This window comes from Marmoricola endophyticus, assembly GCF_014644415.1.
Taxonomy (GTDB): domain Bacteria; phylum Actinomycetota; class Actinomycetes; order Propionibacteriales; family Nocardioidaceae; genus Marmoricola; species Marmoricola endophyticus.
The window spans coordinates 2,040,764-2,096,944 of sequence record NZ_BMKQ01000001.1 but is presented as its reverse complement, the minus strand read 5'-3'; the positions used below and the strand labels follow the sequence as shown (position 1 = coordinate 2,096,944).

The following is a 56,181-nucleotide window of genomic DNA, read 5'->3' as shown; positions in this document are numbered from 1 at the left end:
GCGCGCCTCGATCTCGCGTTCCTCGGCGGTCGCCTCGCCGCCTGCGGCGACCACCGCGCGGGCCTGTGGCACGAGGAAGGCCATGGCCGTGGTCACGATCTGCAGCGTCGACCACAGCGCCAGGGAGAATCCCGAGGCCGAGCGGGTCTGCACGGCGCTGAACACCGACAGGGCCACGAAGATCACGCCGACGGCGAGCCAGGCGTACGAGCCCTCCGCCTTCGTACGCCGTTCTCTGTCCACGACGTGATCTTGGCAGGACCGACCGACAGCGCGATGCGCGAGTCGACCCGGCAGAACCAGCAACTCGACCCGGTAGGACGCACTACTCAACGGGGCAGGGGCGACCCGACTACCCCAGCGCGCGGTCCAGGTTGAGGGCGGCGGAGATGAGCGAGAGGTGGGTGAAGGCCTGGGGGAAGTTGCCCAGCTGCTCGCCGGAGAGTCCGATCTGCTCGGCGTACAGGCCGAGGTGGTTGGCGTAGGTGAACATCTTCTCCAGCGCCAGGCGGGCGTCCTCCACGCGGCCGGCGCGGGTGAGGGCCTCGACGTACCAGAACGAGCACAGCGAGAACGTGCCCTCCTCGCCGCCGACACCGTCGGTGGACTCCTCGGTGTCGTAGCGGAAGACCAGGCTGTCGGTGACCAGGCGCTTCTCGACGGCGTCGAGGGTGGACAGGAAGCGGGGGTCGTTGGGCGCCACGAACTTCACCATCGGCATCAGCAGCACGCCGGCGTCCAGCGTCGCGGAGCCCTCGTGCTGCATGAACGCGCCGACCTCCGCGTCCCAGGAGTGGGTCATGATCCGCTCGTAGACCTTGTCGCGGACCTCCGCCCAGCGAGCCAGGTCCCCGGGCAGCCCACGCTGCCGGGCGACCCGGATCATCCGCTCGAGCGCCACCCACTCCATCAGCCGCGAGGTGGTGTGCGCCTTCGGCTCGTCGCGCACCTCCCACATCCCGGCGTCGTCGCGGTCCCAGTTGCCCACCAGCCAGTCGACGATCCGCAGCAGATCGGTCCAGGCGTCGTGGGAGAGACCCGGGCCGTACTTGTTGAACAGGTAGACCGAGTCGATCAGCTCGCCGTAGATGTCCAGCTGCAGCTGCTCGACCGCGGCGTTCCCGACGCGTACGGGCCGTGAGTCGCGGTAGCCCGAGAGGTGCTCCAGCTCGTGCTCCTCGGTGGGCACGTTCCCGTCGAGGTCGTAGAGCACCCGCAGCGGCCCGAGCTCGTCGTTCGACGGCGTCTCGCCCAGGCGCCGCGACAGCCACGCGACGAACGCGGCCGCCTCCTCGGTGAACCCGAGCCGGAGCAGGGCGTACAGGCTGAACGCCGCGTCGCGGATCCACACGTAGCGGTAGTCCCAGTTGCGCCCGCCGCCGATGTGCTCGGGCAGGCTGGTCGTGGGCGAGGCGATGATCCCGCCGGTCGGCTCGTGGCACATCAGCTTCAGCGTCAGCGCGGACCGGTCGACGCGCTCGCGCCAGCGTCCGGTGTACGTCGAGTGGCTCAGCCAGTCGCGCCAGAACGCCGCCGTACGGTCGAAGAGGCGCTCCACGTCACGCTCGTCGAAGCCCTGCATCGGCTCGTCCGGCTCGAGGACCTCGAGCACGAACAGCGCCGACCCGCCCTGCTCGAGCGCCACCTCGGCGGTCACGTCGCGACCGTCGGTGACCAGGTCGACGGTGGCGGTCAGGCCGATCGCGACGTCCCCGTCGACGATGCGCACTCCGCCGTCGACGCTGTCAGGGGCGGAGTCCGCGCGCCCGTAGTCGGGTCGCGCGGCCATCCGCATCGCCAGCTCGGCCGACCCGCGAACGGCGACCACCCGGCGCACGAGGCGCTGGCGGTGACCCTCGTCGTGGGCGCGCATCACCGGCATGAAGTCGTGCAGCTCGGTCACGCCGTGGTCGGTGAGGAAGCGGGTGACGAGGATGTTGGTGTCGGGGAAGTAGTACTGCTGGGTCCGGATCACCTCACCCTTCGGGTGGATCCGCCAGTCGCCGCCCTTCTCGTCGTCCAGCACGGAGGCGAAGATGCTGGGGGAGTCGAAGCGCGGTGCGCAGAACCAGTCGATGGTCCCGTCCGAGCCCACCAGTGCGCAGGTGCGCAGGTCGCCGATCAGCCCGTGCTCGGCGATCGGCAGCTGCTCGCGGTCAGCCATCGCGGCCGAGTCGCCATCCGCCCTCGGGCAGGTCGAGCGCGGCCTGCGGACCCCACGAGCCCTGGGCGTACGACTGCACCTCGGGCCGGTCCTCCATCACCGGCTGCACGACCTCCCAGAGCCGGTCCACCTCGTCGGAGCGGGTGAACAGCGTCCGCTCGCCGCGCAGCACGTCGAGCAGCAGTCGCTCGTACGCCTCCAGCGGCTCGGCGTCGGGCGCGTCGTCGGCGAGGTCGAGCCGCAGCGTCCCCTCGATCAGGTCCATGTCGGGACCCGGCCGCTTGGCACGCACGTCGACGGTGACCCGGGGGTCGTCGGTGAGCTCCAGCGCCAGCTCGTTGCACCCGCTGTCGCCGTTGCCGAAGATGGTCGACTCGGGGGTGCGGAACCGTAGCGTGATCAGCCGCCGCCCGTCGGCCAGGGCCTTGCCGGTGCGCAGGTGGAAGGGCACGTCGCGCCAGCGGTCGTTGTCGACGTACGTGGTCAGCGCGACGAAGGTCTCCACGTCGGAGTCCTCGGCGACGTCGTCGGAGTCGCGGTAGCCGTCGTACTGCCCGAAGACGGTGCGCTCCTTGTCCAGCGGCCGCAGTGCCTGGAACACCGCGGACTTCGCGTCGCGGACGGCGGCCTCCTCGAACGTCCCGGGGTCCTCCAGGGCGACGAAGCCGAGCAGCTGGCACAGGTGGGTGGAGATCATGTCGCGCAGGCAGCCGGTCGACTCGTAGAAGGACTCGCGCCCCTCGACGGTCAGCGTCTCGGGTACGTCGATCTGCACCGACTCGATGGAGCTGCGGTCCCAGGCCGGCTCGAAGAGCCCGTTGGCGAAGCGCAGGGCGAGGATGTTCTGCACCGCCTCCTTGCCCAGGAAGTGGTCGATGCGGAAGACCTGCTCCTCGTCCACCACGTCCTTGAGGGCGGCGTCGAGCGAGCGGGAGGACTCCAGGTCGGTGCCGAACGGCTTCTCGATCACCAGGCGGGCCCGGTCGGCGAGCCCGGTCTCGCCGAGCATCCCGATCATCGGCTGCATGGCCGAGGGCGGCACCGAGAGGTAGACCAGGCGGCGCACGTCGTCCACCCCGTCGACGTCGCTGTCGCGGACCAGCCGCTCCTCGGCCGCCGCGACCGCGTCGGCCAGGTCCGAGCCGTCGTCGGCGTCGGAGGTGCAGAACGAGATCCGCGCGACCAGCTGGTCGGCGACCGCGGAGTCGAGGTCCTCGACGGTCTCGTCCAGACCCTTGCGGACCCGGTCGCGGAACTCGTCGTCGGTGCCGGGGGAGTGCCGGCCGGAGCCGATGACGGCGTACTCCTGCGGGAGCCGGCCGGCCTCGGCGAGGTGGTAGAGGCCGGGGAACAGCTTCCGGGCGGCGAGGTCGCCGGTGGCACCGAAGAGGACGAGGACGTGGGGAGCGAGGGACTCGGTCGTGTCAGGCACGTCAACCGTTGTACCCGACCTGCCCTCGGTCGAACGTGTGGCGTGCGGCCTAAAGGGCATGCCCCTCAACTCGTGGCCTGCTGTCCGCCGCCCATCACGCACGCTGGCGGCGTTGCGGAAGCTCGACGGGCCGCCGGCCCGCCTTCGCTCCCGCGCCAAGCCACCACCCCACGAGAGCGCTCGCTTCGCTCGCGCTCCCGCGGGACCCCGGAGCTGCCAGCGCACGCGCTGGACGACGTTCAGCGAACGGCCAGAATCGAGGGACACGCCCTAGGCCGTCAGCCCGACCGCGAGCACCGCGACGTCGTCCTCGTTGCCCTCGCCCACGAGATCGGCGAACAGGCCGTCCAGCAGTGCGTCCGGGGCCTTGCCGTGGTGCTCGGCCGCCGCGTCGCGCAACCGCCGGAGCCCAGCGGTCACGCACTCGCCGCGACGCTCCACCAGACCGTCGGTGAACAGCAGGAGCACCGAGCCCTCGGGGACGAGGGCCGTGCGGTCGCGCCGCTCGGACGTGGCGTCGACGCCGAGGACGAGATCGGCCCCCATCGGGTCCTCGAGCAGACCGGCGGACCCGTCGGGACGCACCACCAGGGGCGGGAAGTGGCCGGCGTTGGTCCAGCTCAACCGACGCTGACCGGTGCCGTCGGGCTGCTCGGCGCGGACGTAGAGCAGGCTGGCGAACCGGTCGATGCCGAACGAGTCCAGGGCCTGGTCGAGCTGGGCGACGTTGGACGCCGGGGAGCCGTCGTGGCCGAAGGAGAACGCGCGCAGCATGCTGCGCACCTCGCCCATCACGGCCGCGGCGGCGATGTCGTGCCCGGAGACGTCGCCGATCATCACGTCGGTCGAGCCGCTGTGGGTGACCACCGCGTCGTACCAGTCCCCGCCGACGCGGTCGCGCGCGGCGGCCGGCCGGTAGCGCGCCGTCAGCTCCAGCGCGGACACCTGCGGGAGGCGCGGCAGCATGGCCGCCTGGAGGGTGGTCGAGACGAGCTCGCGCTCCTCGAGCAGCTCCGCACGCTGGACCGCCTGGGAGACGTACGACGCCAGCGTCGCGATGGTGACCCGGTGCTCGGCCGAGAGGTCCTGCTGCCCCTCCCACACCAGGGCCAGCACCCCGAAGGTGCGGCCCAGGCCGAGCGGCATGAAGACGCGGGTCTCGCCGACCTGCCGGCTGAGGTCGAGGTCGTACGGGCGGGCGTTCTGCTCCGCGCGGGTGGCGAAGACCAGCGACCGCCCGGTCAGGACCACCTCGCCGGCGGGGTTGCCCATCGTCACCGGGAGGTCGGCGTTGATCGCCGCCGAGACCCACCCGCCCGACGGGTCGCAGACGTGGTGCAGCCGGTCGGTGTCCGAGGCGTCCCGCGCCGTGCGGAGCAGCCAGATCGCGCCGTGCAGGCACTCGAGCTGGTCGACCGCCACGCGTTCCACGGCGAAGGCGATGTCGTCGAGGGTGCGGGTCGAGGACAGCCCCTCGCTCAGGGCGAGCAGCACCCGGCTCCGGCGGCCCAGCTCCTGGGCGCGCTGGGCCTGGCGCTCGGCGTCCGCGCGACCGCGCAGGTGCGCCATCTCGCCGGAGCACCCCTCGGCGAGGTCCGCGATCGTGCCGAGGTCCTCGCCGGTCCAGTAGCGCGGCTCGTGGTCGATCACGCCGAGCGCGCCGATCGTCCTCCCGGACGGGTCACGCAGGGGCCAGGCGGCCACGGCGGCGATCTCCAGCGCGACCAGCGAGGGGTCCGGCGGGGTCTCGCCGTCCCCGCTCACGACCGGCCCGTCGCTCGCCCGGACCAGCGCCATCACGGCCTCGTGCTCCGGGTCGAGACCGGTGGACTCGGTGGTGCAGACGACGGCCAGCGGTACCTCGAGGTAGCGCTCGAGCATCCGCTCGTAGCGCAGGACGAGGTCCTCGGAAGCCGGCAGCGCGTGCAGCACCGGACCTCCTGTCCGCGTCGACGTCGGGGCTGGTCTCGAGCCTAGGCCCGAAGCCGACGCCGCGACCTCACTTTGCGCGAACTCGAGGAGCCCCGCAGAGGGTCCGTGCGCCCCCTCGGACCGGGCTCATCGCGCGCCGCGGACGTACTGCGGGGGCCACGGCGCCTCCTCGAGCGGTACGCGGAGCTCCCGCGCCGCCCGCTGCGGCCACCCCGGCTCGCGGAGCGCGGCACGGGCGAGCAGCACCGCGTCGGCCTGACCGGTGGCCAGCACCTGCTCGGCCTGGGCGGGCTCGGTGATCAGACCGACGGCACCGGTGGGCAGCCCGGCCTCGCGCACCCCGGCGGCCAGGGGCACCTGGTAGCCGGGACCGACCGGGATGTCGGCCGCGACGTTGCCTCCCGAGGAGACGTCGACGAGGTCGACGCCGTCCTCGCGCAGCCGGCGCGCCAGGTCGACGGACTGGTCGAGGTCCCAGCCGCCGTCGGTCCACTCGGTGCCCGAGATCCGGACCAGGAGCGGCATGCCGTCGGGGATCGCCGTCCGGACCGCGCGGGTCACCTCGCGCAACAGCTTCACGCGCCCGTCGAAGGACCCGCCGTACGCGTCCTCGCGGCGGTTGGACAGCGGGGAGAGGAACTGGTGCAGCAGGTAGCCGTGCGCCGCGTGGATCTCCACGGTGTCGAAGCCGGTCCGGGCGGCCCGGTCCGCCGCGGTCGCGAAGTCGGAGATCACCCGGTCGATGCCGTCCTGGTCCACAGCGACCGGGTCCTCGAAGCCCTCGAACGGCACCCGGCTGGGGGCGAGCGTCTGCCAGCCGCCGTCGTCGACGGGCACGGTGCCGCTGTGCTCCGCCCACGGCCGGTACGTCGACGCCTTGCGCCCGGCGTGGGCGAGCTGGGTGCCGATCGCCGAGCCCTGGCCGTGCACGAAGTCGACCACCCGGCTCCAGGCCTCCGCCTGGGCGTCGTTCCACAGCCCCGCGTCCTGCGGCGAGATCCGGCCCTCGGGGCTGACGGCGGCCGCCTCGGTCAGCAGCAGCCCGAAGCCGCCGGTCGCCCGGGCACCGAGGTGCACCAGGTGCCAGTCGTCGGGCACCCCGTCGGTCGCGGAGTACTGGCACATGGGCGCGAGCCAGACGCGGTTGCGGACGGTCAGCGAGCGGAGGGTCAGTGGGGCGAAGAGCAACGACACGGCCCGCGCAACCGGCTCGGGGAGATCGGTGTTCCCGGAGTGGACTGTGGCGTGCGGCTACGGCCGCTCCGCGGGGGATACCGCCTCGAACCGCATGAACCCACCCCGCGCCGGGTATCTCACGAGGCGTGACGCGATTCGGCTACACCCTGATGACCGAGCAGAGCGGCCCGAAGGCGCTCGTCGACTACGCCGTCGGCGCCGAGCGCGCCGGCTTCGACTTCGAGGTCTCGAGCGACCACTACTCGCCGTGGCTGGCCTCGCAGGGGCACGCGCCGTACGCCTGGAGCGTGCTCGGGGCGGTGGCCCACGCGACGCAGCGCGTCGAGCTGATGACGTACGTGACCTGCCCGATCATCCGCTACCACCCGGCCGTCGTCGCGCAGAAGGCCGCGACGCTGCAGCTGCTCGCCGACGGGCGGTTCACGCTGGGCCTGGGCGCGGGGGAGAACCTCAACGAGCACGTCGTCGGCGAGGGCTGGCCGCCCGTGGACCAGCGGCAGGACATGCTCGTCGAGGCGATCGAGATCATCCGGGCCCTGCACTCAGGGGAGCTGACGACCTACGACGGGGAGTACTTCCGGGTCGACTCGGGACGGGTGTGGGACGTGCCCGAGCAGGCCGTGGACCTCGCGGTCGCGGTCAGCGGGGAGAAGTCGGTGGAGCGTTTCGGCCCGCTCTCGGACCACCTCGTCGCCGTCGAGCCGAAGGCCGACCTCGTCACGGCGTGGAACGCGACCGACGGCGCTCCCCGCATCGGCGAGGGCGGTGCCCGGGCGATCGGGCAGATCCCGATCAGCTGGGACCCCGACTCCGAGGACGCCGCCGTCGAGCGTGCCCACGACCAGTTCCGGTGGTTCGCCGGCGGGTGGGCGGTCAACGCCGACCTTCCGACGTCGGCCGGCTTCGCCGGGGCCACCCAGTTCGTCCGCCCCGAGGACGTCGCGCAGGCGATGCCGTGCGGCCCTGACCTGGACGCGGTCGTGGAGGCGGTCAGGCCGTTCTGGGAGGCCGGGTTCACCGACGTCGCACTGGTCCAGATCGGCGACGAGCAGCAGCAGCGGTTCCTCGACGAGGCCGCCGGGCCGCTGCTGGAGAAGCTGCGCAGCGCAGCGGGCTGAGAGGAGAGGGACATGGCGAAGGCAGACGACGACCACGGCTCGTCGGTCAAGGACGACGAGCTCTACGAGAAGATCCGCGACGAGGGCGGCAGCAAGGAGAAGGCGGCCCGGATCGCCAACGCCGCAGCGAACCAGGGCCGGTCGCAGGTCGGCCGCAAGGGCGGGAAGTCCGGCGACTACGAGGACTGGACCGTCGAGGAGCTGCACGACCGGGCCGCCGAGCTCGACGTCGAGGGCAGGTCGAGCATGACCAAGGACGAGCTGATCGAGGCGCTGCGCGACCGCTAGTCCGGTGTCGTGAGCCGATCTCCCTGTCGTGGGGGGCGCTCACGCGCTGCGCGGCGCGTACATCAGCACGGCCATGCCGCCCAAGCAGATGATCGCGCCGAGGACGTCGACGCGGTCGGGGCGGTAGCCGTCGAACGCCATGCCCCACACGATCGACCCGGCGACGAACACGCCGCCGTAGGCCGCCAGGGTGCCGCCGAAGGGCGCGTCCGGCTGCAGAGTGGCCACGAAACCGCTCGGTGTGGGCCCAAGGCGGCGGGGGCGTTAAGAGGTCGTAAACATCCGGGCACGCCTCGCGCTCGGCGTACTACACCAGTGCTCGTGCCCGACCTGATCTACGTCTTGACGACCCTCGTGGCGTTCGCCCTGCTCGCCCTGCTGGTCGGTGCCCTCGGGCGCCGCCTGGACGATGCCGACGCGGGGGTGGCTCCCACCGGACCCGCCAAGAGCCACGACACCGAGCCGGCGGGCCGGTGAGCGCCGTGCTCGCCGCAGTCCTGCAGGTGCTCCTGCTGGTCCTGCTGCTCGCGCTGGTCGTCCCGCTGCTGGGCCGCTACCTGGCGCACCTGTTCACCGCCCCGACGCACCTGCGGTTCGAGCGGGCGACCTACCGGCTGCTGCGGGTGGACCCGGACGCCGACCAGCACTGGCGCTCGTACGCCTTCTCGGTGCTGGGCTTCTCCCTGGTCAGCGTGCTGTTCCTCTTCGTCTTCGGGCGGGTCCAGCAGTGGTTGCCGCTCGACATCGGGATGTCGGCGCTGCCCGCGGACGGTGCGTGGAACACCGCGGTCTCCTTCGCCACCAACACCAACTGGCAGTGGTACTCCGGCGAGGCGGCGATCGGTCACCTGATGCAGATGGCCGGGCTCGCGGTGCAGAACTTCGTCAGCGCCGGCGTCGGTCTGGCCGTCGCCGCAGCGTTCGCCCGGGGGCTGGCGCGCACCAGCGCGGGCGGGCGGGTCGGCAACTTCTGGTCAGATCTGGTCCGTGTCGTGCTCCGCCTGCTGCTGCCGGCGTCGTTCGTCGCCGCCCTGGTCCTGGTCGCGCTCGGGGTGGTGCAGAACCTCTCGGGACCTCGCGGCGTGACGACGCTGGACGGCGGCACCCAGCAGGTCACCGGCGGGCCGGTGGCCAGTCAGGAGGCGATCAAGGAGATCGGGACCAACGGCGGCGGCTTCTACAACGCCAACTCCTCCCACCCGTTCGAGAACCCCACCGCGCTGAGCAACCTGCTCGAGATCTTCCTGCTGCTGGTGATCCCCTTCGCGATGGCCTGGGCGTTCGGCGTGATCGTGCGCGACCGCCGTCAGGGCGGCGCGGTCATGGCGGTGATGGGCTCGCTGTGGCTGGTCTCGGTCGGCCTCCTGACCTGGGCCGAGCTCGCCGGGCACGGCACGGCGCCGTCTCTCGCGGGCGCTGCCATGGAGGGCAAGGAGACCCGATTCGGCGAGGCAGCGAGCGCCCTGTTCGCCGCCTCGACGACGGCGACGTCGACGGGCTCGGTGAACGCCATGCACGACTCGCTGACCGCCCCGGGCGGCGGGGTGGCGATCGTCAACATGCTGCTCGGCGAGGTCGCCCCCGGCGGGGTCGGAGCCGGGCTGTACGGGATGTTGATGCTCGCGGTCGTCACCGTGTTCCTCGCCGGACTGATGGTAGGCCGCACCCCGGAGTACCTCGGGCACAAGATCGGCCAGCGCGAGATCGTGGTCGTCGCGCTCTACATCCTGACCATGCCGGTCCTCGTCCTGGCCGGGGTCGCGATCGGTCTGACCGCGCCCGCCGGGCTCGCCGGCCTGCAGGAGAGCGGCTCGCACGGCCTGTCCGAGGCGCTGTACGCCGTCGCCTCGGCCAGCAACAACAACGGGAGTGCGTTCGCCGGTCTGGCGACGGGCACGCCGTTCTGGAACACGCTCCTCGGGCTGTGCATGCTGCTGGGCCGGTTCGTCCCCATCGTGCTCGTCCTCGCCCTGGCGGGTCGGTTCGCCGCGCAGCACCGGGTCCCCGTCGGTGCCGGGACCCTGCCCACCCACCGCCCCCTCTTCGTCATCCTCCTCTCGGGCGTCACCGTCATCGTGGTCGGACTGACCTTCGTGCCGGTGCTCGCCCTCGGACCCATCGCGGAGTCGCTGTCGTGAACGAGAACCAGAAGCTGGACACCCGGACGACCGCCGAGCCGGGGTCGGACGAGCACGACGGGGCCGGACCGGCGCACGCGCAGGCCGAGTACGCCGAGGTGCCGTCCGCGCTGCTGACGGCGTCGATGCTCCGCGAGGCCCTGCCTGGGGCCCTGCGCAAGCTCGACCCGCGAGCCCTGGCGGCGACGCCGGTGATGCTGATCGTGGAGATCGGCGCCGTGGCCACCGCGGTGCTCTCGATCATCGACCCCAGCACCCTGGGATGGGCGGTGACCGTCTGGCTGTGGCTCACCGTGCTGTTCGGCACGCTCGCCGAGTCCGTCGCCGAGGGCCGGGGCAAGGCGCAGGCGGCCAGCCTGCGCGCGCTGCAGACCGAGACCACCGCCCGGCGGCTGACCGGTCGTGACCGCAGGCGGCTGGCGGACCAGCCGACGGAGGAGGTGGCCAGCACCTCGCTTCGGGCCGGTGACCTCGTGCTCGTGGCTGCGGGTGAGCGAGTTCCCGGTGACGGCGACGTCGTGGAAGGCGTCGCGTCGGTCGACGAGTCGGCGGTCACCGGCGAGTCCGCACCGGTGATCCGGGAGTCGGGCGGCGACCGCAGTGCGGTCACCGGAGGCACGACCGTGCTCAGCGACCGGATCGTCGTGCGCATCACCTCCGACCCCGGCCAGTCCTTCGTCGATCGCATGATCGGGCTGGTCGAGGGCTCGCAGCGCCAGCGCACCCCCAACGAGCTGGCCCTGAACGTCCTGCTGGGCACGCTCACCGCGGTCTTCGTCGCGGTGTGCATCTCGCTGTACTTCGTCGCCGACTACTCCGACGCCCACCAGAGCCTGCTGGTGCTGACCGCGCTGCTGGTGTGCCTCATCCCCACGACCATCGGCGCCCTGCTCTCGGCGATCGGTATCGCCGGCATGGACCGACTCGTACGGCGCAACGTGCTGGCCATGTCGGGCCGTGCCGTCGAGGCGGCGGGGGACGTCGACGTGCTGCTGCTGGACAAGACCGGCACCATCACCTACGGCAACCGTCAGGCCAGCGAGCTCCACACGATCAGTGGTGTCGAGCGCCACGAGCTCCTGGAGGCCGCGCTGCTGGCGTCCCTGGCCGACGAGACGCCCGAGGGGCGCAGCATCGTCACCCTGATCGAGGAGGAGACCGGCCAGCACGTGTCCGTACCGGACGGGGCGACGCTCGTGGAGTTCTCCGCCTCGACCCGCATGAGCGGGATCGACGTGTCCGGCCGGCGAGTCCGCAAGGGCGCCGCCGGTGCGGCGTGCGGTTGGGTGGAGGAGACCGGGGGAGCGCAGTCGGACGAGATCCACGCCGCCGTCGAGCAGGTGGCCTCCAGCGGCGGCACCCCGCTGGTCGTGGCCGAGCAGGTCGACGGGAGCCCTGCCCGGCTGCTCGGCGTGGTGCACCTCAAGGACGTGGTCAAGGACGGCATGCGCGAGCGCTTCGACCAGATGCGCGCGATGGGTCTGCGGACGGTGATGATCACCGGCGACAACGCCGTGACCGCGAAGGCGATCGCCGAGGAGGCAGGCGTCGACGACTTCCTCGCCGAGGCCACCCCGGAGGACAAGCTCGCGCTGATCCGCAAGGAGCAGCACGGTGGACGGATGGTCGCGATGTGCGGCGACGGGACGAACGACGCCCCGGCGCTGGCGCAGGCCGACGTCGGTGTCGCGATGAACACCGGGACGACCGCTGCGAAGGAGGCGGGCAACATGGTCGACCTGGACTCCGATCCCACCAAGCTCATCGACGTCGTCGAGATCGGCAAGCAGCTGCTGATCACCCGCGGTGCCCTGACGACGTTCTCGGTGGCCAACGACGTCGCGAAGTACTTCGCGATCCTGCCGGCGATGTTCGTGGTGGCCTTCCCGGGGCTCGACGTCCTCAACGTGATGCGGCTCTCCAGCCCCCAGTCCGCGATCGTCTCGGCGGTGGTGTTCAACGCGCTGGTCATCGTCGCGCTGATCCCGCTCGCGCTGCGCGGGGTGCGCTACCGCCCCGCGGCCGCAGAGGTGCTGCTGCGGCGCAACCTCCTGGTGTACGGCGTCGGCGGGCTGATCACCCCGTTCGTCGGGATCAAGGTCCTCGACCTCCTCGTCTCGCTGGTCCCCGGCCTGTGAGCTCCTGTTGCATCCTTGGTCCCAGGAGGGGCCGGAACCATGACTGAACTGTTCGCACTGCTCCGCCACAGCCTCGCGGGACTGCGGGTCCTGCTCGCTGCCACGGTGGTCTGCGGGATCGCCTACCCCCTGGCAGTCACGGGCATCGCGCAGGGCGTCCTGCCGTGGCGCGCCGAGGGGTCGCTGGTCACGGCCGCCGGCGCTCACACCACCGATCCCGGCGCGGCGGTCGGCTCCGTCCTCTTGGGTCAGCGGAGCAGTGACGCCGGGTTCTTCGTCCCTCGACCCTCGGCCGCCGGGGACGACGGCTACGACCCCCTGAGCACCTCTGGCTCCAACCTCGGCCCGGAGAGCTCGGAGCTGGTGGCCGACATCCGCGCGCGTCGCGCCGAGGTCGCCGAGCGGGAGGGCGTGCGTCCCGACCAGGTGCCGGCCGACGCGGTGACCGCCTCCGCGTCGGGTCTGGACCCCGACATCTCGCCGGCGTACGCCGCGCTGCAGGTGCCGAGGGTCGCGCGGGCCGCGGGCCTGCCCACCGCACAGGTCGCCGCGCTGGTCACCGAGCACACCGACGGGCGCAGCCTGGGTGTGCTGGGATCCGGTCACGTGAACGTGCTGTTGCTGAACCTGGCCGTGCGTGAGGCGGCAGGAGGATGAGATGAGCCAGTCCTCGATGGCCTCGCCGACCGGCCGGCCGGCGCGACGGGGGCGGCTGACCGTCTACCTCGGGGCGGCGCCCGGGGTCGGCAAGACCTACGCCATGCTCGGCGAGGCGCAACGACGGGTCGCCCGTGGGACCGACCTGGTCGTCGGCTACGTCGAGACCCACGGGCGGCCTCGCACCGTCGAGATGCTCGAGGGGATGGAGGTCCTGCCGCGCGCCGAGATCTCCTACCGCGGTACGACGTTCACCGAGCTCGACACCGAGGCGGTGCTGGCCCGCGCGCCCGCCGTCGTCCTGGTCGACGAGCTGGCCCACACGAACATCCCGGGATCGGGCACCGAGAAGCGTGCAGAGGACATCGGCCGGATCCGAGCCGCCGGGATCGACGTCATCACCACCGTGAACATCCAGCACCTCGAGTCGCTCAACGACGAGGTCGAGCGGATCACCGGGGTCCGGCAGCGCGAGACCGTGCCGGACGAGGTCGTGCGCACGGCCGACCAGATCCAGCTCGTGGACATGGCGCCGGACGCGTTGCGTCGCCGGATGGCGCACGGCAACGTCTACAAGCCGGAGAATGTCGACGCCTCGCTGGCCTCGTACTTCCGGGTCGGCAACCTCACCGCACTGCGAGAGCTCGCCCTGCTGTGGCTGGCCGACCGGGTGGACGACGCGCTCGGCGACTACCGCCGCGCCCACCGGATCGAGCACCCCTGGCCGACCAAGGAGCGGATCGTGGTGGCGGTCACGGGCGGCCCGGAGAGCGAGACCCTGCTGCGTCGCGGCGCTCGTCTGGCGCAGCGTGCCGCCGGGTCGGAGCTCCTGGCCGTCCATGTGATCGCCACCGACGGCCTGCGTGCCGCCGACGAGCGCACCATCGCGAGGGTGCAGCAGCTCACCGCCGCGGTGGGCGGCACCTTCCACTCCGTGGTCGGCGAGGACGTCCCGGCCGCGGTGGTGGACTTCGCGGAGGGCGCGAACGCCACGATGATCGTGGTCGGCGTCTCACGTCACGGGCGGTTGCGACGGCTCTTCACCGGCACGACCGGGGACCGGACCGCCGAGGTCGCCGGCGCCATCGACGTCCACCTCGTCACCCACGACCTCCAGGGCTCCAGCGGGATGCGGGCCAAGGGGCTGCTGGCCCCGCCGCTGTCTCGGGAACGCCAGGTGCTGGGCCTGGTGGGGGCGGTGGCCCTCCCCGCCGGGCTGGCGGCGATGCTGCACGTCTTCTCCGACACCGACCAGCTCCCGGTCGCGAGCTTCGGGCTGATGGCCGCGACCGTGCTCGTCGCCCTGGTCGGCGGGCTGCTCCCGGCCCTCCTCGCGGCGCTGGTCGCCTTCGTGTTCTTGAACTGGTGGTTCACCGAGCCTCGGGGCACCCTCAGCATCGCTCAGCCCTCCGACGCCATCGCACTGATCGTGTTCGTGGCGGTCGCCATCGCCGTGGCCACCGTCGTCGACGGAGCCGCCCGGCGCACCACGGATGCACGTCGGGCACGAGCGGAGGCCGCCACCATCGGGTCGCTGTCCCGATCGGTGCTCACCGGTCAGGACACGGCGGAGGCCGTCGTGGAGCGGGTACGAGAGGTGTTCGGCCAGGACTCGGTCGCCCTGCTCGAGCACGGCGACGCCGGCTGGTCGGTCCTCGCGGCATCCGGTGCACGGTGCGTCGACGACCCAGCTCGGGCCGACACCACCGTCGTCGTGGACGACATCCATCGACTCGCCCTGTGCGGCGACGCGCTCAGGGCCAGTGACAGACGCGTCCTGGAGGGGTTCGCCGTGCAGACCTCGCTGGTGCTGGAGTACCGGCGCCTGCGTGAGCGAGACTTCCGCGCCCAGGCACTGGAGAAGGCGGAGGCGACGTCGACGGCTCTGCTGCGCGCCGTGGGACACGACCTGCGCACGCCGCTGGCGATCATGCGCACGGCGCTCGACGGCCTGATGCTGCCCGACCTCGGTGCCGAGGACCGCGACACGATGCTGGCCACGGTGGCCGAGGCGATGCGGCGCTCGGAGTCGGTGACCGACAATCTGCTCGACCTCTCCCGGGTGCAGAGCGGCCTGGTGCGCGCCAGGCTCGAGCCGCACAGCCTCGAGGAGGTTCTTCCCCTGGTCGTGGCCGGAACCGACGCGGTGGAGCTCGAGCTGGACGAGACGACGCCCCTGGTCTCCACCGACCCCGGGCTCCTCGAGCGGATCGTCGACAACCTCGTGGCCAACGCCGTGAGGGCCTCCGGCGGGCGCGCGGTCCGCATCCTGGTGCACACCCTCGCCGAGCACGTCGAGATCCAGGTCGTCGACCAGGGACCCGGCGTCGGTGAGGAGCAGCGGCAACGGATGTTCGAGCCGTTCCAGCGCCTCGGGGACCAGGGCCCCACCGGTCTCGGCCTCGGGCTGGCAGTGGCTCGTGGGCTGACCGAGGCCGTGGGGGGCACCCTGACACCCGAGGACACCCCGGGCGGCGGGCTCACCATGGTGCTCACCCTCCCGCGCGCACAGCCCGTCGAGGTCGAGGGTCTGCGCAGCCCGGTGGAACCGGCGCGAGAGGACGTCACGTGAGCACCGCCCACGAGCCGCGGGTGCTCGCGGTGGACGACGAGATCCCGTTCCTCCGCGCACTGAGCATCAACCTGCGCGCCGCCGGGTGGCGGGTGACCACCGCGCAGACCGGGAGGGCGGCGCTGTCGGCAGTGGTCACCCAGCGTCCGGACGCCGTGCTGCTCGACCTGGGCCTGCCCGACATCGACGGGGTGGAGGTGCTGACCCGGCTGCGCCGGACGAGCGCGGTGCCGGTGATCGTGGTCTCGGCCAGGCACCACCCGGTGGGCAAGGCCGAGGCGCTCGACCTGGGGGCCGACGACTACGTGACCAAGCCGTTCGCGATGACCGAGCTCCTCGCCCGACTGCGGACCTGTCTGCGCCGGTCCGGGCAGTCGGGGCAGGGCCCCGGCGGGGTTCTCGTGCTCGGAGAGCTCGAGGTCGACTTCGAGCGCAAGAACGTGCGGCGGGGCGGCGAGCCCGTGGCCCTGACGCCTACCGAGTGGCAGATCCTCGAGCTGCTCGCTCGGCGCCCGGGAGCGCTGGTCAGCCGGGAAGAGATCCTGCGCGAGGTGTGGGGTCCGGGCTACGAGCGCGAGACCCAGTACCTCCGGGTCCACATCGCCCACCTGCGCCGCAAGATCGAGGACGACCCGTCGCACCCCGCGTACCTGGTGACCTCCAGTGGCCGCGGCTACCTGCTCGACTCGGCTGTCGAGCCGTCCGAGGAGACCCCGTCGGGCGCTGCGCCGGAGCAGTCGTGAACCGTCGACCCGTCCCCTGCGCTGGCCGGCCGTCGCGGCAGGCGCGCCGCTGGCCGCCAGCCGAGCCCGGGGTCAAATAGCACCTTTGTCTAGCAACATAGTTAGGTTAAGGTGTCCGTCATGCCCCTTGCCACGTCTGCCGGCGAGCCCGGTGCGACCGACGTCCACCAGCACCTGTGGCCCGAGGACCTCCTCGACCGGCTGCGCGCGAGAGCGGCGCCGCCGTACCTGCGCGGCTGGACGCTGCACACCGCCGGCGAGCCCGAGTACGAGGTCGACCCGGCCGCGCACGACGCCTCCGGGCGCGTGGCCACCGATCTCGCCGACGGCACCGGTACCGCCTGCGTCAGCCTCTCGTCGCCGCTCGGGGTCGAGGCGCTGCCCAGGCCCGAGGCGTCCCGCCTGATCGACGCCTGGCACCGCGGCGTCCGCGGCCTCCCCGACCACTTCCGCGCCTGGGCGTCGGTCCCGGAGCTCGACCCCGACCCGGCGGAGCTCGGTCGACTGCTGGCCGAGCCGCGCTTCGTCGGGCTCCAGCTTCCCGCGACCACGCTCTCGACGCCCGGCGCGTGGGAGCGGGTCGCGCCGCTGCTGAGTGTCGCCGAGTCCGCCGACCGGCCGGTGCTGATCCACCCGGGGCCGGTGCGCCGCGCCGCCGGGGACGCACCGGTCCCCGAGTGGTGGGCACCGGTGGTCGGGTACGGCCAGCAGCTGCACGCCGCCTGGTGGGCCTGGCGGGCGTACGTCGGCCGCGCGAGCCACCCGCAGCTGCGGCTGGTGTTCGCGGCGGCGGCCGGGCTCGCGCCGCTGCACGAGGAGCGACACCTGGTCCGCGGTGGGTCGCCCGAGCCCGTCGACCCCGGGATCTTCGTCGACTCCAGCGGGCACGGGCCCCGGTCCCTGGACGCGGTCGTGCGGGTGCTCGGCATCGACGCCCTCGTCCTCGGCTCGGACCGTCCGTACGCCGTACCGACGCCGCTCGGCACCGTCCTCGGCGAGGCGGGGGAGCGGGCGGTCCGCGCCGACAACCCCCGGCGCCTGCTCGGGACGCCGGACCCGACCTCGTCGGTCTCACCGGAAGGAGCCCCACGATGGGCGTACGCCAGCTGACCCCCACGCGCACCCGCGTCACCGACGTCCTGGAGGACCTCGGCCTGCCGCAGGACCGCGACCTCGCTCCCGACGAGCTCGCCCGGCTGGCCCGGACCGTCGCCGCTCGCCCGCAGGACTGGGACCACCTGGTCGGCTTCGACGACGACGAGCGGGTCTTCGCCTCGCTGCACCGTGACGCGCACGTCGACGTCTGGCTGCTGTGCTGGACCCCGCAGAACGACACCGGCTGGCACGACCACGACGTCTCCTGCGGCGCGGTCAGCGTGGTCAGCGGCGAGCTGGTCGAGAACAACCTGACCCTCGCCCAGGGTGCACGCGAGACCCGGGTCGCGGCGGGGACGACGTTCTCGTTCGAGACCGACCACATCCACCGGCTCAACGGTGCGGTGCCCGGCTCGGTCTCGGTCCACGCGTACAGCCCGCCGCTGTGGCGGATGGGTCAGTACCGCGTGGACCGGCGCGGCCTGCTCAAGCGGGTCTCGCTGTCGTACGCCGACGAGCTGCGCCCGATCGACTGACCCGCCGGTCGCCGGCGTCGGGCCAGGGTGGTCTCGACGTCCTCGCTCGCAGGGCTCGCGTCGGGCTCGACCACCCGTGGGCTCGCGTCGGGCTCGACCACCCAGGGCTCGCGTCGGGCTCGACCACCCAGGGCTCGCGTCGGGCTCGACCACCAGGTCGCCGGCGCGCGCGTCGCGACCCGGTGACGTGCGCGCCGACGCGTCGCCGGCGGACCTAGGCTCGCCCGCATGACCATCCTGCTTCCCGACGAGACGCGGGCGGACGGCCCGGTGACGATCTTCGGTCCCGACTTCCCGTTCGCGTACGACGACTGGGTGACCAGCCCCCACGGGCTCGGCGAGCTGCCGCCCGAGGCGCACGGCGCGGAGGTCGCCGTGGTGGGGGCGGGGCTGTCGGGGATGGTCGCGGCCTGGGAGCTGATGAATCTCGGCGCACGTCCGGTGATCTACGAGGCGACCCGGATCGGCGGCCGGCTGCGGACCCACGAGTTCGAGGCCGCGCGCGGGGTGACCGCCGAGCTGGGCGGGATGCGGTTCCCGGTGTCGGGCTCCACGTTCTTCCACTACGCCGACCGGCTCGGCCTGCACAGCCGCCCCTTCCCCAACCCGCTCACCCCGGCGGCCGGGAGCACGGTGATCGACATCGGCGGCGAGACGTACTACGGCGAGAGCCTCGAGGACCTGCCCGAGCTGTTCTCGACGATGTCCGGCGCCTGGGACGAGGCGCTGCGCGCGGTCGGCTTCGAGGAGCTCCAGGAGGCCATCCGGCGGCGCGACGTCGCGGCGCTCAAGCAGCGGTGGGACACGCTGGTCGCCGAGTGGGACGAGCGGACCTTCTACGACTTCGTGGCCAGCTCGCAGGCGTTCTCGTCGCTGCCGTTCGAGTACCGCGAGCTGTTCGGTGTCGTCGGCTTCGGCACCGGCGGCTGGGACTCCGACTTCCCGAACTCGATGCTGGAGATCCTCCGCGTCGTCCTCACCAACTGCGACACCGACCAGCGGCTGATCGACGGCGGGTCCGAGCAGCTGCCGCGCGGGCTGTGGACGCTGCCGGTGCGCGAGGACAGCCCGTGGCCCGCGGGGACGACCCTCGCCTCGCTGCACGCCAACGCCACGCTCCCCGCGGCCGCGGCGATCTCGCGGGCCGAGGAGGGCCGCTTCGACGTGCGGGACCGCTGGGGCGTGACGCGCCGCCACGACGCGGTGCTCGCCACCTGCCAGAGCTGGCTGCTGACCACCGAGGTCGAGGTCGACGAGGAGCTGTTCTCGCAGTCGCTGTGGATGGCGCTGGACCGGACCCGCTACATGCAGTCGACGAAGACGTTCGTGATGGTCGACCAGCCGTTCTGGAAGGACGTCGACCCCGAGACCGGACGGCACGTGATGAGCATGACGCTGACGGACCGGCTCACGCGCGGGACGTACCTCTTCGACAACGGGCCGGACCGCCCGGCGGTGATCTGCCTGTCGTACTCCTGGATGTCCGACAGCCTGAAGATGCTGCCGCACCCGGTCGAGCGGCGCGTCGAGCTGGCGCTCGCGGCGCTCGCCAAGATCTACCCCGGCGTCGACATCCGCAGCCGCATCGTCGGCGACCCGGTCACGGTCTCCTGGGAGGACGACCCGCACTTCCTCGGTGCGTTCAAGGGCGCGCTGCCGGGGCACTACCGCTACAACCACCGGATGTACACGCACTTCGTGCAGCGCGACCTGCCCGCGTCCGAGCGCGGCATCTTCCTCGCCGGCGACGACGTGTCGTTCACGCCGGCCTGGGCCGAGGGCGCGGTGCAGACCGCGCTCAACGCGGTCTGGGGCGTGATGACCCACCTCGGCGGGCGCTGCCACCCGGAGAACCCAGGGCCGGGTGACCGGTTCGACGACCTGGCGCCGGTGGCACTGCCGTGAAGGTCGCTCTCTGGCAGTGCCGCTCGGACCCGCTCCAGGTGGAGGGCAACCTCGCGCGGCTGGAGGCGGCGTGCGCGCAGGCGCGGGAGTCCGGAGCCGACGTGCTGCTCACCCCTGAGCTGTTCACCACCGGCTACGAGATCTCACCCGCCGACACCGAGCGGCTCGCCGAGCAGTACGACGGCCCGACCGCCCGCGCGGTCGCCGAGATCAGCCGGCGCACGGGCGTCGCGGTGGCGTACGGCTACCCCGAGCGCGAGGGCTCGTGCGTCTTCAACGCGATGCAGGTGCTCGACGGCGACACGGTCGTCGTACGCCACCGCAAGATGCACCTGTTCGCCTCGATCGACCGTGACCGGTTCACCCCCGGGCCGACGCCGCCGCAGGTCGGGGACCTGCGCGGGACCCCGGTGTCCGGGCTGATCTGCTTCGACGTCGAGTTCCCCGAGTCGGTCCGCGCCGCGGCGCTCGCCGGGGCGGCGCTGGTCCTCGTCCCGACCGCCAACCCGGTCGGCTACGAGCCCGTCTCGACGCTGCTGGTCCCGGCCCGCGCGTACGAGAACGGCGTGCGCGTCGCCTACGCGAACTTCGTCGGCGGCGAGGGCCGGACGACGTACGCCGGGCTCAGCGTCCTCGCCGGCCCCGACGGCGAGGCCCTCACCGCCGGGCCCGAGGAGGAGACGCTGCTCGTGGCCGCGCCGACCGAGCCGGTGCGCCGCACTCCGCACTACCTGCGGGACCGTCGTACCGACCTGTGGTGAGCACTACTCCGACGGGAGGTCCGGCGGCGTGCCCCGGGGTGTCTTCTTCCACTCGTAGCAGCCGGTGGCGATGCTGAGAGCGCCGTTGGCTCCCAGCCCGAAGGTGTAGGTCCCTCCGTCGGGCGCGCGACCGTCGATGGAGAGGATCTCGGCGTTGTCGATCGTCGTGCCGACCTTGTCGAAGCCGTACCTCCTGCCGACCTCGGCGACGATCGTCGTCGCCTGTCGCCACTCGTCGCGCGGATAGGCCCGGTCGGGTCCCCAGATCGGGAGGTAGGCCACCTCTCCGGTCTCGGAGTCGGAGATGCCCGAGCAGCCGGAGCGATCGATCGTGGGCTCCTTGCTGGGGTCGAGACCCCAGCTGCGCCTCTCGAGCTTCGCGTCGAGTGCCTCGACCATGTCCTGGCGCATCCGCTGTATGTCGCCCACGGCCTGCTCCATCGTCTTCGTGCTGTGCTCGTCGGGCTCGTCGGGCCCGTCGGTGCCCGACGTCGGGCTGCACGCTGCGAGGCCGAGGGCAGCGAGAGTGGCCAGCGCCGCGACCGCGCGGCGTGCGGGAACGAGCGAGTGCCCCGGGCGGCGCGGGGCCGCGCCGCGCGTCATCTGGCGGCTCAGCCGTTCTCGGCAGCGATCGCGGACTCGAGCACCGAGAGCCCGTCGTCGAGGAGCTCGTCGCCGATGACCAGCGGCGGGAGCAGCCGGATCACGTTGCCGTACGTCCCGCAGACGAGCACCAGCACGCCCTCGGCGTGGCAGCGGGCGGCCACAGCCTTCGCGACGTCCGGGGCGGGCTCGGTGGTGCCGGGGCGGACGAACTCCAGCGCCAGCATCGCGCCACGGCCGCGGACCTCGCCGACGACGGAGTCCGGGCCGACGAGGGCGGAGAGTCGGGGCAGCACCCGGGCCTCGATCTCGCGGGCCCGGCCCACGAGGTCCTGCTTCTCGATGGTGTCCAGCGCGCCGAGGGCCGCGGCGCAGGCGACGGGGTTGCCGGCGTACGTCCCGCCCAGGCCGCCGGCGGGGACCGCGTCCATGATCTCCGCACGCCCGGTCACCGCGGCCAGCGGCAGCCCGCCGCCGAGCGCCTTGGCGGTGGTGACCAGGTCGGGGACGACGCCCTCGTGCTCGCAGGCGAACATCGCGCCGGTGCGGGCCAGCCCGGTCTGGATCTCGTCGGCGACGAAGACCATGCCGTGCTCGCGAGCGAAGTCGGCGACGCCGGCCAGGTAGCGGGGCGGCGGCACGATGAAGCCGCCCTCGCCCTGGATCGGCTCGGCCACGATCGCCGCGACGTGGTGGGCACCGATCTGCGAGACGACCAGGTCCTTCAGCGCCGCCAGCGCCTCCTCGCCGGACGCCTCGGGCCCGCCCGGCCAGCGGAAGGGGTACGGCGACGGCGCGCGGTAGACCTCCGGCGCGAACGGCCCGAAGCCCTCCTTGTACGGCACGTTCTTCGCCGTCATCGACATCGTCAGCAGGCTGCGACCGTGGTACGCGTGCCCGAGCACGACCACCGCCGGCCGGCCGGTGTGGACCCGCGCGATCTTGACCGCGTTCTCCACCGCCTCGGCCCCGGTGGAGAACAGGGCGGTCTTCTTCGCGTGGTCGCCCGGGGTGAGCCGGTTGAGGGCGTTCGCGACGTCGACGAACCCGGCGTACTCGGTGACGAGGAAGCACGTGTGCGTGAACCGCTCGACCTGCTCGGAGACCCGCCGGGCGACCTCGGGGTCGGCCGCGCCGACGCTGGTCACCGCGATGCCGGAGGCGAGGTCGACGATCTGGTTGCCGTCGACGTCGACCAGGATCCCGCCACCGGCGTGGTCGACGAAGACCGGCATCGTCATCCCGAGGCCGACCGGCAGGGCGGCGTCGCGCTGCTGCTGGAGCTCCTGGGACCGGGGGCCGGGGATGGCGGTGACGAGGCGGCGTTCCTGAGTGGGTAGTGGCACAGGTCTCACCCTAGGGCGTGTCTCTCCATTCTGGCCGACCGCTGAACGTCGTCCAGCGCGTGCGCTGGCAACTGCGGGGTGGTGGCTTGGCGCGGGAGCGAAGGGGGGCCGGCGGCCCGTCGAGCTTCCGCAACGCCGCCAGCGTGCGTGATGGGCGGCGGGCAGCAGGCCACGAATGGAGAGACACGGCCTAGGCCCGCTGGACGTCGTCCTCCGTGCCGGGAGTGGGGTCGACGAACACGTGCTGGACCTCCGGGTACGACTCCCGCACACGTCGCTCCACGTCGTCGGCGACCCGCTCGACGTCCTCGCCGGTCTCGTCGTCGTCGATGTCGACCTTGACCGCGAGCAGCACGTCGTCGGCGCCCATCTGCATCGTGAGGACCTGCATCACTCCGCGGATGCCGGGCGTGTCCCGCACCGTCGTACGGATCTGCTCGCGCAGGTCGTTGTCCACCGCCCGACCGATCAGCAGGTCGCGGTTGGACTCGCCGAGGGTGAACGCCACCCCGATCAGCAGCACGCCCACCAGGAGGGAGGCGACCGCGTCGAAGACGGTGGAGTCGAGCAGCTCGTCCAGCGCCAGGCCGGCGGCGGCGAAGACCAGCCCGAGCATCGCCGCGGAGTCCTCGAAGAACACCCCGCGCAGCGTCGGCTCAGCCGTGCGCAGGTGTCGTACGACGGACTCGCCCTCGGCGCGGGCGTCGTTGCGCAGCTGCCAGATCGCGCGCACCAGCGACGTGCCCTCGAGGACGGCGGCCAGCCCGAGCACGATGAAGGCCAGCACGGGGCTGCCCTCGCGCTCGCCGGACACCAGGGCCTTGACCCCCTGGAAGATCGAGAACCCGGCGCCGAGGACGAAGACGGCGACGGCGGCGAGCAGCGACCAGAAGTACCGCTCCTTGCCGTAGCCGAACGGGTGCTCCTCGTCCGCCGGGCGCGAGCTGCGGCGCAGCGCCGCCATGAGGAACAGCTGGTTCAGCGTGTCCGCGAAGGAGTGCGCGGCCTCGGAGAGCATCGCCGCCGAGCCCGACACGATCCCGGCGACCAGCTTCGCGACCGCGATCAGCAGGTTGGCGGCGCCGGCGAGGACGACAGTGATGCCGCTGTCGCCGGAGGTGCTGTCGTCGTGCCGGTCGGGCTGCCGACCTCGCGCCTGCTGTGTCATCGTCGCTCAGCCTCCTCCAGGGCGTGCGCCAGCCGGTGCGCGGCCCCCCGCGGCGCGAGAGCGGCGAGAGCGGCTGGGTCGTCGGGGAGGTCCAGCCCCCGGGCCGCGGCGAGCGCACGGTCGTCGAACCACGGGCGCAGGGCCGGCCAGACGGCCTGGGCCTCCCGGCAGAAGATGTCCGCGCCGACCGGACCGATGCGCGGCACCTCCGTCAGCGCCCCGCGCAGCCTCGGCACGTCGTCGGGGCGCTCGGGTCGTATGCGGCGCAGGTCGCCGCGGTGCGCCCGGAGCACGTGGTCGGCGGCCTTCGCGAGCTCCGTCGCCGTGCTCTCGTCGTAGCGCCGGTAGTGCGCCCGACCCAGCGCGTCGACCCGCTCCTGCCAGCTCGACTCGGCCAGTCGCCGCGCGGTGCGCCACCCCGCGCGAGACAGCTCGTGAGACGCCGCGGCCGCGAGGTCCGCCCCGATCGGCGCCGAGGCGAGCAGGCACAGCACCAGGAGCCGGAACAGCGGCGACGGCTTGTCCCGCAGGGTGATACCGCCCTGCTCGGCGTACGACCTCGGGTGCCCGGCGAGGAGCTCGCGCACCCGGTTCCGCTGCTGAGCGCTGCTGACCACGAGGAGGAAGTCAACACCGGGAGCGCGGGGTCCAGCACACCCGAAGAGGCGCGTCGGCTCAGGCGCGGAACCGCGAGGGCACGAGGGTGGAGTAGGACGGCGCCGCGTCGACCAGACCGCTCTGCACGTGGAAGGTCCGCGCGACCTCGTACTGCGACTCGACCACCGCGGGCGTCGTCGCCGTCTCCTTCTGCAGGATCGGCACGAGCTTGTCGAGGGCGGCGTCGGGGGTGCCGTCGAGGTACTGGCCGAGCAGGTCCCGCACGCGGGAGCCGTCTCCGCGGATCACCCCGAGCGCCCGCCCGATCGCGGTCTGGAACGCCGCGACCTCGTCGGCCTTGTCGTCGAGGATGCTCTGCCGGCTGAAGACCACGCCGTGCAGGTCGCCGTCCAGGGAGGGGACGTCGCCGGCGGCGGGGGAGATGTAGATGCTCCCCACCCCGGCGGCCTCGGCCTGCTGGCCGATCGGCTGGAAGAACGACAGCGCGTCGACGCGCCCGGACTTGAGCGCGCCGACCGCGGCGGTGGCGACTGCACCGAGATTGACCAACGTGGCGTCCTTGGCCGGGTCGAGGCCGGCCTGCTCGAAGAGGTACGTCACCAGTGCCTCGGTCCCGCTACCGGGCCCGGTGATCCCGATCTTCTTCCCCTTCAGCGCGAGGACGCGCTCCTCGAGGGAGCCACCCCCCTTGCCGGCGGATCCTCCGACCACGATGTCGACGTAGTAGGCGCTGATCAACGAGGTGGTCAGCCGAGCCTGGTCGTCGATCTCGGCGAGGTTGAGGGCGTCGGTCATGACGCCGCCCCCGAGGTCGATGCTGCCGGACTTCAGCGCCGCGGCCACCTTGGCGCCGGTCCCGAGCCGTGGACGCTCGCCGAGGCTGAGCTTCTCGTCCGTGAAGAAGCCCTGCTTCTCGGCGATGAAGAGCGGGAAGAACGCGACGGAGTCGCTGATCTGGCCCACGTTGAGGGTGCCGGCCTTCGAGCTCGAACCCGCACCGCACGCCGCGAGCAGCGTGGGCGAGAGCAGGACGGGGGCGACGGCGAGCGACTTCAGGAGGCCGCGTCGGGTGGGCTGCATGGTGGTGCTCCGATCGTGCGAGTGGGCGGGTGGAGAGGGTCAGTCGAGGGGCTTCCAGCGGTTCACCCGCTTGTCGAGCAGGCCGACGAGCAGGTTCAGCACGCCGGCGATCACGCTGAGCACGACGAGCGCGGCGAAGACGCCGGCGGTGTCGAACTGGGCGGCGGAGTCGTTGATCAGGTAGCCGAGGCCGCGGTTGGAGGCGACGAGCTCGCCGATGACCGCACCGATCAGGGCGTACGGGACGGAGACCTTGAGGCCGGTGAGGAACCCGGCCATCGAGGCGGGCAGGATCACCTTGGTCGCGATCTCCCGGCGTCCGCCGCCCATCAGGCGCACTGCGTCGACCAGGCCGCGGTCGACCTCGCGGACCGCTGCCGCGGTGTTGAGGAAGACCAGGAAGAACACCGTGACCGCGGCAAGCAGCACCTTCATGTCCATCCCGATCCCGATCCAGACGATGAACAGCGGCGCGAGCGCGACCTTGGGGATGGAGTAGAGCGCCATGATGAACGGGTCCAGCACCCGGTAGACCTGGCGTGCGGCGCCGAGGACGTACCCGCCGAGCGCCCCGGCGGCCGCGCCGATGACGAAGCCCAGCACGATCTCCTGGACGGTGATCCAGGTGTTGTCGGCCAGCGTCCCGTCGCGCCACCAGTCGCCGAGCCGGGCGACGATGTCGGTGGGCCGGCTGATGAACGTGTCGTCGACCCACCGACCTGCCGCGACCTGCCACAGCACCAGCACGACGACCAGCAGCAGCAGCCGCGAGGACCAGATCACGGTGGCGTCGCCGTAGCGGTCCCACCAGGAGCGGTCGACGTGCTCGCGGACGGCGCCGGCAGGGGCGGTGCTCGCGTCCCCCGTGGTGGTGTCCTCCACTGGTGCGGCGGTCATGATGCTGCTCCCTTCAGGGCGGCGGCGAGCTCTCGGTGGATCGAGACGTACTCGGGATCGACCTGCAGGTCGTCGGCGTTGCGCGGCCGCGGGAGGTCGACGCGGCGGTCGACGATCACCCGTCCCAGCCCACCGAGGACCACGACACGGTCTCCCAGCAGCACGGCCTCCTCGATGTCGTGGGTGACGAAGACGACCGTCTGCTCGCTGCCCGACCACAGCCGGAGGAGCTCGACCTGCAGCTCGTGGCGCAGCTGGGCGTCGAGGGCGCCGAAGGGCTCGTCCATGAGCAGGGTCGAGGGCCGGCCTGCGAGCATCCGGGCCAGGCTGGCGCGGCGCCGCATGCCCCCGGACAGCTCGCGCGGGTAGTGGTGCTCGAAGCCGGCCAGGCCGACGCGGTCGATGAGGTCGCGGGCTGCCTCGGTCCGCTCCTTCGCCGGGGTGCCCTGGAGCTCCATCGGCATCTCGACGTTGCGCTGCACGTCGCGCCACGGCATCAAGGTGTCGGACTGGGTGAGGTAGCCGATGTCGGTCTGGGGGCCGCGCAGCACCCTGCCCTGGTAGCGGACCTCGCCCGCCGAGGGTGTCGTCAGACCCGCGAGCAGGTTGAGCATCGTGGACTTGCCGCAGCCGCTGCGGCCGAGGACGGAGACGAACGTCCCCTCCTCGACCTCGAGGTGGAAGTCGCGCAGCGCCACGGTCGCGCTGTCCTTCTTGACGAACCGCTTGGTCAGTCCGTCCGTGCTGAGCAGCGTGCTCATGCCGGGCTCCCTTCGGGTGTCGGTGCTGCCTCGTCCTCGGCCCGCAGGCCGTACGCGTCGTAGCTGAGCTCACCCTTCGCCCATCGCGCGCGCAGCGCCGACTCCTTCTGCAGACGTGCGCGCACCGCGTCGAGGACGCGGCCCGCCTCGCCGGAGGGGACGACTGCGGCGCCGTCGTCGTCGAGGACCACGACGTCGCCCGGCGCGACCCGGGTGCCACCCACGACCACGGGCACGTCGACCGCGCCGCGGTGCGCCTTGGTCGCGCCGCGGGCGTTGCGCCAGCGGGCGTGCACGGTCAGCGGCATCTGTCCCAGCTCGGCGGTGTCGCGGACCGCGGCGTCGATCAGGAGACCCACCACGCCCTGGGCCACAGCCTGGGTGGCGAGCAGGTCGCCGACCACGGCGGCCGGCGCCGGCTCGTCCATCGTGACCACGAGCACGTCACCGGGGCGCACGTGCGCGAGGGCCTCGTGGACGGCGCGGTTGTCCCCGGGCCCGCACAGCACGGTGCACGCACGGCCGGCGACCCGCCGACCGGGCGTGACCTGCTGCCACTGCTCCTCCAGCAGCCCGGAGCGGCCGGCGGCCTCGTACACGGTGGCGACCCCGGCCGCACCGAGCTCGGCGACGACGTCGGTCCCGACGGGCGGCCCGCTCACAGCGCCCTCGCCACGTTCGGGACGATCCGCTGGAAGGCCTCGGCCTGGCGGATCGTGGCGTCGCCGGTGACCTTGCGGGCGTGGTTGCCGCGGTGCTCCGCCCGCTGCGCGTAGTACTCCTGCAGGTAGACCTGCGCCGACATGTGCTCCATCGCCTCGACCTTGCGGTCGAACACGTCGGTGATGTCGAGGAAGAAGCTCGGCACGAAGCCGCACAGCTCGGGCTGGTGGGGTTCGAAGGCCAGGAACTCGGTGGGCGGGACCGTCTCGAAGGCGCTGGCCACACCGGCTCCGCTGGTCAGCAGCCGGGCCCGGGCCACGGCGGCGTGCGCCACGGGGTGGTCCGGGTTGAACGGGTCCTCCCCGGGGTGGGTGACCACGACGTCCGGCCGTTGCTCGCGCATCAGCGCGACCAACCGGTCCAGAGCCTCGTCGTCGACCGCGAGCGGGTAGTCGCCGAGGTCGAGGGCGACGAAGTCGGCGCCCAGCACGGCGGCGGCCCCGCTGGCCTCCTCGTGGCGGATCTCCTTGACCCGCTGCTCGGTCTGGCCCTCCTGCTTCCACAGGGCGCCGGACTCACCGCGCTCGCCGTAGGAGAGGGCCACGACGGTGGCGGTCCCGCCGGCGGTGGTGTGTGTGGCGACGGCGCCCGCCGAGCGCCAGACGAAGTCGGCGCTGTGCGCGCCGACCACGAGGAGGTGGCGGGGGCGGTCGGTCTGGTCGGTCGGCATCGGGTGTCCTCCGGCTGGGTGTCGTACGGGCGGTCAGGGCAGCGGGTCGGCGCCGACCAGGGCCCGGGTGTTGGTGACGGTCATCGTGCGGACCTCGTCGTCGCTGAAACCGTGCTCGAGGAGCCGGTCCGCGGCGAGTCCGAGCCCGTCCTCGACGGGCGGGTTGAAGGGCTGGCCGAGGTCGCTGGAGACCACCGAGCTCTCCGGCCCGGCCTCGCGGATGTGGCGGAACCAGGTCTCCCACCCGACCTTCCCGGTCAGCGGTGTGGTGTAGCAGCGCTCGAGCAGCGCGCCCTGGGCCGCGAGCTCCTGCTGCTTCTCGGAGTCCAGGCGCTGGGAGGTGAACTCGGGGTGGGTGACCACGATCCGGCGTACGCCCGTGGCGACGGCGGCCTCGACGACCGCGGAGATCTCGTCGCCGTGCAGGTGTCCGGTGGCCAGCACCAGGTCGTGGGTGGCGATCACCTGCAGCACCTGCCGGGTCCGTGGCAGCAGCGTGCCGTCCGCGTCCAGCACCGGCACCGGGTCGGCGGCCATCCCGGCCCTGCGGAGGTCGTCCTGCAGCTGGGCCCACATCGGTGGCTTCGCCCCCTCGGGGTCGCTGGCCAGGCAGGCACGCTGGTTCGCGCTGTCGACCGTCGGCATCCAGACGAAGCCGGCTCCGCCGCGAGCGGCGATCTCGACGGCGATGGGGTTCATCCCGCCGACGGCGGCGTTCAGGGTCACCGCGCCGACCGCGCGGGCGCCGCCGAGGGTGTTGACCACCGCGGCACGCTCGGTGGTCGGCACGTAGTGGCTCTTGAGCACGAAGCCGCCCAGGCCGGCCTCGGCGAACGTGTGCGCCAGGTCGGAGTCGGCGATCCGCCGCTCCATCACGTCCGGCGCCACGTGCACGTGGACGTCGAAGCCGCCGCGGACCAGCTCACGGGCTCGCTCGGAGGGGCGGGGGTGCTGAGCGTCGGTCATGGCTTCCTCGCTTTGTCGACAACTGTGTGGAACAAGATTGTTCACAATATTGCGCACACGTGTCGGCGATCACAAGGGCTGGCCGAAGATTTCTCCTAACCGGTCGTCGCAGGACCGCGACCGTCGTCGGGGACCGGTCTCAACCGGCGTGGCTGCTGCGCATGGCGTCCATGACGCTGCGCAGGTGCTCGCGCAACGCCGCGTCCGCGGCGACGGCGTCGTGGCGGCAGATCGCGTCGATGATCGCCAGGTGCTCGGGGAGCGACACCTTGGGTCGCCCGGGTGTCGTGGCGACCTTGAACTGCTGGCGCACGCTCTGGGCGCGCAGGCGCTCGAGCACGCTGCCGGCGGTGCGCTGACCGCTCATCTCCCGGATCCGACGGTGGAGACGCTCGTTCAGCTGGCGGTACACCATCACCTCGCCGGCTGCCACCGCCTCCTCCATGTCGGTGCCGATCCCGCGCAGCTCGGCGACCTCTGCGTCGTCTGCTCGCTCGGCCGCCTTGGCGGCGCACAGCGCCTCGAGGACCATCCGGACCTCGTAGATCTCTATTGCCTCCTCCAGCGGGACGACGCGCACGCGCGCGCCACGATTCGCCACCCGCTCGACCAGTCCCTCGGTGGCGAGCTCGACGAGCGCCGAGCGGACGGCGGCACGGCTCGCCTCGAACTGCTCGGAGAGGTCGGCCTCGACCAGGCGCTGTCCCGGGACGAACTCACCTCGCAGGATCCCCTCGCGGATGGCGGCCGGCACCGGTAGTCGAGCGGGGCGCGCGGTGGGGCCATGGCTGACGACGGGCGAGGAGTCGACCATAGAACCTCTCCAGACAAAATTGTTGACAATATTGGCGAAGGCTAGCAGAGTGCGTCCGGCCGTCGGCGTCGACGACCACGGCGAGACTCGCTCGAAGGGACTGCGATGACTCACCCCGGACCCACCGTCGTCGCTCTCCTCGGGCTCGGAGAGGCCGGCTCGGCGTTCGCCGCCGACCTGGTCGCGGCCGGCGCGCTGGTCCGTGCGTACGACCCCGCAGTGGCCCCGCCGCAGGGCACCACGGGATGCGACGACGAACGGGACGCGGCCACGGGATCCGACCTGGTGCTCAGCGTCAACAGCGCCTCGGCGGCCGAGGAGGCCCTGGCCGCCGGGCTTCCGGGGCTCGCCCCCGGTGCCGTCTGGGCCGACCTCAACACCGGGTCGCCGGGCCTCAAGCGCCGCCTGGCCGCCACCGCCTCGTCGGCCGGCGCGCACTTCTCCGACGTGGCGATCATGGCGCCGGTCCCCGGCAAGGGTCTCGCCGTCCCGCTGCTGGCCAGCGGGGACGCCGCGGACCGGGTCCAGCGGCTCCTCGCGCCGCTCGGGGCGCGGGTCGACCTCCAGCGCGGAGGCGCGGGCGAGGCGGCGCAGCGCAAGCTGCTGCGCAGCGTCTTCTTCAAGGGTCTGGCCGCGGCGGTGGTCGAGGCGCTGGAGGCCGCCGAGGCCGCCGGCTGCCGGGACTGGCTGGTCGAGAACATCGCCGACGAGCTCGAGGAGTCCGGTCCCGCGACCGTGCAGCGGCTCGTGGACGGCTCCCGGGTCCACGCCACGCGCCGCCGCGAGGAGATGGCCGCGGCGGTGGACATGCTGCACGAGCTGGGCGTGGACCCCCTGGTCGCCGCGGCCTCCCGCGACCTGCTGACACGGCTCCGGGACCACTCGGCCTGAGCCGGCGTGCCCTGCGGGAGCACCTCGGCCACCGGGTGTTCGGCCGACGTCACACAGCCGTCTCGTCGTACACCCCGGGTGGTGGGGGTGAGCACCGCCGATGCGGGTACGCCTTGGGTGAACGCATCCCCACCGACCGAGGAGCCCCAATGAGCACGCTGTCCGGCAAGAAGATCGCCATCATCGCCACCGACTTCTTCGAGGAGGCCGAGCTGGTCCGTCCTCGCGACCAGCTGCGCGATGCGGGCGCGGACGTGAAGGTCTACTCGACCGGCACCGACCCGATCCAGGCGATGGAGGGCGACACCGAGAAGACCCAGCAGGTCGACGTCGACGGCACCTTCGCCGACCTCGACGTGGACGGGGTGGACGCGGTCGTCGTCCCCGGCGGGACCGTCAACGCCGACCACATCCGTACCGACGAGAAGGCGCGGGCGATCGTCCGGGCGGCGTACGAGGCGGGCAAGCCGCTCGCGGTCATCTGCCACGGACCGTGGCTGCTCGTGTCCGCCGGTCTGGCCGAGGGCCGGCGGCTGACCAGCTTCCCGAGCCTGCGCGACGACCTCGTGAACGCCGGCGCCGAGTGGGTCGACGAGCAGGTCGTCGTGGACGGGAACCTGATCACCAGCCGCAACCCCGACGACCTTCCGGCGTTCGTCGATGCGATCGAGAAGGCGCTGGCCGGCTGAACGACCAGGGCCGGGTGGGCGCCTAGAGGTCGATGGTGCCCACCCAGCGCTCGCCCTCGTCGCCGCCCCAGGCGTCCCACGCCACGCGGCCCGGCGACGGGAACCCGTCGTCGCCGCGGGTGAAGCCCTCGGCGTCCTTGTCGACGGAGTGCCGCTTGAAGTACGCCTGCATCTTCTTGACCTGCTCGTCGGAGAGGGCGTCGCCGTCGGCCAGCTGCTTGGCACGGTGCCTGCCGGTGTCGGTGAAGTTGTCGCCCGCCTTGCCGTCCTCGATCCAGCGGACGGCCCGCTGACCGACCTTCTGGACGTCCTTGGGAGGGGTGTGACCGCTCACCGGGTCAGCCCGTTCAGCACTTGGACCATGTCGCCCTCGGTGTCGCTGCCGATCTTCTCGAAGACCAGCTTCATGACGGGGTCGGCGAGCTTGGCCGCGCCCTTCATCTCGATGACCGCCTCGTAGGTGATCAGGCTGCCGGCACCGTGCGCCTCGACGGTGATGGTGTCGGTCGACGAGGCGGTGTCGTTGGTCCCGACGAACTGGATCCGGGTGGCGCTCAGCTCGGTGAGCTCGTACGTCAGGTCGGTGCTGAGGCCGGCGATGGTCGAGGTGTTCGCCCACGTGCTGCCGACCCGGACCTCGCCGGAGTCGATCCGCTCGCAGGAGTCGGTGCCGGGGTCCCACTCGGTGGCGTGGGAGAAGTCCTTGAGGTAGTCGACGACGACATCGGGCGAGGAGCGGACCTCGAAGGTCCGGGAGACGGTGGCCATGGCGCTCACGCTGCCGTCCCGGAAGCGTGCGCCGCCTCCTCCCTGAGGGCGGCTCAGGCGTGCTTCTGACTCGGCCCGTCGACCTCGATGGCGTCGTTGTCCTCGGGCTCGACGGCCTCGTCGGCCTGCTCCTCGCTGATGTGCACGCCGGCGATCGGGTCGCCGGTCGAGGTCCCCGCGACGTCGTCGTCGGGGGTCACGTCGGCGTCGATCCGCTCGGTCTGCTCGGGCTGCTGCTCAGTCATGGCTCGAGCCTAGGCCGGGTCGGCGCGCGCTTCCTCCACCCGCTTGGGCACCCTCAGCAGCCGGATCGCGGTGACCAGGCCGATGCCGCCGATCGCGTTGCCGAGCGCGGACCACGCCAGCGCGACCGGCCACTCCCCGACGCCGATGTCCGCGCCGGAGAACATCGCCGCGAAGATGAACAGCGAGTCCAGCACGCAGTGGAACAGCTCGGCGCCGGCCAGCAGCGAGCCGAGCAGCACCGCGGGCACGAGCTGGACGCCGAGGCTCTCGGTCGCGTGCTGCATCCGGGTCATCAAGGTGATCACCGCACCGGCCAGGACGGCTAGCAGCAGGCTCTCCAGGCTCACCCCGAGGTCGGCGTAGTGGGTGCCGGTCTCCCGGGCGGTGGCCTGCAGGTCGGGGCGCGCGTGGACCACCACCCACGCCATCAGCGCGCCGCCGACCAGGTTGGTGACCAGGGTGACCGCCCACAGCCGCAGCAGCGCGACCGGGCTCCCGTGCTTGGCCACGACGGCCGTGACCGGCACGAGGAAGTTCTCGGTGAACAGCTCGCTGCGGGCCAGCAGCAGGGCCACGAAGGCGATCGAGAACGCGATCCCCGACAGCACGACGCTGCCGGTGGTGTCGCGGACGACGAGGTAGGCCAGCAGACCGGTCCCGATGTCCACGCCGCCGAGCAGGCCGGTCGCGACCAGGGCGAGGAAGGGTCGGTGCAGTCGCTCCTGCCCCTCCTCGACCAACCGGTCGAAGTCGTGCTCGACCTGGGGCTCCGGCCGGAGCTCCTGCCGGGGCTCCTGCTCGGGTTCGTCGCTGGCCACCGACCCAGCCAACCACCACCTGGGGGAGACTGCCCGGGTGACCTCCGACTGGTTCTCCGGCCCCGACGACGCGCGCGACCGGCTGGGACGCGCCGGCTACCTCACCGACGACGAGACGGCGGTCGCGACGTACCTCGCTGGGGCGCTCGGCAAGCCGCTCCTGGTCGAGGGTCCCGCCGGGGTCGGCAAGACCGAGCTGGCGAAGGCGGTCGCCCGGGCGACCGGGGCGGACCTCGTACGCCTGCAGTGCTACGAGGGCCTGGACGAGGCGCGGGCGCTGTACGAGTGGAACTACAAGAAGCAGCTGCTGCGCATCCAGGCCGCCGGCGACGCCGACTGGAGCGAGACCCACGACGACGTGTTCTCCGAGGAGTTCCTGCTCTCCAGGCCGCTGCTGACCGCGATCCGCCGCGAGCGACCCACCGTGCTGCTCGTCGACGAGATCGACAAGACCGACGTGGAGGTCGAGGGGCTGCTGCTGGAGGTGCTCTCGGACTTCCAGGTCACCATCCCCGAGCTGGGCACCATCACCGCCGTGCGCCGGCCGTACGTCGTCCTCACCTCCAACGCCGCGCGCGAGCTGTCCGAGGCGGTCAAGCGCCGCTGTCTCTACCTGCACCTGGGGTACCCCGATCCCGCGCGCGAGCAGGAGATCGTGCTCTCGCAGGTGCCGGGGCTCTCCGAGCGGCTGGCCGAGCAGCTGGTCGCGATGGTCGCCCAGCTGCGGGAGCTGGAGCTGAAGAAGGCGCCGAGCATCGCCGAGTCCGTCGACTGGGCGCAGACCCTCCTCGCGCTGGACGCCGGGTCGCTGGACGCCGAGACCGCGCGCCGCACGCTCGGGGTCGTCCTCAAGCACCTGTCCGACACCGAGCGGGCGGTCAAGGAGCTGAGGTTGGGATGAGCCGGTGACTGCGCTCGTCGACCGGCAGGTCGCCTTCGTCGCCGCGCTGCGCCGCGCGGGCCTGGCCGTCTCGCTGGCCGAGGACCTCGACGGCGTACGTGCCCTCGAGGCGCTGCCGCTCCTCGACCGCTCGGCGCTGCGGGCCGGCCTCGCCGCGACGCTGGTCAAGAAGCCGTCGCAGCGGCCCACCTTCGACGCGCTCTTCGACCTCTACTACCCCGCGCTGCTCGGGTCCGGCGAGCCAGGCGAAGGGGTAGTCCAGGACGTTGCTGCGGACGAATCGGGCACCGAGCAACCAGAACGTCAGGGACTACCCGACGGACCGGAGCAGCTGGCGGACTTCCGGGAGCGGCTCGCCCAGGAGCTGGAACAGGCGGCGGCCGGTGAGGGGCTGGACGGGCTGGCGCGCGAGGCGGTGGAGCGGTTCGGGGCGATGCCGGGCCGGGCGCCGGGGCAGTCGAGCTGGTCGGCGTACACCGCCCTGCACCGCGTGCACCCCCAGGCGCTGGTGGACCGGCTCGCGGCCGCGCTGCTCGGAGGCGACCCGGAGGCCCCGGAGATGTACGGCGGCGAGCCCGCCGCACGGCGCCGCGCCGAGGCACGGGTCCAGCGCTTCACCGCCGCCGTCGAGGCGGACGCGCGTCGCCGGATCGCCGAGCAGAAGGGCGCCGACCACATGGCGCACCACGCGGTACGCCCCTCGGTGGAGCTGCTCGACTTCACCTCGGCCCGCCGGGCCGACCTCGCGCGGATGCGTGCCGAGATCCAGCCCCTGGCCCGCCGGCTGGCGACCCGCCTGGGCCGCGAGCACTCCGACCGGCGGCGCGGCACGCTGGACTTCCGGGGCACCGTGCGCGCGAGCATGTCGACCGGCGGCGTGCCGATTGAGACCCGGCACAAGCCGCGGCGCCCGACCCGTACGGACCTGGTCGTGCTGTGCGACGTCAGCGGCTCGGTGGCCAGCTTCGCGCAGTTCACGCTGATGCTGGTCCACGCGCTGCGCGAGCAGTTCAGCCGGGTGCGCGCGTTCACCTTCGTCGACGACGTGCACGAGGTGACCGACGTGCTGGTGCCCGGCGGCGACCCGGTCGACATCCTGGCCGACCTCAGCGCCCGCGCCGCCCACGCCTCGCGCTTCGGGCGCACCGACTACGGCAAGTCCTTCGAGCGGTTCTGGGAGCAGCACGCGGACGCCCTGACGCCGCGCTCGAACCTCCTCGTCCTCGGCGACGCGCGCTCCAACCACTCCGACCTGTCCCTGCCGACGCTGGCGCACATGGCCCACGCCGCCCGGCACTCGTGGTGGCTCAACCCCGAGCACCCGCGGCACTGGGACTCCGGCGACTCCGCGGCCGGCCGGTACGGCGCGATCGTGCCGATGGTCGAGTGCCGCAACCTGACCCAGCTCGGGGAGTTCGTGGGCCGGCTCGCCGAGAACGGCTGACCACGTCACTCGGAACTGGTCCCGGACCCTCCGGCGGGCGGGTAGCGTAGGCGGCCGCTCGATCCGGGAGGGGCTCAGGTGCAGGACGACGTGGCGGCCGCAGAGGTCGCGCACGAGCAGGAGTACGTCGACACGGTCTACCGCCAGCTGATCCGCTCGGCGGCCAGTGCGCAGCGCCTGGCGGCCGAGGGTCACTCACGCGGTCGGCTCGGCCACGAGGGAGGCCTGGTCGAGCGCGACGCGATGGTCTTCCAGGCGGCGCGGCGCCTGGCCAGCCTGGACGCCGCCCACGAGGGCCTGGTGTTCGGCCGGATCGACATGCGTGCCGAGATCTCGGGCGAACCGCGCTACATCGGCCGGATCGGGCTGCGCGACGACAACCGCGACATCCTCCTGGTCGACTGGCGGGCGCCCGCGGCCGCGCTGTTCTACCAGGCCACGCCGGCCGCGCCGCAGGGCGTCGTACGCCGTCGGATCCTGCGCAGCCAGGGCGAGCAGGTGCTCGGCGTCGAGGACGACCTGATCGACGCCGAGGCGGACACCGACCTGCCGATCATCGGCGAGGGCGCGCTGATGGCGCAGCTCTCCCGGGCCCGGGACCGCTCGATGCACTCGATCGTCGCCACGATCCAGGCCGAGCAGGACCGTGCGATCCGGGCGCCGGAGCGCGGCGTGGTCACGATCTCCGGTGGCCCGGGGACCGGCAAGACGGTCGTGGCGCTGCACCGGGCGGCGTACCTGCTCTACGCCGACCGGCGCCGCTACGAGACCGGCGGGGTGCTCGTGGTCGGTCCGTCGGGCGTCTTCATGCGCTACATCGAGCGGGTGCTGCCCTCCCTCGGCGAGACCGCCGTCGCCCTGCGGTCGCTGGGCGAGGTGGTCGACGGGCTCCGGGCCACGCGCCGTGACGACCCTGCCGTCGCCGAGGTCAAGGGCAGCAGCCGGATGGTCGACCTGCTCTCCCGTCTGGTGCGCGAGCCGGTCCCGGGTGGGCCGGAGGAGCTGCGCTGGTTCTACCGCGACGACGTCATCGTGCTCGGCCGCCGCGAGCTGGACGGCGTACGCCGACAGCTCCTCGGTGGCGGTCCGCGCAACCGGACCACGACCCGGGTCGCGTCCGCGCTGCTCGACGCGATGTGGCGCCAGGTCCGCGGTGAGCGGGCCCTGGAGCGCACGAAGGGGGACTTCGTCGCCGAGGTCAGGGACGACGACCGGTTCCTGGACTTCGCCGCCGCCTGGTGGCCGGTGCTCGACGCCAGTGGTGTGCTGCGCTGGCTGCGCGACCCCGAGGTGCTGCACCGGGCAGCTGCCGGCGTGCTCGACGAGGAGTCCGAGCGGCTCCTGGCGAAGTCGTGGAGCGCGGGCGAGCAGCCGGCCAGTGTGGAGGACGTCCCGCTGGTCGACGAGCTGCGCTACCTGCTCGGCGACCCGCCGCTGGTCGACGCCGACAGCATGGCCGACACCCTCAGGGACCCCGAGCTCGAGGCCCTCGGTCTCGCGGACGTGGCGCTGCAGGACACCCGGGCCGAGCTGGCCGAGGACCGGGCCGAGTCGCGCCCGCGGGGCTGGGAGGCGCCGACGGTCCGGGTCGAGGACGACGGCTACGCCCACGTGCTGGTCGACGAGGCGCAGGACCTCACCCCGATGCAGTGGCGGATGGTCGGCCGGCGGGGGCGTACCGCGACCTGGACCATCGTCGGCGACCCGGCGCAGTCGTCGTGGCCGCAGCCGGCCGAGGCAGAGACCGCGCGGGAGCGGGCGCTGCTCTCCCCGAGCGGGCGGACCAAGGAGGTCCACGCCTTCCACCTGTCGAAGAACTACCGCAACTCCGCGGAGATCTACGACTTCGCCGCCGACTACGCCGAGCGGGTCGGGCTGGCCGCCGACCTGCCCGAGGCGGTCCGCACCACCGGCGAGGCGCCGGTCGAGCGCGTGGCGACGGACCTCGAGACGGGCCTGCGCGAGGCGCTGGCTGAGCTGCGCGGCCGCGTCGAGGGCACCATCGGCGTCGTGGGCGCCGCTGCCCGGCAGGTCGAGCTGCGCTCGTGGGTGGCCGGCTGGCCCGAGGTCGCCGACGACCTCGCCGGCGGCGCCGAGGCCCGGCTGGCCGTCCTCACCGGTCTGGAGACGAAGGGCCTGGAGTTCGACGCGATCGTCGTCGTCGAGCCCGAGGAGATCGAGGCGGAGTCGCCGACCGGTCGCGCGACGCTGTACGTCGTCCTCACCCGCGCCACGCAGCTGATGACGGTGCTGCAAACGGGCTGAGCGGCCTCAGGGCGCGGCAGGAAGGTCCAGGATCACGACGCGTCGGGTCGCGGGGCCGTCGCGGAAGGTCAGCCTTCCGCCGAGGGCGGCCACCATCGACTGCGCCCCGGTGATCCACCAGGCAGGGCGGGCCTCGCGGCCGCGCGCCGGAGGCGGGTCGTCGTCGGTCCCCGAGACCTGGCAGGAGAGCACGACCCGGTCCTCCCGTCGGACGACGACCACGCGCATGGAGCCGCCGTCCTCGGTGCCCTCGAAGAGGTCCTCGCCGAGAACGAGGACGAGCCACTCCAGCTGCGCTCCGTCGGTCAGCGCGAGGGTCGGGCCGCCCTCGGCGCGCTCCAGTGGCAGGAGCGTGACCCCGTACGACTCCGCGCGGGCCTGGAAGGTCGCCCACCTCGACCCGAGGAACTCGGCGACGTCGACGACGCTCCGCGTCGGGTCGGGGTTGGCCTGGTAGCCCGACATCCGGCTGACCCTGCCGAACAGGGTCCAGAAGTCGCTCATCGCCCGCCGGGCGGGGTGGTCGGAGGGAAGGTCCTCGGCGCTGAGGTGGTCGTCGACGACCGACATCGCGCCGCGGACCTGACGCGCCAGCGAGCTGAGCATCCGGGCACGCTCGTCGCGCTGCCGTGCGACGTCGGCGTGGGCGGCGGTCACCTCGTCGAGCGCACGCTCGCGCTGCACCGCCCAGGACAGGGCGCGGCCGACGTCGAGCACGACCTCGCGCTCGGCGTCGCTCCACGCCCGGCCGTCCTCCCGGACCAGCGCGACCTGCCCGATCGTCCGGCGCGCCTGGGTCAGCGGTGCCAGCAGGATCCGGCTCACTCCGTCCGTGTCGAGTGCCCGCGCGAGCGCGGGTCGCATCTCCTCCGGGGCGAGGTGCCGGTCCTCCGTGACGTCCACCCCGAACACGACCGGCGCCTCTGCCCGGCGCGCGTGCTCGGTGAGGCGCGGGCCGAGGGCGGAGAGCGCCGCGCGGACCGTCGGTACGCTCCCGCCGCCCCACGAGCGACGGGCACCTGAGGTCTGGTCGGCGGCCGGGAAGACCTCGAGCCACAGGTCGCTGGCGGCCATCTCCGCGCGCACCGTGGGCAGCGCCGACTCGAGGACGTCCTGCAGGGTGCCCTCACCGCTCGCGGCGAAGAGCTCGGCGACCATGCCGCGCAGCCACAGCTCCTCGCGCAGCTGCTCGCGCTGCATCGCCTGGCTGATCGCCAGCGCGGCCTGCATCGCGAAGACCTCCATCACCTCGATCACGTCGGGTGGCGGGCGCAGCCCGTCGCCCGGGACGTCGACCGACAGCGAGCCCAGCAGCTCGCCAGCGGGGTCGTGCAGGGGTGCGCTCATCTCGTCCAGCGGGTGCCAGGCGTCCGGGTGGTCCAGCGGCTCGAAGTCGGGGACCAGGACGCCGGGGCCGTCGTACGAGTCCTCGTCTGCTTGGCCGGCGAGGAACACGAATCGGCCACTGGACTCCCCGCGCTGCCAGGACTCGTCCAGGACCCGGCGGGGGAACCGCTGTCCGACCAGGTCGGGCAGCCCGGGGTACGTCCCGCTCACGGCGACGACCTCCATGGCGCTGTCGCCGCGCGGCACCGAGACGGCCGCCACCGTGAACCCGGAGACCTCGACCACGCCGTCGGTCACGGCCTGCAGCACCTCGGCCAGGTCGCGGCCGGCGTCGATGCGCGTGAGGACCTGGTACAAGCGGTCCAGGGCGGCGTTCGAGAGGCCGGACATGGAGCCATTCTCACCGGCCGGCCGCAGCGGGTCAGCCGAACCGGCGCGTTGGTAGCGTGCGGCCGTGCCCGAGCCTGCCCCTGGGACCTCCCCGCAAGCCGCCCTGCGCGCCGTCCTGGAGCGGCCCGCGTGGGCCGTCGTACGCCTGCGCGACGCCGCCACCGTGGCGCTCGTCGGCGGCACGCTCAGCCAGGTCGAGAGCCTCCTGGACATCCCCCTGGAGGAGGGACGGCCCACCGATCCCGGGGCCTGGGACCGGCTGGTCGCGGTGCCGTACCGACAGGTCGCCGAGCGCGGCTTCGAGGCCCACGACGACGGCGCCCCGCTGGCGGTGGTCGACATCGACGTCCAGCACGAGGTGCCGCTCGAGCAGCTGCTCGAGGTGCTGCCCGACGTACCCGTCGAGCTCGCGGACGCCGGTGGCTTCGAGACCGACGACGAGGCCTACGCCGCCGTGGTGGAGAAGATCATCGCCGAGGAGATCGGGCACGGCGAGGGTGCCAACCTCGTGGTCGGGCGTCGCTACCGCGCCCGGATCGCCGACTGGGGCCCGGACACCGCGCTCACGGTGCTGCGCCGGCTGCTCGAGCAGGAGCGCGGGGCCTACTGGACGTACGCGTTCTTCACCGGCGACCGCTACCTGATCGGTGCCTCGCCCGAGCGGCACGTCAGCGTGGCCGGCGGCGACGTCCGGATGAACCCGATCAGCGGCACCTTCCGGCTCCCGCGCGACCTCGACGAGGCGCCGCCCGAGCGGCGCGACGCGGAGCTGAAGCGGCGGCTGCTGGACTTCCTGTCCGACGAGAAGGAGATCTACGAGCTCTTCATGGTCGTCGACGAGGAGCTGAAGATGATGTGCGACCTGTGCCACGACGGTGGCCAGGTCCTCGGGCCGTTCCTCAAGCCGATGACCCACCTGGTGCACACGGAGTACCTCCTCGCCGGCCGCAGCCACAGCGACCCGCGCGAGATCCTGCGCGACACGATGTACGCCGCCACCGTCACCGGGTCGCCGGTGGAGAACGCCTGCCGGCTGATCAAGCGGTACGAGTCGGAGGGACGCGGCTACTACGGCGCCGCGCTCGCCCTGTTCGGGCGCGACGCCGACGGGGCGCACCGGATGGACTCACCGATCGTGATCCGCTCCGCCGACGTCCGCCCGGACGGGACGCTCACCGTGACCGCCGGCGCTACGCTCGTGCGCGACTCCGATCCGACGTACGAGGTGGCCGAGACGCACGCCAAGGCCGGCGGCATCCTGTCCGCCTTCGGCCTGGTGCCTCGCGCCGGCCGTGCGGCGGTCGGGGTCGGCGCACTCGTCGAGGACGACGACGTGCGTCTCGCGCTGGCCGAGCGCAACCAGCGCCTGTCCCGCTTCTGGCTCACCGACCAGTCCGACGCCACCGAGCACCCGGCGCTGGCCGGGCGCAGCGTCCTGGTGCTCGACGGCGAGGACGACTTCGTCAACATGCTGTGCCACGTGTTCTCGGTGCTGGGGATGCGGGCCAGCGTCGTACGCCACGACGCGCTCGACCCCTCGTCACCCGGCGACGTCGCCGGCGCGGTCCTCGGCGGCGACCACGACCTCGTCGTGGTCGGACCGGGGCCCGGGGACCCGAGGGCCGACGACGACCCGAAGATCGCGGTGTACCGCCAGGCCGTCGACGCGCTGCTCGGCTCCGGGCGGCCGTTCCTCGCCGTCTGCCTCGGTCACCAGGTGCTCAGCGACCGGCTCGGGCTGCCGCTGGCCTTCAAGGACATCGTCTTCCAGGGCACGCAGGCGGACGTCGACCTGTTCGGCCGGACGGAGCGGGTCGGGTTCTACAACACCTTCGCCGCCCGGCAGCCGGCCGACGCGACCTCGCTGCCCGAGGGCCTGGAGCTCGCGGTGAACGCCGGGACCGGCGACGTGGACGCCCTGCGCGGACCGCACTACCGCGGCATCCAGTTCCACTCCGAGTCGATCCTCACCGAGCACGGCTTCGACCTGCTCCGCGACCTGCTGCTGGAGCTCCTCGGCTGACCCGGGCCTAGGAGTCGGAGCCGCCCTCGTCGGAGCCGAGCTTCGCGGTGACGGTCTGCTCCTTGCCGTCGCGGTAGAGCTGGATCTTCACCTCGTCGCCGGGGCGGTGGCCGCGGATGGTGGCGACCAGCGAGTCCGACCCGCTGACCTCGACGTCGTCCACCTTGGTGATGACGTCGCCCTTCTCGATCCCGGCCTCGGCCGCGGACCCGCCGTTGGTGGTCGTGGCGACCAGCGCACCCGGGCGGGAGGAGCTCTGGTTGTCGCGGACCGAGACGCCGAGCTGGGCATGGGTGGCGGTCTCGCCGTCCTTGAGCTGGTTGACGATCGGCAGCACCTCGTCCATCGGGATGGCGAAGCCCAGGCCGATCGAGCCGCTGGAGCCGCTGCCGGAGGTGCGGATCGAGGAGTTGATGCCCACGACCTGGCCCTGGAGGTTGACCAGCGGGCCACCGGAGTTGCCCGGGTTGATGGCGGCGTCGGTCTGGATGGCGGGGTACGTCGTCGTCTGGTCCTGCGACTGGCTCTGCTGCTGGAGCTGGCCGAGCCCGAACGGGTCCTCCTGCTGCTGCGACTGGCCGCCGCTGTCGTCGCCCTCGCTGCTCTGCACGGACACGGCGCGGTTGAGCGCGCTCACGATGCCGCTGGTGACGGTGGCGCCCAGGCCGTACGGCGAGCCGATCGCCACGACGTTCTCACCGACCTTGAGGCCGGAGGACTTGCCGATCTCGGCGGGTACGGCGTCGTCGACGCCGGAGGCCTTGATGACAGCGAGGTCGGTCACCGGGTCGGCGCCGACGAGCTTGGCCGGGGCGGAGGTGCCGCCGTCGAAGTCGACGCGCATCTGCCCGCTGTTCCCGGCGACCGAGGCGACGTGGTTGTTGGTCAGGATCAGGCCGTCCTTGCTGAGCACGATCCCCGACCCGGAGCCGGACTCGTTGGAGCCGGTGACGTTGATCTGCACGACCGAGGGCAGCACCTTCTCGGCGACCGCCTCGGCGGAGCCGCCGGTGTTCGACGCCGAGGCGTTGCGGTTGCTCGCGGTGATGTCGGGTCCGCTGGCCGACGTGCTGGAACCGTCGCCGTTGAAGGCGTCGTACGCGGCGGCGCCGCCGACACCCGCGGCTCCGCCGAGGACCAGTGCGCCGGCGAGCACCGCGGCCGTCAGGGAACGGCCGGTGCGGCGGGGCTGCTGCGGCGCGGGGGCCGGTGGGATCGGCGCGTACGCGGTGGTCTGCCCGGAGGATGCCGCCGGTGCCGGCCCGGTCGACGAGCCGGTGCTGATCGCCTGGGTGTCGTCCTGCCCCGGGGTGCTCGACCGGTCACCGGAGGGCTGCTGGTCGTCGTTCGGGAAGGGCGTCCACTGGTTGCTCATGGCGACCAGTCTGTCCCTCTCGCCTGAGATCGGGCTGTGACCCGGCTACGAGCTGGGGAAGACAGCGGCGTCGTCGGCGGGGGTGGGGTCCTGCTGCGAGCCGGGCACCTGGAACGTGAGTCGTGCGCCGCCGGACGGCGCCCGGTCGGCGGAGACCGTGCCGCCGTGGCGCTCGGCCACCGCGTGCACGATGGACAGGCCCAGCCCGGAACCGGGCAGCGCACGCGACTCCTTCGACCGGTAGAACCGGTCGAAGACGTGCGGCCGGTCCTCCTCGGCGATGCCCGGGCCCTCGTCGTCGACGACCAGCGAGCCCTGGGCGAGTCGTACGGTCACCGTGCCGCCGTCCGGGCTCCACTTCACCGCGTTGTCGAGCAGGTTGGTGAACGCCCGCTCCAGCGAGGTGGCGTCGCCGGTGAGCCACCACGGCTCGAGGTGGACGTCGAAGTCGGTCCCGTCGGGGCCGGTCGCGCGACGCCGTACGCGGGTCAGCGCGGTCTCGACGATGCCGGACAGCTCGACGGTGTGGACCACCGAGCCGGCCTCCTCGTCGCGGGCCAGCTCGACCAGGTCGCCGATCAGCGTGGTGAGCTCGCCGATCTGGCCGGAGACGTCGTCGAGCAGCTCGCGCCGCGACTGCGGCGACAGGGTGGGACCCGACTCGCGCTCGGACTGGCTGAGCAGCTCCAGGTTGGTGCGCAGGGAGGTGAGCGGCGTGCGCAGCTCGTGCCCTGCGTCCGCGACCAGCTGCCGCTGCCGGTCCCGGCTGGCCGAGAGCGATCCGAGAAGCTCGTTGAAGGCGGCGGAGAGCCGGGCGATCTCGTCCTTGCCCTCCACCTCGATCGGGTCCAGCCGCTCGGTGCGGGCGATCTCCTCGACGCTCGTGGTGAGCCGACGCACCGGGCGCAACCCGTTGCGGGCGACCCCCCAGCCGGCCAGTGCGGCGAGGAGGATGCCGACGGCGCCGAGGGAGAAGGTGACGGTGCGTAGCCGGGAGAGCAGCTGGTCGGTCTGCTCCATGGACTGGGCGAGCATCAGGGCCGTGCCGCGAGAGGCACCCGGGACGGTGATCACGCGGTAGCGCTCGCCCCCCACCGTCATCGTGCGCTTGGAGAAACGAGACTTGCCGAGCGCGACAGCGAGCTCGCTGGTGCCCGGTCGAACCCTCTTGTCGGGAAAGAAGAAGCTGGTGTTGATCCGCAGGTCGATCAGGACGATGCGGACGTCGGAGGCACCGGAGACGATCGACGGAATGTCGCGCGGGTCGAGAGTCTGATACGCGTCGAACTGCGCGGCCGCGTAAGCCCGACTGCGCAGGGAGCTGTCCAGCGTGCTCTGTGAGGTCCGCTGGACGGTGTAGTACGCCGCCCCCGCGACGACCGCGACGGCGAGCCCCACCGCGATGGTGGTCAGCAGCGTCACCCGGCTGGCGAGCGAGCGCCGGTAGTGCACGGCCTCGCGCAGCCGGGAGACCGGCGGCATCAGTCCTGCTCGCGCAGGACGTACCCGACCCCGCGCACGGTGTGCAGCAGCCGCGGCTCGTCATCGGCCTCGAGCTTGCGGCGGACGTAGCCGACGTACACCTCGAGGGAGTTGGCGGTCGTCGGGAAGTCGAAGCCCCAGACCTCCTCGAGGATGTACGAGCGGTCCAGCACGCGCCGCGGTCGGCGCAGGAACAGCTCGAGCAGCGAGAACTCCGTACGGGTCAGCTCCATCGACCGCTCGCCGCGGCGCACCTCGCGGGTGGCGAGATCCATGGTGAGGTCGGAGAAGGAGAGCACCTCGTCCGCGTCCTCGGGTGCCGGCGCGGAGCGGCGCAGCAGCGCACGCACCCGGGCCAGCAGCTCCTCGAGCGCGAACGGCTTGGTCAGGTAGTCGTCGGCCCCGGCGTCCAGCCCGTCGACACGGTCGCCGACGGAGTCGCGGGCGGTCAGCACCAGGATGGGCACGTCGTTGCCGGCCGCGCGCAGCGCCTTGGTGGTCTCGATCCCGTCCAGCCGCGGCATCATCACGTCGAGCACCAGCGCGTCGGGACGCAGCGCCGCGATCCGGGCGAGAGCCGCCGCGCCGTCCTCGGCGACGTCGACGCGGTAGCCGTTGAACTCCAACGAGCGCCGCAGCGACTCGCGGACGGCACGGTCGTCGTCGACGACGAGCACGAGGGGCTGCTCGCTGCTCTCGGGGCTGGCAGGGCTCACAGCCGCAGAGCCTGCCACGACCACCTGAGGCGGGGGTGAGAAGTCGCTGGCGGTCGTTGGCTCGAGCGACGGCTGCTGGTTCTGCTGGTGGGACGGGGTTCGGTGACCTCGTGCCACCGGTGGCAGCGCGAGTCGAGCTCTCGCACGTTCCTACGCGGTCTACGAGGGCCGCGTCGCGGCGGCGCTCGGCACCGAACCTGTGGTGGTCGCAACTACCGGTGGTCGAGCCGTGAGGAGCAGTAGCGACGAGCGACGTCGAGACCCCTCGCGAAGTACGCACGACTGACCGAAGTGCTCGGCTCTCGCGCTTTTTCTGGCGCTGGTCGAGAACGTCGTTGATTGTGGTCCACATTGTGAGCGTCAGCAGTTCTGTAGTGCAGAAACTGTCGGTGGCGACGGGTTGAATCAGGGTCATGGAAACGACCTCCACCCACCCGGTCAGCGCGGCGATCGCTGCCGCACAGGTGGCGTTGGGTGAGGTCGCGCAGTCGCCGGTGTGGTCGCTGCCGGGTGCGGAGATCGCTGCAGATCTGGGTCGGTTGGCGGTGCTGGCCGCGCAGGTCGCGGAGCTGGAGCTGCGGCTGGTGTTCCAGGCCGAGGCGTCCGGGATCGCAGGCGATGCCGGTGCGACGTCGGCGGCGGTGCTGTGGTCGAGCGCGACGTGTCAGGACCGGGCGGTGGCCAAGCGGCGTGCCGATCTCGCGCGGGCGCTGGATGGGCCACGTGTGGTGACGCGGGAGGCGATGTGTCGTGGTGAGGTCTCCGAGGCCCAGGCGCGGGTGATCGTCGACGCGGTCGCCGCACTCGAAGAGATCCCGTCCGTGCTGGGTGTCGACATCGACGCGAGCATCGTGGAGCGGGCCGAGAAGGACCTGGTCCGGCTGGCCGGCGAGCACCCGCCGCGCGAGCTGCGGGTGCTGGGTCGGCGGATCCTGGACGTGGTCGCACCCGAGGTCGGGGAGGAGGCCGAACGTGCCGCGTTGCAGCGTGAGGAGGAGGCCGCTGCCGCGGCGGCCCGGTTCACCATGTCGTCCGATGGTCATGGTCAGGTCCACGGCCGGTTCACGCTGCCGACGCTGCACGGGGACATGCTCCGCACGATGCTGGCGGCGGTGTGGACACCGCACCTGGGTGACGGGCCACGTGGTCAGGGCCGGGCGTTGATGGAGGTCGTCGAGCGCTATCCGGCCGATGTCCTGCCCGAGCACGGTGGCGTCGCGGCGACCGTCACGGTCACGATGACCCACCGCGAGCTGGTCGACGCCCTCGACGCGGCCGGGGTGGTCGAGACCGGGCTCGGCACCCGGATCACCGCCGGTGAGGCGCGACGGCTGGCCTGCGGTGCCGACCTGGTCCCGGCGGTTCTTGGCGGAGCCTCCAGCGTGCTGGACGTCGGGCGCCGGTCCCGGTTCCACACCCGACCCCAACGGGTCGCGATCGCCCTACGCGACAAGACCTGCACCGCCGAGGGCTGCGACTACCCACCCGGTCTGTGCCACGTGCACCACGACGACCCCTGGTCCACGGGCGGCCACACCTCGGTGGCCAAGGGCCGACTGCTCTGCCCCAGGCACCACCGGATGATCCACGCCGGACACCACGAGATATCCATCTCCAAACACGGACGACTGATCTTCCGGCGGACGTAAGGCATCGCATTTGTGGCCGACTCTCGAGAGCGCGTTGCCCTCGGGTTTCTCGACGAGGGAAAGGCGTGCTCGCCCAGGAGCTGATTTCTCACCAGAACGCGGACACGCCCATGTGCAGTGCGCACAACGCTCCAGCGTCGTGCGGCCGATTCTCGGTCAGCAGGATGATCGGCAGCCCTCAGAGCATCCGGCGTGCGGCGTCGCCGGCGCGGGCACCGTACGACGCCCCGAACATCGCGGTGTGCACCAGCAGAGGGTGCAGCTGGTGCAGGGGGACCCGGTCCTCCCAGCCCTCGGCCAGCGGGGTGGCCTCCTGGTACGCCTCGAGCACCCGCTGCAGCTGGGGCAGCCCGAACAGCGCGAGCATGGCGAGGTCGCTCTCGCGGTGGCCGCCGTGGACGGCGGCGGCGTCGATGAGGTGCGGCGGGCCGTCCTTCGCCCAGACCACGTTGCCGCTCCACAGGTCGCCGTGCAGCAGGGCTGCCGGCTCGGCGGGGCCGGCGACCTCGGTGATCCGGTGCATGAGGGCGTCCACGGCCTTCGCGTCGCGGTCCTCGATCTGGCCGCGGTCGACGGCGAGCTTGAGGTACGGCAGGACGCGGCGGGTGGCGTACAGCTCCGGCCAGCTGGTCGCGGGGTCGTTGCGCAGGGGCAGCAGGCCGACGAAGCCGGGCGCGTCGGCACCGAAGGAGGCGGGGGCCGCGTGCAGGGTCGACAGCGACCGGCCGAGCGTGCTGGCGGACTCGACGTCGGGACGACCGGGCTCGACCCAGGACAGGATCACGCAGTCGGTGTCGACGGCGAGCACGTCGGGCACCGCGACGGCACCGGTGGCGGCGAGACGTCCCAGCCCGCGGGCCTCGGCCTCGAAGAAGCCGGCCGGCGGGTGCGGTCGGGTCTTGGCGAGCACGGTGCGGCCGTCGGAGAGACGCATCCTGGTCGCCGTGCAGATGTCGCCGCCCGCCACCGCGGTCGTGGACACGACCGGGGCGCCCAGCAGCGTCTCGGCGCGCTGGGCGATGATCGGCTTGGTCGGCACGAGGGCCAGTCTTCCGCGCGCGAGCGGTCCGCACCAACCCTTCGGGTGTGACGCCTGCCCCTCGTGGTCCGGAGCTCAGCGGCCGAGCAGCGCCAGCAGCCGCGACGACGCCGAGTCGTCGGAGGCGGTGCGCGGCGGCCCGAACCGTACGGGCCGGTCGACGTCGGCGACCAGCGCCGGGACGAGGGGGAGCAGGTCGGCGGCCAGCCCGTCCGGCAGGGGTACGACGGCACCGCACGCCGCAGCGACGTCCCAGCCGTGGACGGCGATCTCCAGGGCGCCGGCCCCCGCGAGCACCCGGGCGTCGACCGGTGCCCCGGCCACGGCCGAGGACGCCGGCGGCCGGGCCCAGGCCGCGAGCAGGTCGCACGCCCGCACCCGCAGGCGGTCCACGAGCAGGTCGGCAGGCAGCGTCACCCCCGGTGGCACCGCCGGCCGCGGTGAGACCGCGCCCGCCGCGGCCTCGGCGATCGCGGCGAGGCTGTCGTCCATGTGCGTCAGCAGCGCGCGCAGGTCCCACGCCGTGCACGGTGTGGGACGGTCGAGCAGCGGGTCGTCGACGAGTGCGAGGCAGCCACGGGTGTGCGCCACGGCGCGCTCGAGCAGACCCACCGCGACGTCGGTGGGCACGAGCACGGCACTCACTCCAGGTGATGGTCGGCCGGCAGCCGGGCGGGCAGTCCGAACGTCTCGAACAGCCCCTCGACGAAGAACGCGCTCACGTGGGCGACCTCGCCGTCCTCGACGGTCAGCACCTGGAGCTGGAACGGCGTGAAGCTGCCGTCCGCCTGCCGCATGTAGAGCCCGAAGGCCGGCTGCCCGTTCGCGCGCGTCGCGATCATCGGCATGTCGTGCTCGCCGCCGGGGCACTGCGCAGCGATCAGCTCGCCGATGGTCGTGGCGCCGGAGTACCAGCCGGTGAACGGAGGCATCTCCCACACCGCGTCCGCCTTGAGCAGCGAGACGATGGTGGCGACGTCCTTGTCCCAGAAGGCCTGCACGTAGCGGTCGAGCAGCTGCTGGCGTCCCGCGTCGAGGCCGTCCTCACGGACGTTCTCGTGGGTGAGCCCGGCCTCCGCGATCTGGGCGTGCGCACGCTGCAGCGCGCTGTTGACCGCCGCCGTCGTGGTGTCCAGCACCTCTGCGACGTCCTTGGCCGGCCACCGCAGCACGTCGCGGAGGACGAGGACGGCGCGCTGGCGGGCGGGCAGGTGCTGCAGCGCGGCGACGAAGGCGAGCCGGATGCTGTCCCGGGCGGCGACCACCTGCCCGGGGTCGGTGCCGGCGTCGAGGTCCACCGACGTGTCGGGGATCGGCTGCAGCCAGGGCACCTCGCGGGCCTCCACCAGCTCGTCGGTCGCTCGTGAGTCCGCGGTCCCGAGACCGGTCGGGAGCGGCCTGCGCTCCTTGCCCTCGAGGTTCGTCAGGCACACGTTGGTGGCGATCCGGTGCAGCCAGGTCCGCACCGACGAGCGGCCCTCGAAGCTGTCGTACGCCCGCCAGGCCCGCAGGTAGGTCTCCTGCACGAGGTCCTCCGCGTCGTACACCGAGCCGGTCATCCGGTAGCAGTGGGCGACCAGCTCGCGGCGGTACTGCCCGATGAGCGCGTCGAAGTCCGTGCTGGGTGCGGGCGGGACCTGCTGAGCGGTCATGGTCGGCTCCTCGTGCAAGGGTTCTCGACCCTAGGGGCCGGGAGAGGGACTGTGAAGGTGCTGACCGGGTCCGCTCCGCGAACTCATCGCAGCGTCTTACATCCGCTCCAGCGCGGCGACGATCGCGACGCCGGTCCGCTCGACCATGGCGAGGACGTCGGCGAACCCCTGCGGGCCGCCGTAGTACGGGTCGGGCACCTCGCCCGGACCCACCGGGTCGAAGTCGCGGAACAGGCGGACCCGCGCCGGGTCGACCTCGCCGGCGAGCGCGTGGACGCCCGCCAGGTTGTCCTCGTCCATCGCCAGCAGGAGGTCGTACGCGAGCCAGCCCGGGCCGAGCTGCTGCGCCCGGTGGTCGCTGCCGTCGTAGTCGGCCGCCCGCAGCGTGCTGGCGGCCCGCTCGTCCATCGGTTGGCCGACGTGCCAGCCGCCCGTGCCGCAGGAGGAGACCTCGACCCGGTCGGCCAGACCGGCACGGTCGACCAGCTCGCCGAGCACGGTGGCGGCCATCGGGGAGCGGCAGATGTTGCCCAGGCAGACCGTGCCGATCCGGTACGCCGTGCCCGGCTCCCGGGCCGTGGGGAGGCTCGCGGTCACCGTCGCGCCGTCTCCGGGAGGACCGCTCCGACCAGCCAGGAGACGACCGAGATGACGATCGACCCGAGCAGTGCGGAGCCGAACCCGTCGACGTCGAACGCCAGGTCCACCGACCCCGCGACGGCGCCGGTGAGCATCAGGAGCAGCGCGTTGATCACGAGCAGGAAGATCCCGAGCGTCACCAGGATCAGTGGGAAGGCGAAGAACGTGACGACCGGCTTCACGAAGGAGGTGATGACGCCGAGGATCACGCCGACGAGGACGACGGTGAGCACCCGGTCGCTCTGGGTGGCGCCGGTGACCGTGATCCCGCCGACCAGCCACACCGCGGCGGCGAGGGCCACGACGTTGACCACGAGCCAGCTGAGGATGCGCACGCGGTCGAACCTACCGGGCGAGCCCGGCAGGTCCGGCGGCACGGAGCGGGCTCAGCCCTCCGTCGGCGGTGTGGCACCGCTGTCGGCAGGGGGCGGGTCGGACGGGGTCGGGTCACCCGTGGCGGGCGGGTCGGCCGGCGTCGTCCCCGGGGCGGGCTGGGCCGGCGGCGGGGTCGTGTCGACGGTGCTGACCATCGCGGTCGCCGGGACCTTCACGGTCGTCCGTCCCTTGCCGAGCTGCTGGCCGGTCACGAACGGTCCGGTGTCCTCGCTGCCGGTGACGAGCTGGTTGAGCTCGCGGGCACCCTCGGTGCCGAGCAGCAGGTTCATCGAGGTCGTCCGGGTCTGGGTGGTGCCGCGTCGGGTGAGGACGGAGGTCGTCGCGCCGGAGGCGTCGAGGCGGAAGATCTCCAGCCGCCTCCCGGACTCGTCGCTCGACCGGGTCTTGGCCGTCACGTCGAGCACGACGCTGTTGTGGTTGCCGAGGTTGCCGACGAAGAAGCCCGCGAAGGTGACCTCGTAGCAGGAGTTGCTCAGCGTGATCGAGCTGCCGGCGTGCTCGATGCGGCTGTTGCCCGCGTCGGTGTAGACGATTCTGGTCACGCCCAGGTTGGCCTGGAACTTGCCGGCGCCGGTCGTCCGTACGGTCGCGTCGCCGGACGCGGTGGCGGTGAGGCCGCCGCAGCCGTTGCTGGTCAGCGGCTTCAGCGCGGGGCCGCCGAACTGCAAGGTGGTGGTCCCGGTGGCGGGCTGGGGCGAGCGGGCGGCGTGCGCCGCTCCGGCTCCCAGCCCGAGGAGGACGGTGGTGGCGGCCGTGGCGGTCGCCGTACGGGTGAGACGGGATGTGGTCATGGCGCTCCTCGGGTCGGTGCGCGGGGCGGGGGTGCCGTGCACACGTGTGCACTCTCATCGGACGACGAGGGGCGTGTGCGCCGATCCACGCAACCGGGCACGGTGGTCTAGCGCGGCGCCGCTTGCCTCGCGGACCTCCGCGGGGGAGATTGGAGATCCCAGGTCACGCGTCGTCGCGTGGTCGAGGAGCGGAGGGACGCTCAGCCATGTTCGGCATCATCGGATTCCTGGTCTTCGGCCTCGTGGTCGGCGTCGTCGCGCGGCTGATCAAGCCCGGCAGGCAGAACCTCTCGATCCTCGCCACCCTCGGGCTCGGCATCGTCGGCTCGCTGGTCGGCGGCATCGTCGCCAGCCTCATCGGCACCGGCAGCATCGGCGAGCTGAACATCCTCGGCGCGATCGTCGCCATCGTCGTCGCTGTCCTCCTCGTCGGCACGGCCGAGAGCCTGACCGGCAAGCGGCCCGTCTCCCGCTGACCCGGCCACCGGCCTCAGACCAGGGACGGCGGCTCGGTCTGCAGGTGCGGTCGGCGGGCGGACTGTGCCAGCAGGATGCCGACGACCACGGCGAGGATCCCGCCGATCGCCACGGGGCTCAGGCTCTCGCCGAACCACGCCCAGCCGAGCACGGCGACACCGACCGGCTCGAGCATCGCCACCATCGTGACGGTGGTGGCGGGGGTGCTGGTCAGCGCGACGAGGATCAGCCCGAACGGCACGAGCGTGCCGACGACCACGATCCAGGCCAGCCCGGCCCACACCGGCACCGAGAGCCCGTCCAGAGCGCCCAGCATCGGCGCGGTCCGCCCGAGCAGCCCGGGGTCGAGTGCGCCCAGCGGCGCCAGCAGGTTCATCGCGACGGCGGCGACGAGGAACGACCAGAGCATCACGCGTACGGGGTCCACGGCGCCGACGCCGGCCTCGCCGAGCAGGAAGTACGCGGAGAACGTGAGCGCCGCGCCGACCCCGGCCAGCACGCCGACGAGGTCGAAGCGCGCGCCCTGCCAGACCTCGGTCGCGGCGGCCAGCCCGAGCACCGCGAGAGCGAGCCCCCACCACAGCCGGGGGCGGACCGACTCGCGCTGCACGAGCCGTGCCCAGAGCGCGACCAGCACCGGCGCCTGGTACTCCAGCAGCAGCGCCAGGCTCACGGGCAGCCGGTCGACGGCGACGAAGTACGTCCACTGCAGCGCGGCCACCCCGATCGCGCCGTGCACGACCAGCAGCACCAGCAGTCGTCCGCCCGGGGGGACGAGCGCTGAGCGCCGGCAGACGGCGGCGGCCGCGAGGAGCAGCACGACGGTGCCGGTGACGCGCGCGGTGGTCAGCAGGCCCGCATCGACGCCGGCGCGAAGCACGACCCGCGAGACCCCGGCGTTGACCACCAGGCACAGCGCGCTGAGGACCACCAGCGGCACTCCTCGGGTCTGCACGCGCCCACCGTAGAGACCCCCTACGCTCGCGGGCGTGACTGACGCACCGGCTCCACGACCGCGCGCCACCCTCGGTGCACTCCCGGCGTACGCCGCGGGCAAGCCGCCGACGCCCCGGCCGGGGATGACGACGTACAAGCTGTCCTCCAACGAGAACCCCTTCCCGCCGCTGCCCGGCATCGAGGAGGCCGTGGCGCGGGCGGCCGCGCGGATGAACCGCTACCCCGACGCCGGCAGCACCGCGCTGTACGCCGCGCTCGCCGCCCGGCTCGGCGTCGCCACCGAGCAGCTCGCGGCGGGGACCGGCAGCGTGGCGGTGCTCTACCACCTGCTGCAGGCCTTCTGCGACCCCGGGGACCGGGTGGTCACTGCCTGGCGCAGCTTCGAGGCGTACCCGATCGCGATCGGCATCAATGCGGCCGAGCCCGTCCAGGTGCCGCTCACCGCGGACGGGAGGCACGACCTCGACGCGATGGCGGCCGCGGCCGCCGAGCCGCGCACGAAGGTCGTCGTGCTCTGCACGCCGAACAACCCGACCGGCCCGGCGCTGACCCACGGGGAGGTCGAGGACTTCCTCGCGCGGGTGCCGGGCGAGGTGCTGGTCGTCGTGGACGAGGCGTACCGCGAGTTCGTCCGGCTCGAGGGCGCCGTCGACGGGGTCGCGCTGCTGGCCGAGCACCCGAACGTCGTGGTGATGCGGACCTTCGCCAAGGCGTACGGGCTGGCCGGCCTGCGGGTCGGCTACGCCGTCGCGCACCCGGACGTGGCCGCCGCGATCCGGGCGTGCGCGCTGCCGTTCGGGGTCTCGGCGCCGGCGCAGGCCGCGGCCGTGGCCGCGCTCGAGCACGAGGCCGAGCTGATGGAGCGGGTCGAGGCGATCGTCACCGAGCGGGAGCGGGTGGTCGAGGCGCTGACCGCGCAGGGCTGGGACCTGCCCGAGACGCACGCGAACTTCGTGTGGCTGGCCACCGGCGAGCGCACCGCAGACCTGGTCACCGCCGCCGAGGAGGCCGGCATCGTGCTGCGCCCGTTCGCCGGTGAAGGGGTACGGGCCAGCATCGGCGAGCGCGAGGCCAACGACCGGCTGGTGGAGGTCGCCGCGAAGTTCGTGCCATGACCGCGCTGCGCGACTACGCCGATCGGGTGAACCAACCCGAGCTGTCCGACCCCTCGGGCTCCCCGACCCGGTGGGACGAGATGGTCGGCCCGGACGGGGGGCTCCGCGCGCCCTGGAAGGCGCTGGCCTCCGTCGCCGTCGGCCTCACCGAGCACGACCTGGCCCGGGTCGGCCGGGACGTCACACGGTTCCTCGCCGACGACGGCGTCACCTACGTCCGGCCGCACGGGCGGGGCGAGGTGCCCTGGCGCCTGGACCCCGTGCCGCTGGTCCTGGACGCGGCCGACTGGGCGTCGCTGGAGGTCGGGCTGGCCCAGCGCGCCGAGCTGCTCGACGCGGTCCTCGTCGACCTCTACGGCGAGCAGACGCTGCTGGCCGAGGGCGTCGTACCCCCGGAGGTGGTGCACACCCACCCCGGCTTCGTCCGTGCGCTCGCGCGGAGGTCGTACGTCGACCCGCACCCGCTGCTGGTGACCGGCACCGACCTCGGACGTGGGCCGGACGGCGCCTGGCTCGCGCTCGGCGACCGCACCCAGGCGCCCAGCGGGATCGGCTTCGCGATGGAGAACCGTCGGGTGGTCTCGCGGGTGCTGCCCGAGCTCTACCGTGAGGCGCGGCTGCACCGGCTGGGGCCGTTCTTCTCGGCGATGCGGTCCGTGCTGATGCAGTCCGGGGGCGGCGAGACCGCCGACGCCCGCGTGGTGGTCCTGTCGACGGGCGCCGGCTCGGAGACGGCGTACGACCAGGCGTTCGTGGCCTCGACGCTGGGCTTCCCGCTGGTCGAGGGCGCCGACCTCGTGGTCCGCGACGGGTACGTCCACCTGCGCACGGCCGGCAGCCTCGAGCGGGTCGACGTCATCCTGCGCCGCGTCGACGCGGAGTGGACCGACCCCTTGGAGCTGCGTGGCGACTCCCGCCTCGGCGTCGCCGGGCTGACGGAGGTCGTGCGCCGTGGTCGCGTACGGGTCGTCAACGGGCTCGGCTCGGGGGTGCTGGAGAGCCCGGCGCTGCTTCCGTACCTCCCGGCCGCCTGCCGGCACCTGCTCGACGAGGACCTGAGGCTCGCGTCGGTGCCGACCTGGTGGGGCGGGTCCGAGGAGGGGCGGGCCGCCCTGCTGGACCGCAGCGACCTCGTGGTGCGCACCGTCGACGACCCGGCGCCGCTGCGGCTGCCCGCCGAGGACCTGCGCGACCGGGTGCTCGCGGACCCGGGCAGGTACGTCGGCCAGGAGCCCGCCGACCTCTCCTGGTCCCCGCAGGTCGGGCCGAGCGGCGCGGTGCACTCGCGCCCGGTGAGCCTGCGGACCTTCGCGCTCCAGCACGGCGGGGCCTACCGGCCGATGGTCGGTGGGCTGGCCTCGGTGCTCGGCGACGACCGCAGCGTGATCTCCAGCAAGGACGTCTGGGTGCTCAAGGCCTCGCCGGAGGACCCCGACCAGGGCCTCGCGGAGGTGCTCCCGCTCTCCACGCTGCGGGCGCCGGAGGTCACCGTGCCGCGCGTGCTGGAGGACATGTTCTGGCTCGGGAGGTACGTCGACCGGGCCGAGGCGGCGCTGCGCCTGACCCTCGCCGCGACCACGCTGGCCGAGGAGGCGCGCCCCGCCACGGCGGGCGACCAGGCGCTCGCCGTCGTGAGGGGAGCCGTGCACCGGCTGGCCGGTCCCGGGCCAGGGTCCTCACCCGAGACCGACCTGCGCTCGGTCCTGCTCGACGGACGCCGGGTCGGCACCGCCGCCCATGCCGTCGCCGGGATGCGGGAGGCGGCACAGTCGGTGCGCGACCAGCTCTC

At 72.8% G+C, this 56,181-nt stretch carries 53 protein-coding genes and 1 pseudogene (2 of these 54 only partly in view); 22 read left to right on the top strand and 32 right to left on the bottom strand.

The window, feature by feature from the left end; translation table 11 throughout:
• The 5 genes from IEX42_RS10250 to IEX42_RS10230 form a co-directional block, all read right to left on the bottom strand.
• Positions 1 to 243: the 5' portion of a hypothetical protein gene (locus IEX42_RS10250; RefSeq protein ID WP_188779686.1), read on the bottom strand. It extends 183 nt beyond the left edge of the window; the window shows 243 of its 426 coding nt (coding positions 1-243); the start codon lies at positions 241 to 243; its stop codon lies beyond the left edge, outside the window.
• Positions 244 to 352: 109 nt separating this feature from the next.
• A complete protein-coding gene (locus IEX42_RS10245) occupies positions 353 to 2,164 on the bottom strand; it encodes a glycoside hydrolase family 15 protein (protein ID WP_188779685.1) in 1,812 nt (603 codons plus the stop codon).
• Positions 2,157 to 3,596 (bottom strand): glucose-6-phosphate dehydrogenase, encoded by a 1,440-nt coding sequence (gene zwf / locus IEX42_RS10240; protein WP_229660766.1) that lies wholly within the window; start codon positions 3,594 to 3,596, stop codon positions 2,157 to 2,159. The genes IEX42_RS10245 and zwf overlap by 8 nt, the downstream gene beginning before the upstream one ends.
• A gap of 270 nt (positions 3,597 to 3,866) precedes the next feature.
• Positions 3,867 to 5,528 carry a PP2C family protein-serine/threonine phosphatase gene (locus IEX42_RS10235; protein WP_188779683.1) on the bottom strand — a complete coding sequence of 554 codons (1,662 nt, stop codon included), beginning with the start codon at positions 5,526 to 5,528 and terminating at the stop codon, positions 3,867 to 3,869.
• A gap of 126 nt (positions 5,529 to 5,654) precedes the next feature.
• Positions 5,655 to 6,722, bottom strand: coding sequence for an NADH:flavin oxidoreductase/NADH oxidase (locus tag IEX42_RS10230; protein ID WP_188779682.1), 1,068 nt, complete (start codon positions 6,720 to 6,722; stop codon positions 5,655 to 5,657).
• A gap of 128 nt (positions 6,723 to 6,850) precedes the next feature.
• On the opposite strand from IEX42_RS10230, the gene IEX42_RS10225 reads away from it, so the two are divergent.
• Together IEX42_RS10225 and IEX42_RS10220 are read left to right on the top strand one after the other, a co-directional pair.
• Complete coding sequence (locus tag IEX42_RS10225) at positions 6,851 to 7,843, top strand: TIGR03557 family F420-dependent LLM class oxidoreductase (protein ID WP_188779681.1); 993 nt, start codon at positions 6,851 to 6,853, stop codon at positions 7,841 to 7,843.
• 12 nt (positions 7,844 to 7,855) lie between these two features.
• Positions 7,856 to 8,131, top strand: a complete 276-nt coding sequence (locus IEX42_RS10220; RefSeq protein ID WP_188779680.1) for a DUF7218 family protein — start codon at positions 7,856 to 7,858, stop codon at positions 8,129 to 8,131.
• A gap of 39 nt (positions 8,132 to 8,170) precedes the next feature.
• Here the strand turns inward: IEX42_RS10220 and IEX42_RS10215 are convergent.
• Positions 8,171 to 8,365: pseudogene (locus IEX42_RS10215) on the bottom strand (YnfA family protein); the annotation flags it as partial.
• Positions 8,366 to 8,452: 87 nt separating this feature from the next.
• On the opposite strand from IEX42_RS10215, the gene IEX42_RS10210 reads away from it, so the two are divergent.
• The 10 genes from IEX42_RS10210 to IEX42_RS10165 all read left to right on the top strand — a co-directional run bounded on the left by IEX42_RS10210 (position 8,453) and on the right by IEX42_RS10165 (position 20,676).
• Positions 8,453 to 8,608 carry a hypothetical protein gene (locus tag IEX42_RS10210; RefSeq protein WP_188779678.1) on the top strand — a complete coding sequence of 52 codons (156 nt, stop codon included), beginning with the start codon at positions 8,453 to 8,455 and terminating at the stop codon, positions 8,606 to 8,608.
• Positions 8,605 to 10,269 (top strand): potassium-transporting ATPase subunit KdpA, encoded by a 1,665-nt coding sequence (gene kdpA, locus IEX42_RS10205; protein ID WP_188779677.1) that lies wholly within the window; start codon positions 8,605 to 8,607, stop codon positions 10,267 to 10,269. Before IEX42_RS10210 ends, kdpA begins: the two co-directional genes overlap by 4 nt.
• A gap of 98 nt (positions 10,270 to 10,367) precedes the next feature.
• On the top strand, positions 10,368 to 12,407 hold the full coding sequence (gene kdpB, locus IEX42_RS10200) for a potassium-transporting ATPase subunit KdpB (protein ID WP_268236456.1): 2,040 nt from the start codon (positions 10,368 to 10,370) through the stop codon (positions 12,405 to 12,407).
• 39 nt (positions 12,408 to 12,446) lie between these two features.
• Positions 12,447 to 13,064: a potassium-transporting ATPase subunit KdpC gene (gene kdpC, locus IEX42_RS10195; protein WP_188779676.1), complete on the top strand. Its 618-nt coding sequence runs from the start codon at positions 12,447 to 12,449 to the stop codon at positions 13,062 to 13,064.
• A gap of 1 nt (position 13,065) precedes the next feature.
• Positions 13,066 to 15,636, top strand: coding sequence for an ATP-binding protein (locus tag IEX42_RS10190; protein ID WP_229660765.1), 2,571 nt, complete (start codon positions 13,066 to 13,068; stop codon positions 15,634 to 15,636).
• Positions 15,633 to 16,379 (top strand): response regulator transcription factor, encoded by a 747-nt coding sequence (locus IEX42_RS10185; RefSeq protein WP_229660764.1) that lies wholly within the window; start codon positions 15,633 to 15,635, stop codon positions 16,377 to 16,379. The genes IEX42_RS10190 and IEX42_RS10185 overlap by 4 nt, the downstream gene beginning before the upstream one ends.
• A 120-nt stretch (positions 16,380 to 16,499) precedes the next feature.
• Entirely contained in the window at positions 16,500 to 17,489 is a 990-nt protein-coding gene (locus tag IEX42_RS10180; RefSeq protein ID WP_188779675.1) for an amidohydrolase family protein, read from the top strand.
• A complete protein-coding gene (locus IEX42_RS10175; RefSeq protein ID WP_188779674.1) occupies positions 17,471 to 18,010 on the top strand; it encodes a cysteine dioxygenase in 540 nt (179 codons plus the stop codon). Before IEX42_RS10180 ends, IEX42_RS10175 begins: the two co-directional genes overlap by 19 nt.
• Positions 18,011 to 18,238: 228 nt before the next feature.
• Positions 18,239 to 19,915: a flavin monoamine oxidase family protein gene (locus IEX42_RS10170; RefSeq protein ID WP_188779673.1), complete on the top strand. Its 1,677-nt coding sequence runs from the start codon at positions 18,239 to 18,241 to the stop codon at positions 19,913 to 19,915.
• On the top strand, positions 19,912 to 20,676 hold the full coding sequence (locus IEX42_RS10165; protein WP_188779672.1) for a nitrilase-related carbon-nitrogen hydrolase: 765 nt from the start codon (positions 19,912 to 19,914) through the stop codon (positions 20,674 to 20,676). Before IEX42_RS10170 ends, IEX42_RS10165 begins: the two co-directional genes overlap by 4 nt.
• A 3-nt stretch (positions 20,677 to 20,679) precedes the next feature.
• Here the strand turns inward: IEX42_RS10165 and IEX42_RS10160 are convergent, their stop codons facing one another.
• The 11 genes from IEX42_RS10160 to IEX42_RS10110 all read right to left on the bottom strand — a co-directional run bounded on the left by IEX42_RS10160 (position 20,680) and on the right by IEX42_RS10110 (position 30,262).
• The gene (locus IEX42_RS10160; protein WP_188779671.1) at positions 20,680 to 21,279 is read right to left on the bottom strand and encodes an LppA family lipoprotein; all 600 of its coding nucleotides are present in this window, start codon (positions 21,277 to 21,279) and stop codon (positions 20,680 to 20,682) included.
• Positions 21,280 to 21,287: 8 nt separating this feature from the next.
• Positions 21,288 to 22,625, bottom strand: a complete 1,338-nt coding sequence (gene gabT, locus IEX42_RS10155; RefSeq protein WP_188779670.1) for a 4-aminobutyrate--2-oxoglutarate transaminase — start codon at positions 22,623 to 22,625, stop codon at positions 21,288 to 21,290.
• A gap of 190 nt (positions 22,626 to 22,815) precedes the next feature.
• Positions 22,816 to 23,793: a cation diffusion facilitator family transporter gene (locus IEX42_RS10150; RefSeq protein ID WP_188779669.1), complete on the bottom strand. Its 978-nt coding sequence runs from the start codon at positions 23,791 to 23,793 to the stop codon at positions 22,816 to 22,818.
• Positions 23,790 to 24,410 (bottom strand): endonuclease, encoded by a 621-nt coding sequence (locus tag IEX42_RS10145; protein ID WP_188779668.1) that lies wholly within the window; start codon positions 24,408 to 24,410, stop codon positions 23,790 to 23,792. The genes IEX42_RS10150 and IEX42_RS10145 overlap by 4 nt, the downstream gene beginning before the upstream one ends.
• A 58-nt stretch (positions 24,411 to 24,468) precedes the next feature.
• On the bottom strand, positions 24,469 to 25,491 hold the full coding sequence (locus IEX42_RS10140; RefSeq protein ID WP_188779667.1) for an ABC transporter substrate-binding protein: 1,023 nt from the start codon (positions 25,489 to 25,491) through the stop codon (positions 24,469 to 24,471).
• 39 nt (positions 25,492 to 25,530) lie between these two features.
• A complete protein-coding gene (locus IEX42_RS10135; protein WP_229660763.1) occupies positions 25,531 to 26,388 on the bottom strand; it encodes an ABC transporter permease in 858 nt (285 codons plus the stop codon).
• The gene (locus IEX42_RS10130; RefSeq protein ID WP_188779666.1) at positions 26,385 to 27,149 is read right to left on the bottom strand and encodes an ABC transporter ATP-binding protein; all 765 of its coding nucleotides are present in this window, start codon (positions 27,147 to 27,149) and stop codon (positions 26,385 to 26,387) included. Before IEX42_RS10130 ends, IEX42_RS10135 begins: the two co-directional genes overlap by 4 nt.
• On the bottom strand, positions 27,146 to 27,811 hold the full coding sequence (locus tag IEX42_RS10125) for a 4-carboxy-4-hydroxy-2-oxoadipate aldolase/oxaloacetate decarboxylase (RefSeq protein WP_188779665.1): 666 nt from the start codon (positions 27,809 to 27,811) through the stop codon (positions 27,146 to 27,148). Before IEX42_RS10125 ends, IEX42_RS10130 begins: the two co-directional genes overlap by 4 nt.
• On the bottom strand, positions 27,808 to 28,542 hold the full coding sequence (locus IEX42_RS10120; protein ID WP_188779664.1) for a PIG-L deacetylase family protein: 735 nt from the start codon (positions 28,540 to 28,542) through the stop codon (positions 27,808 to 27,810). Before IEX42_RS10120 ends, IEX42_RS10125 begins: the two co-directional genes overlap by 4 nt.
• 33 nt (positions 28,543 to 28,575) lie before the next feature.
• Positions 28,576 to 29,508, bottom strand: coding sequence for a DUF6282 family protein (locus IEX42_RS10115; RefSeq protein ID WP_188779663.1), 933 nt, complete (start codon positions 29,506 to 29,508; stop codon positions 28,576 to 28,578).
• Positions 29,509 to 29,647: 139 nt separating this feature from the next.
• Positions 29,648 to 30,262, bottom strand: coding sequence for a GntR family transcriptional regulator (locus IEX42_RS10110; RefSeq protein ID WP_229660762.1), 615 nt, complete (start codon positions 30,260 to 30,262; stop codon positions 29,648 to 29,650).
• A 165-nt stretch (positions 30,263 to 30,427) separates the two neighbouring features.
• Here IEX42_RS10110 and IEX42_RS10105 point away from each other — a divergent pair, with 165 nt between their 5' ends.
• Both IEX42_RS10105 and IEX42_RS10100 read left to right on the top strand, forming a co-directional pair.
• Complete coding sequence (locus tag IEX42_RS10105) at positions 30,428 to 31,213, top strand: NAD(P)-dependent oxidoreductase (protein ID WP_188779661.1); 786 nt, start codon at positions 30,428 to 30,430, stop codon at positions 31,211 to 31,213.
• A gap of 149 nt (positions 31,214 to 31,362) precedes the next feature.
• Complete coding sequence (locus IEX42_RS10100) at positions 31,363 to 31,902, top strand: type 1 glutamine amidotransferase domain-containing protein (protein WP_188779660.1); 540 nt, start codon at positions 31,363 to 31,365, stop codon at positions 31,900 to 31,902.
• Positions 31,903 to 31,924: 22 nt separating this feature from the next.
• Here IEX42_RS10100 and IEX42_RS10095 read toward each other — a convergent pair whose 3' ends face one another.
• Genes IEX42_RS10095 through IEX42_RS10080 form a run of 4 tightly spaced genes read right to left on the bottom strand, consistent with a single transcriptional unit; the run spans position 31,925 to position 33,734 of the window.
• Positions 31,925 to 32,236 carry a hypothetical protein gene (locus IEX42_RS10095; RefSeq protein WP_188779659.1) on the bottom strand — a complete coding sequence of 104 codons (312 nt, stop codon included), beginning with the start codon at positions 32,234 to 32,236 and terminating at the stop codon, positions 31,925 to 31,927.
• Positions 32,233 to 32,670 carry an SRPBCC family protein gene (locus tag IEX42_RS10090; protein ID WP_188779658.1) on the bottom strand — a complete coding sequence of 146 codons (438 nt, stop codon included), beginning with the start codon at positions 32,668 to 32,670 and terminating at the stop codon, positions 32,233 to 32,235. Before IEX42_RS10090 ends, IEX42_RS10095 begins: the two co-directional genes overlap by 4 nt.
• A gap of 53 nt (positions 32,671 to 32,723) precedes the next feature.
• Positions 32,724 to 32,915 carry a hypothetical protein gene (locus IEX42_RS10085; RefSeq protein WP_188779657.1) on the bottom strand — a complete coding sequence of 64 codons (192 nt, stop codon included), beginning with the start codon at positions 32,913 to 32,915 and terminating at the stop codon, positions 32,724 to 32,726.
• 9 nt (positions 32,916 to 32,924) lie between these two features.
• Positions 32,925 to 33,734 carry a formate/nitrite transporter family protein gene (locus tag IEX42_RS10080; protein WP_188779656.1) on the bottom strand — a complete coding sequence of 270 codons (810 nt, stop codon included), beginning with the start codon at positions 33,732 to 33,734 and terminating at the stop codon, positions 32,925 to 32,927.
• A gap of 37 nt (positions 33,735 to 33,771) precedes the next feature.
• Here IEX42_RS10080 and IEX42_RS10075 point away from each other — a divergent pair, with 37 nt between their 5' ends.
• From IEX42_RS10075 to IEX42_RS10065, 3 genes are all read left to right on the top strand, one after another.
• Complete coding sequence (locus tag IEX42_RS10075) at positions 33,772 to 34,635, top strand: AAA family ATPase (protein WP_188781206.1); 864 nt, start codon at positions 33,772 to 33,774, stop codon at positions 34,633 to 34,635.
• Positions 34,636 to 34,639: 4 nt separating this feature from the next.
• On the top strand, positions 34,640 to 36,079 hold the full coding sequence (locus tag IEX42_RS10070; protein ID WP_188779655.1) for a vWA domain-containing protein: 1,440 nt from the start codon (positions 34,640 to 34,642) through the stop codon (positions 36,077 to 36,079).
• Positions 36,080 to 36,157: 78 nt separating this feature from the next.
• Positions 36,158 to 38,344 carry a HelD family protein gene (locus IEX42_RS10065; protein ID WP_188779654.1) on the top strand — a complete coding sequence of 729 codons (2,187 nt, stop codon included), beginning with the start codon at positions 36,158 to 36,160 and terminating at the stop codon, positions 38,342 to 38,344.
• Positions 38,345 to 38,350: 6 nt separating this feature from the next.
• Here the strand turns inward: IEX42_RS10065 and IEX42_RS10060 are convergent, their stop codons facing one another.
• Positions 38,351 to 40,081, bottom strand: a complete 1,731-nt coding sequence (locus IEX42_RS10060; protein ID WP_188779653.1) for a GAF domain-containing protein — start codon at positions 40,079 to 40,081, stop codon at positions 38,351 to 38,353.
• Positions 40,082 to 40,145: 64 nt separating this feature from the next.
• Between IEX42_RS10060 and IEX42_RS10055 the strand changes: the two genes are divergently transcribed.
• Positions 40,146 to 42,104 (top strand): anthranilate synthase family protein, encoded by a 1,959-nt coding sequence (locus IEX42_RS10055; RefSeq protein WP_229660761.1) that lies wholly within the window; start codon positions 40,146 to 40,148, stop codon positions 42,102 to 42,104.
• A gap of 7 nt (positions 42,105 to 42,111) precedes the next feature.
• On the opposite strand, the gene IEX42_RS10050 is transcribed toward IEX42_RS10055, so the two are convergent.
• The 3 genes from IEX42_RS10050 to IEX42_RS10040 are packed head-to-tail and all read right to left on the bottom strand — an operon-like array spanning position 42,112 to position 45,677.
• Positions 42,112 to 43,479, bottom strand: coding sequence for a S1C family serine protease (locus IEX42_RS10050; protein WP_188779652.1), 1,368 nt, complete (start codon positions 43,477 to 43,479; stop codon positions 42,112 to 42,114).
• A gap of 45 nt (positions 43,480 to 43,524) precedes the next feature.
• Positions 43,525 to 44,961, bottom strand: a complete 1,437-nt coding sequence (locus IEX42_RS10045; protein ID WP_188779651.1) for a sensor histidine kinase — start codon at positions 44,959 to 44,961, stop codon at positions 43,525 to 43,527.
• Entirely contained in the window at positions 44,961 to 45,677 is a 717-nt protein-coding gene (locus tag IEX42_RS10040) for a response regulator transcription factor (protein WP_308422216.1), read from the bottom strand. The genes IEX42_RS10045 and IEX42_RS10040 overlap by 1 nt, the downstream gene beginning before the upstream one ends.
• A gap of 413 nt (positions 45,678 to 46,090) precedes the next feature.
• On the opposite strand from IEX42_RS10040, the gene IEX42_RS10035 reads away from it, so the two are divergent.
• Positions 46,091 to 47,326 carry an HNH endonuclease signature motif containing protein gene (locus tag IEX42_RS10035; protein WP_188779650.1) on the top strand — a complete coding sequence of 412 codons (1,236 nt, stop codon included), beginning with the start codon at positions 46,091 to 46,093 and terminating at the stop codon, positions 47,324 to 47,326.
• 178 nt (positions 47,327 to 47,504) lie between these two features.
• Here the strand turns inward: IEX42_RS10035 and IEX42_RS10030 are convergent, their stop codons facing one another.
• From IEX42_RS10030 to IEX42_RS10005, 6 genes are all read right to left on the bottom strand, one after another.
• A complete protein-coding gene (locus tag IEX42_RS10030; RefSeq protein ID WP_188779649.1) occupies positions 47,505 to 48,365 on the bottom strand; it encodes a fructosamine kinase family protein in 861 nt (286 codons plus the stop codon).
• A 75-nt stretch (positions 48,366 to 48,440) separates the two neighbouring features.
• Entirely contained in the window at positions 48,441 to 49,010 is a 570-nt protein-coding gene (locus tag IEX42_RS10025; RefSeq protein ID WP_188779648.1) for a TIGR03086 family metal-binding protein, read from the bottom strand.
• Complete coding sequence (locus IEX42_RS10020) at positions 49,007 to 50,017, bottom strand: sigma-70 family RNA polymerase sigma factor (RefSeq protein WP_188779647.1); 1,011 nt, start codon at positions 50,015 to 50,017, stop codon at positions 49,007 to 49,009. The genes IEX42_RS10025 and IEX42_RS10020 overlap by 4 nt, the downstream gene beginning before the upstream one ends.
• A 96-nt stretch (positions 50,018 to 50,113) precedes the next feature.
• Positions 50,114 to 50,614 carry a low molecular weight protein-tyrosine-phosphatase gene (locus IEX42_RS10015; protein ID WP_229660760.1) on the bottom strand — a complete coding sequence of 167 codons (501 nt, stop codon included), beginning with the start codon at positions 50,612 to 50,614 and terminating at the stop codon, positions 50,114 to 50,116.
• On the bottom strand, positions 50,611 to 50,991 hold the full coding sequence (locus tag IEX42_RS10010) for a phage holin family protein (protein WP_188779646.1): 381 nt from the start codon (positions 50,989 to 50,991) through the stop codon (positions 50,611 to 50,613). The genes IEX42_RS10015 and IEX42_RS10010 overlap by 4 nt, the downstream gene beginning before the upstream one ends.
• A 51-nt stretch (positions 50,992 to 51,042) precedes the next feature.
• Positions 51,043 to 51,843, bottom strand: coding sequence for a hypothetical protein (locus IEX42_RS10005; RefSeq protein ID WP_188779645.1), 801 nt, complete (start codon positions 51,841 to 51,843; stop codon positions 51,043 to 51,045).
• Positions 51,844 to 52,049: 206 nt separating this feature from the next.
• Between IEX42_RS10005 and IEX42_RS10000 the strand changes: the two genes are divergently transcribed.
• The gene (locus IEX42_RS10000; RefSeq protein WP_229660759.1) at positions 52,050 to 52,319 is read left to right on the top strand and encodes a GlsB/YeaQ/YmgE family stress response membrane protein; all 270 of its coding nucleotides are present in this window, start codon (positions 52,050 to 52,052) and stop codon (positions 52,317 to 52,319) included.
• A 14-nt stretch (positions 52,320 to 52,333) separates the two neighbouring features.
• Here the strand turns inward: IEX42_RS10000 and IEX42_RS09995 are convergent, their stop codons facing one another.
• Entirely contained in the window at positions 52,334 to 53,275 is a 942-nt protein-coding gene (locus IEX42_RS09995) for an EamA family transporter (protein ID WP_188779644.1), read from the bottom strand.
• 34 nt (positions 53,276 to 53,309) lie between these two features.
• Between IEX42_RS09995 and hisC the strand changes: the two genes are divergently transcribed.
• Both hisC and IEX42_RS09985 read left to right on the top strand, forming a co-directional pair.
• Positions 53,310 to 54,392: a histidinol-phosphate transaminase gene (gene hisC, locus IEX42_RS09990; RefSeq protein WP_188779643.1), complete on the top strand. Its 1,083-nt coding sequence runs from the start codon at positions 53,310 to 53,312 to the stop codon at positions 54,390 to 54,392.
• Positions 54,389 to 56,181, top strand: partial view of a circularly permuted type 2 ATP-grasp protein gene (locus IEX42_RS09985; RefSeq protein WP_188779642.1) — the 5' portion only. 670 nt of this gene lie beyond the right edge of the window; 1,793 of the gene's 2,463 nt are visible here — the first part of the coding sequence; it begins with the start codon at positions 54,389 to 54,391; its stop codon lies off the right edge, out of view. Before hisC ends, IEX42_RS09985 begins: the two co-directional genes overlap by 4 nt.

What these genes read in the sequence shown, in the direction of transcription:
- kdpC (WP_188779676.1), top strand. Translation starts at nt 12,447, where the DNA reads ATGACTGAACTGTTCGCACTGCTCCGCCACAGCCTCGCGGGACTGCGG.
- IEX42_RS10085 (WP_188779657.1), bottom strand. Translation starts at nt 32,915, where the DNA reads ATGACTGAGCAGCAGCCCGAGCAGACCGAGCGGATCGACGCCGACGTG.
- IEX42_RS10115 (WP_188779663.1), bottom strand. Translation starts at nt 29,508, where the DNA reads ATGACCGACGCTCAGCACCCCCGCCCCTCCGAGCGAGCCCGTGAGCTG.
- IEX42_RS10150 (WP_188779669.1), bottom strand. Translation starts at nt 23,793, where the DNA reads ATGACACAGCAGGCGCGAGGTCGGCAGCCCGACCGGCACGACGACAGC.
- IEX42_RS10035 (WP_188779650.1), top strand. Translation starts at nt 46,091, where the DNA reads ATGGAAACGACCTCCACCCACCCGGTCAGCGCGGCGATCGCTGCCGCA.
- IEX42_RS10000 (WP_229660759.1), top strand. Translation starts at nt 52,050, where the DNA reads ATGTTCGGCATCATCGGATTCCTGGTCTTCGGCCTCGTGGTCGGCGTC.
- IEX42_RS10050 (WP_188779652.1), bottom strand. Translation starts at nt 43,479, where the DNA reads ATGAGCAACCAGTGGACGCCCTTCCCGAACGACGACCAGCAGCCCTCC.
- IEX42_RS10220 (WP_188779680.1), top strand. Translation starts at nt 7,856, where the DNA reads ATGGCGAAGGCAGACGACGACCACGGCTCGTCGGTCAAGGACGACGAG.
- IEX42_RS10060 (WP_188779653.1), bottom strand. Translation starts at nt 40,081, where the DNA reads ATGTCCGGCCTCTCGAACGCCGCCCTGGACCGCTTGTACCAGGTCCTC.
- IEX42_RS10170 (WP_188779673.1), top strand. Translation starts at nt 18,239, where the DNA reads ATGACCATCCTGCTTCCCGACGAGACGCGGGCGGACGGCCCGGTGACG.
- IEX42_RS10045 (WP_188779651.1), bottom strand. Translation starts at nt 44,961, where the DNA reads ATGCCGCCGGTCTCCCGGCTGCGCGAGGCCGTGCACTACCGGCGCTCG.
- IEX42_RS10140 (WP_188779667.1), bottom strand. Translation starts at nt 25,491, where the DNA reads ATGCAGCCCACCCGACGCGGCCTCCTGAAGTCGCTCGCCGTCGCCCCC.
- IEX42_RS10190 (WP_229660765.1), top strand. Translation starts at nt 13,066, where the DNA reads ATGAGCCAGTCCTCGATGGCCTCGCCGACCGGCCGGCCGGCGCGACGG.
- IEX42_RS10105 (WP_188779661.1), top strand. Translation starts at nt 30,428, where the DNA reads ATGACTCACCCCGGACCCACCGTCGTCGCTCTCCTCGGGCTCGGAGAG.
- IEX42_RS10175 (WP_188779674.1), top strand. Translation starts at nt 17,471, where the DNA reads ATGGGCGTACGCCAGCTGACCCCCACGCGCACCCGCGTCACCGACGTC.
- IEX42_RS10160 (WP_188779671.1), bottom strand. Translation starts at nt 21,279, where the DNA reads ATGACGCGCGGCGCGGCCCCGCGCCGCCCGGGGCACTCGCTCGTTCCC.
- IEX42_RS10120 (WP_188779664.1), bottom strand. Translation starts at nt 28,542, where the DNA reads ATGCCGACCGACCAGACCGACCGCCCCCGCCACCTCCTCGTGGTCGGC.
- IEX42_RS10020 (WP_188779647.1), bottom strand. Translation starts at nt 50,017, where the DNA reads ATGACCGCTCAGCAGGTCCCGCCCGCACCCAGCACGGACTTCGACGCG.
- IEX42_RS10100 (WP_188779660.1), top strand. Translation starts at nt 31,363, where the DNA reads ATGAGCACGCTGTCCGGCAAGAAGATCGCCATCATCGCCACCGACTTC.
- IEX42_RS10130 (WP_188779666.1), bottom strand. Translation starts at nt 27,149, where the DNA reads ATGAGCACGCTGCTCAGCACGGACGGACTGACCAAGCGGTTCGTCAAG.
- IEX42_RS10090 (WP_188779658.1), bottom strand. Translation starts at nt 32,670, where the DNA reads ATGGCCACCGTCTCCCGGACCTTCGAGGTCCGCTCCTCGCCCGATGTC.
- IEX42_RS10245 (WP_188779685.1), bottom strand. Translation starts at nt 2,164, where the DNA reads ATGGCTGACCGCGAGCAGCTGCCGATCGCCGAGCACGGGCTGATCGGC.
- IEX42_RS10005 (WP_188779645.1), bottom strand. Translation starts at nt 51,843, where the DNA reads ATGACCACATCCCGTCTCACCCGTACGGCGACCGCCACGGCCGCCACC.
- IEX42_RS10135 (WP_229660763.1), bottom strand. Translation starts at nt 26,388, where the DNA reads ATGACCGCCGCACCAGTGGAGGACACCACCACGGGGGACGCGAGCACC.
- IEX42_RS10180 (WP_188779675.1), top strand. Translation starts at nt 16,500, where the DNA reads ATGCCCCTTGCCACGTCTGCCGGCGAGCCCGGTGCGACCGACGTCCAC.